This window comes from Flavobacterium lacisediminis (assembly GCF_025909975.1).
Taxonomy (GTDB): domain Bacteria; phylum Bacteroidota; class Bacteroidia; order Flavobacteriales; family Flavobacteriaceae; genus Flavobacterium; species Flavobacterium lacisediminis.
The window spans coordinates 1-51,453 of sequence record NZ_JAPCIO010000010.1; the positions used below are offsets into that span (position 1 = coordinate 1).

Consider the following 51,453-nt stretch of genomic DNA (forward strand, 5'->3'; position numbering starts at 1 on the left):
AACTAATAGATAAGAATCTATCGAAAAGTAGATAAGAATAGGTCGAAGATAAATAATTGAAAATATAGATTAGAAATTGAATGTAAAATAGATAATGAATCTATGGAAAAGTAGATAAGGATAGATCAAAAATAGATTAAAGGAATAATTGAAAAAGTAGATTCGAAAGTGAATGAAATATAGATAATTAATCTATCGAAAAGTATATAAGAATAGGTCAAAAATAAATCAAAGAAATAATTGAAAAATTAAGTTCGAAAATAAATGTAAAATAGATAAATAATCTATCGAAGAGTAGATAAATATAGGTCAAAAAAATAGTTGAAAGATGTAGGTCTAAAAATGTGATTTTATAGATATACTATAGGTCAAAAAATAGATCAAAGGAATAATTAAAAAAGTAGATTCAAAAGTGAATGAAAATAGATAATTTATCTATCGAAAAATAGATAAGTATAGGTCAAAGAAATAGTTAAAAAAATAGGTCTGAAGATAGAATTTAATAGATATATTATAGGTTAAAATAGATAACATAGATCATGATTAAGTTTAAAAAACAGCCTACTAAAATTAATACGTTTTAAAACATATTAATTCGGAATAATATAGATAATTGCACATCTATAACCTATGTAAAGTTTTGATCAAAATGATCTTTATTAAAAACAAAAAAACTAGTATCTCACCTATGAAGACACTAGTTTTTCTTTATAATTCATAGGTCATAAACCTTTCAAACTCGCAATTATTGCTCTGAAACTATCTAAACCTGCTTCTACGTTTTCTATATTTTTTTTTACAAATTAAAAACATAACAAAACATTTTATTCGACAACTTATTAACAATAATTACAATTAAATTGTTGATTACTATTTATTCAAACAAGACTAAAAAGTCTTTTTAATATCTAAATTTGCTCCATACCACAATAAAATTCTGTAATATGGACAAATTTGTAATCAAACGAAATGGCACGTATTTACCCTTTGAACCTTTCAAAATAGAAGAAGCCATTACAAAAGCTTTTGCCAGTGTAAGCGAAACTTTAAATCTAAAAGTTATTGAAACGGTGTTCCAATTGTTGTCTCATCAAGACACTTGGGCAGTTGAAGATATTCAAGATAAAATTGAAAAAACACTTTACGAATATGGACATTATGAAGTAATGCGTTCTTTCATGTTGTTCCGTCATACTCGAAAACTTCAACGCGAACACGTATTAGGCTTGAATGATGACACCACTTATGTTGATAGTACCCAAACCATAGAAGAATACACCAACCAAACCGATTGGCGCATCAATGCCAACGCCAATACTTCGTATTCCAACGCAGGTTTAGTGAATAATGTTGCTGGAAAAATCATTGCAAATTATTGGTTAGACAAAGTCTATTCGAAAGAAGAAGGCTACGCACATCGAAATGGCGATATTCACATTCACGACTTAGATTGCTTAACCGGTTATTGTGCGGGTTGGAGTTTACGTGTTTTATTAAATGAAGGTTTTAACGGTGTTCGTGGCAGAGTAGAAAGCAGACCACCAAGTCATTTTAGAGAAGCTTTAGGGCAAATGGCAAATTTCCTTGGGATTTTACAAAGCGAATGGGCAGGTGCTCAGGCTTTTAGTTCTTTTGATACGTATTTGGCTCCTTATGTTTTCAAAGATAATTTAGCGTATGAAGATGTTTTAAAAGCGATTCGAAGTTTCGTTTACAATTTGAATGTTCCAGCACGATGGGGACAATCGCCGTTTACGAATATTACTTTGGATTGGGTAGTTCCAGACGATTTAAAAGAGCAAATTCCAACACGAAACGAACAACATCTATTCAAGGGAATTAACAATGATGACTTTATACAAAGAGCACAAGAAAGAGGCGTTTCAGATGTAATTGAAATGCGTTACGAACATTTTCAAAAAGAAATGAATCTCATCAATAAAGCGTATTATACCGTTATGACTGAAGGCGATGCGCATGGACAACCCTTCACCTTCCCTATTCCAACGGTTAATATTACTGAAGAGTTTGATTGGTACGGAGAAAACACAGATATTCTTTTCGAAAATACAGCTAAAATCGGTTCGTCTTATTTCCAGAATTTTATCGGAAGTCAATATACCTATGACGAAAACGGAAATAAAGTTGAAAATCCAAATGCCTATAAACCGAATGCCGTACGAAGTATGTGCTGTCGCCTACAACTCGATTTACGTGAATTATTAAAAAGAGGCAACGGTTTATTCGGGAGTGCTGAAATGACGGGAAGTATTGGTGTAGTAACAATCAACATGGCAAGATTAGGTTATCTAAACAAAGGCAATAATGCCAAATTATATTCCGATTTAGATCGTTTGTTAGAAATTTCGAAAGCAACTTTAGAGAAAAAACGCGTTTTCATTCAGGAAATGTATGATAGAGGTTTGTTTCCCTATACCAAACGTTATTTGCCACATTTCAGAAATCACTTTTCTACAATTGGTGTGAACGGAATTAACGAGATGATTCAAAACTTCACCGACGGAAAAGAAGACATTGTTTCGGATAACGGAATGGTATTCGCAACTGAAATTTTGGAACACATCCGAACCAAAATGAGAGCTTATCAAGAAGAAACAGGCAATTTATACAACTTAGAAGCGACTCCAGCAGAAGGCACTACATATCGTTTTGCCAAAGAAGATAAAAAACGCTATTACGATATTATTCAAGCGGGAGAAGGCGAAAATATTTATTATACAAATAGTTCGCAACTCCCTGTAGATTACACCGAAGATCCGTTTGAAGCTTTGTTATTACAAGACAATTTACAATGTCAGTACACAGGAGGAACGGTTTTACATCTATATATGAATGAAAAATTGAGTTCGGTAGAAGCGTGTCGCAATTTTGTTAAAAAAGTAATTACCAATTTCAAATTGCCTTACATCACGGTAACTCCAGTTTTTAGCGTTTGTCCTAAACACGGCTATTTAAATGGCGAACACGAATATTGTCCTAAATGCGATGAAGAATTATTAGCAACCTTAAAAACAACATCTTATGCAAACACAAACCACTGAAGCCTTGCTTCAACACAATGAAAAGAGAACCAAATGTTTGGTTTACACACGAGTAATGGGCTATCACAGACCCGTAGAAAGTTTTAATATTGGAAAAAAAGGTGAACACAAACAACGTACCCATTTTAGAGAATGTAAATCTTGATTTTCTAAACAAAAAAGCCATTCATAGTTTTACACCCTTCACCCTATTAGATTATCCTGATAAATCGGCTTGTATCTTATGGTTTGCAGGGTGTAATATGAAATGTGATTATTGTTACAATCCAGAAATAGTTTTCGGAAAAGGCATGTTTTACTTTTCCGAAATCATTTCGTTTTTAAAATCTAGAAGAAATCTGTTGGATGCCGTAGTTTTTAGTGGTGGCGAATGTTTGATTCATAAAGACATTATTCCATTTATCAAATTAGTCAAAAGTTTAGGGTTTTTAATCAAAGTGGATACCAATGGAAGTCAGCCTAAAGTACTTGAAAAACTAATTAAAGAACAGCTTATTGATTATGTAGCTTTGGATTTTAAAGGCACCAAAGAGAAATTTTTTGCTATTACAAAATCGGATTTTTATTCACAATTCATTTCTTGCTTTGAATTACTTCAGAATAGTTCTATTCCGTTTGAAATTCGTACTACGTATCATTCTTCTTTACTAAATCCTGATGATATTGCTTCGATGCAAAACGTTTTAGTAGAATTAGGTTACGATAAAACCTATTTCATTCAAAACTTTAGAAACTATCAAAACACCATTGCACCACTCCCCGATTCGCAATCTATTTCGGAAAAGGATATTCATCAGAATATGACCAAAATCATATTTCGATGATTTAAAATCCCTAACTTTGTGTAAATTTTAAATATGTTTTCGAAAACCTGTGAATATGCTATACGAGCTACAATTTACATTGCCTCAGAATCGTCAGCAGGTAAACGTTGTGGTATTCGGGATATTGCCAGAAAAATTGAATCGCCAGAACCTTTTACAGCTAAAATATTGCAGCGATTAGTAAAAGCCGACATCATAAAATCGATTAAAGGAAATGGTGGTGGATTTGAAATTGAAAAAGCACAATTAAAACAAATAAAATTAGACCAGCTGGTAAAAGCTATCGACGGAAATGACTTATTTGACCGATGCAGTTTAGGACTTCACGATTGTTCCGACAAACAACCTTGTCCATTTCATCATAAATATAAACCATTACGTGAAAATTTAAAAAAAACATTGAAAGAAACGTCTCTATTGGATTTAATTAGTGAATTCAACGCTGGAGAGACTTTTCTTAAGCTTTAAAAAATTTGTTTATATAAAAGATAAAAATATCCTTTAATGAAAACGATTACGGATTTAAAAGAAAAGATTCTTGCATTAAAAAAAGCGAAAAATGCAGTTATTCTAGCCCATTATTATCAAGAAGAAGCTATCCAAGAAATAGCGGATTTTGTAGGTGATAGTCTAGAATTATCAAGAAAAGCATCTCAAGTTGATGCTAATATTATTGTTTTTGCAGGAGTGTATTTTATGGCAGAAACAGCTAAAATTGTCAATCCTAATAAAAAAGTAATCGTTCCTGATGTAAAAGCAGGTTGTTCGCTTGCCGATGGATGTACACCCGATGAATTCAAAGCTTTTCTAGAAAAATATCCAAATCATACCGTTGTAACATACATCAATTGCACAGCTGAAGTGAAAACTTTAACCGATATAGTTTGTACTTCTTCCAATGCTAAAAAAGTGATTGCTTCCATTCCAGAAGACCAACCCATTGTGTTTGCTCCTGATAAAAATTTAGGTGAATATTTAATTGCTGAAACTGGAAGAAATATGGTTTTATGGGAAGGTTCTTGCATTGTTCACGAAGCATTCTCTTTAGAAAAATTAATCGACTTATATAAAAAACATCCAACCGCTACCATCATTTCTCATCCTGAATCGGAAACGCATATTTTAAAAGTAGCACACTACATTGGTTCGACATCAGGCATGTTGAATCATGTAAAAACTAGTTCGAATGACACTTTTATCGTAGCCACAGAAGCGGGAATTTTACACCAAATGCAATTGGATAATCCAACCAAAACATTAATTCCAGCGCCTTCAAAAGAAGACAATACGTGTGCGTGCAGTGAGTGTGCGTTTATGAAAGTCAACACCTTAGAAAAACTCTATCAATGTTTACAAGATGAAAGTCCAGAAGTACATTTGGATAACGAAATCATCGAAAAAGCTTTACTTCCTATTCAAAGAATGTTAGCGCTAAACTAAAACATCATGCAAAATTTAGAAACAGATATATTAATAGTAGGCACAGGATTAGCAGGATTATCTCTAGCGAAATATCTCAGTGAACAAAATCCAAACCTACAAATCACCTTACTTAGCAAAACTTCCATTGACGAGTGCAATACCTATTACGCTCAAGGCGGAATTGCCGTAGTACACGACTTTATCAAAGACAGTTACCAACAACATATTCAAGACACCTTACTTGCAGGAAAAGGCATTTGCGATAAAAAAGTAGTCGAACATGTGATTACAGAAGCTCCTGCCCGATTGCAAGAATTGATTCAATGGGGCGTGGAATTAGATAAGAATAATTCAGGCGAATTGGATTTAGGATTAGAAGGCGGCCATTCTCAAAATCGTATTGTACATCACAAAGACAAAACAGGATTAGAAATTGAAACCAAGTTGATTCAAGTCGTTCAAAATTTGGCGAATGTCACCATAAGAACTTCTTTTTTTGCCACAGATGTTTTGCTAGATAATCAAAAATGCATCGGAATCATTGGATTTGATGAAAAAAGTGAAGTGACTTCCATCGTAGCAAAAGCAACTGTTTTAGCAACCGGTGGATCTGGACAAGTGTTTAGCGTTACTTCTAATCCATTTGTTTCTACTGGAGATGGTGTGGCGATGGCATATCGAGCGGGCGCTAAATTGGAAAAAATGAAACATATTCAATTTCATCCCACAGCGCTTTACGAACCTAATAAAAGTCAGGCGTTCTTAATTACCGAAGCGATTCGAGGATTTGGAGCTCATATTTTAAATCATAAAATGGAGCGTTTTGTTTTCGAATATCATCCTGATGGTGAATTAGCAACTCGAGATATTGTTTCGAAAGCCATTTCTGACGAAATGAAGAAAGAACATTCTAAACACGTTTGGCTCGATGTAAGACATTTACAGATAGAAACTTTCAAAACGAAATTCCCAAAGGTTTATAATTATTGTTTTGAAAATGGTATTGATGTTTCCAAAGATTTAATTCCGATAACTCCAGCTGCGCATTATCAATGTGGCGGAATTGTGGTGAATGAAATGGGAGCTACTTCTATCAAACAATTGTTCGCCATTGGAGAATGTTCGCACACGGGACTTCATGGCTCGAACCGATTGGCTTCTAATTCACTATTGGAAGCGATTGTTTATGCGCATGATTCGGCTAATCATTTGATTTCTCTAATGGATACTATTAAAATGAATAAGGTTGAAATTATCCCTATTCGTTATAAAAACATTCATCATGACGAAGTTTTGCAATTTAAAAACCAACTGCAACATTTCATGAAATACGATTCTTTGTATGCCAATACCAAAAACACTGAAAAAGTATATGAAATGGTCACCGAGATGAGCAAACGCTTCAAAATGAAATTCAAAAATTATAATTCACATCCTTTTTTATGTGAAACTTATAATCTAATTCAAACCGCAGAAATCATTTTAAAAGATTGTTTACCCAAAAGATACCGCGTAAAATCGGTTAAAAAAGAAAAAACTATTTCGTAATGCTGAACCTATTTGCCCATCCAAAACGCATTTTTTTGGTGCTTTTCGTTTGTTTCATAGCGTTTAGTGTTTGGATTTATGCTATTCCACTTTTTAGTCCAAGTCCTTATTCTGAAAAAGAACTTAATTTAGTAGCCGAAGGTAGATTGGTTTGGCAGAAACACAACTGTCATACTTGTCATCAATTGTATGGTTTAGGCGGTTATTTGGGTCCCGATTTAACGAATGTATATTCCAGAAGTGGCAATAACGAATATTACATTAGAGCAATAGTAAAATCAGGTGTTAAGCAAATGCCAGCCTTTGAAATATCGGAAGAGGAAATGAACGCGCTTTTGCAATTTTTAAAAAATGTAGATCAATCGGGAACTTCAAATCCACAGGATTATCAGCCTGAAATACTAGGAACTTTTAGCTTAGAAAAGAAATGAGAAATATTGGAATTTGGCTCATCAGAATCGCCTTGTTATTATTGTTAGCAGGACTTTTTTTTGGACATTTAGCTTCCGAAAGCTACAGAATAACCGAACCAAAATCGGGTGTAATGGGATTTTTATCGCTTCGACCACTTCATGTGAGTAGTGCCTATTTAGGCATCATAACAGCGGGCTTAGGTTTTTTAACTTTAATCATTCAGAAAAAAAGAACTTCACAGTTTGGTACCTTTCTACAATACATTCATTTTACGCTTTGGATAATTGCTTTAACTGGGATTTTCTACAGTTACTTTACAGGTGATTTTGGAGGAAGAGAATATTGGGAATTCAATCCAGTGTGGGCTTTGCCTATTTTTATCTCTTTCATTGTCTTCTTGGTGTTCTATATTCATCAAATTGGATTTAAAGTAAAATGGCCTGTATATTATTGGATGTGGCTAACCGGATTGGTATTCTTTATTTTTACTTTCATTGAAAATTATTTGTGGATTTTTCCTTATTTCAGAGAGCATTTTATTGCCGATATGACCATTCAGTGGAAAGTAAATGGTTCGCTCGTGGGTGCTATAAATCAAATCATTTATGGTGTTGCATTTTACTTGATGGAAAAAATTAGTGGCGACGAAAAATCGTCCTACCAAAAACTATCATTTGCGATGTATTTTTTAGGAATGTTTAATTTGATGTTCAATTGGGGACATCATATTTACTTGCTTCCAACCGAAAAATTCATTCATTACATTGCCTATGCCGTGAGTATGACCGAATGGATTATCTTGATTCGCATTTTTTATAAATGGAGCAAACAAATTAAAGAAAATAAGCAATTTTATTATTTCTTCCCATACCGCTTTTTAATGGCCGCTGATTATTGGGTAACCATTAACTTAACACTTGCGCTATTTATGTCAATTCCCGCGATTAACTTGTTCACACACGGAACACACATTACAGTGGCTCATGCGATGGGAACCACCATTGGAATTAACACCATGATTATCATTGCTGCTGCCTTTTATTTCATAAAACCTACTTTTAATAACAGTAAATGGAAACACTTTGGTACCATTACCTTTTGGGTAGTACAAGGTACACTCTTCCTTTTTCTGAGTTCATTGATTGGGATGGGAATTCATCGTGCGATATGGCAAGCCGGTTTAGCTAATGAAAGCTTTAACAAAATGAGTAGTTCTAGTGGAAATTGGGTATTGCTATTCATTATATTTGGAACGATTTTATTTTTAAGTATGGGAACTTTTATCGTGTATTTGTTTGTCAAATCTTGGAAAAAAAACAAATTCGATTTTCCTTATTAAAGAATATTTAATTGAAAAAGTGATGATAAAAATCATCCTATTAATACTAATTACATTGTATATTTGGCACTTAATTTTATAATTAACAACCGATTATGTTTTCAAAATCATGTAATTATGCTATAAAAGCTACCATATTTATTGCCAAACATTCTTTAGAAGAAAAAAAAGTAGGTTTTGTTGATATCTCTAAAGAAATTGATTCACCACAAGCTTTTACGGCCAAAATTCTACAAATATTGGTTAAAGCTGGAATTATTGATTCTGTTAAAGGTGTTAATGGCGGATTTTATATTCCAAAAAAACGGATTGCTACAACTTTTTTAGTTGAAATTGTTAACGCAATTGATGGTGATGCTGTTTTTCATGGTTGTGGATTAGGTTTATCACAATGTTCAGAAACGCATCCTTGTCCAGTACATGATAAATTTAAAAGTATAAGAAATGAACTGGCTCACATGTTAGAAACCACTAATTTAGAAGAATTAGCTTTAGGCATCAAATCAGGGGAAACTTTCTTAAAGTCGTTGTGATTTGTAAAACCAATTCTTCTAAAAAGCAGTAAATTTTAAAACTGAAACATCAAATTTATAAAGATATTTCGTCCCATTCTTGGAAGATTTTTCCAATCGGTGTAGGTAGTATAATTGGAATCGAAAACGTTTTCAACACCTGTGTTGAGTACTAATTTAGCTTTATCAAAAGTAAATTTGTAACCAAAGTTAGTGTTCAATATCACATAATCAGGCGTTTTGTCTTCTCCATAAAAAGTATTGTATTCGGTTTGTGTGGCATTCCCTTTTAAAATTATTTCAGAGGTAAATTTTCCTGGTCTAAATCCTAAAGAAGTCATGTAGTTAAACGGACTCATAAAAGGCAATCCATTACTCTCATTATCATTACCTAAGTTGTAGACAAATTGTCCTTTCCAAATCCAGAAATCTGATAATTGATAACTTACCGTAAAATCAGAAGATAAAATAGTAGCATAATCTAAAGCGGTATAGACTTTTATTCCATTGGCAGCAATAGTCATAGGCGCTACCGAAGCATCAGGAATTCCGATGATATAATCGTAAATGTGAAAATACGATGCTGATATTTTAGTTTGCCATTTCGCATTTTTGAAACCAATATTGGCATTCACTTCTAAAGATTTTTCGTTTTTTAAGTTGGGGTTTCCTATGTAATCAAATCCGTCAAAGCTGTTAAATAAATAAAAACCATATCCTTCTGAAACTGATGGAGCACGTTCTCCATACCCCATTCCGAATCCATAAGAAATTCCGTCTTTGTTGTAGAAATAATTAGTGGAAACACTTTTTAGAAATCGAGATTTTGAAGCTTCCATTTCTGGATAAAAAATCTGTAAACTTTGCAAGCCGAAATCACTCGCAACGTTGTTATTATGAAACCCTAAATTCGTAGTAAATTTCAAATTAGAATGGCAATTGATTTCGTAATTATCTTCCAAATAAATTCCAGAATACAACGTACGAACATCTGGCCAAGTGTACATAAACATTAAGTTTTCGTTTGGATCGGATGGATACATCGTCATTTCGGCAACGGAACGATTGTAAAACGAATTCAAATTAGCTAAAAATTGATGTTTTTTATATTTTCCATTGATTTTAGAATAAAAACCATAGGTATCACTCCAACCTGGCATGTCCATGTGAATAGGAACGTCCGGGCGTTTCGTATCGTCCATTGTGTGCGTAATTGTATTGAAATAGAGTTTGGTTTCCCAATTATCGATTTGATCTGAATTAGGTTTATAATTGAATTTCAACGAAGTAATCAAAGCTTCAGCCAAAGAAACATCCATTGGTAATGCAGGATAACCAACATCGGTAGCTCTATCAAAAATTACTGAAGCTTCAATGTTTTTATTAGGAGACAATCGATAACCAGAAGTAGCCGATAAATTCAATTTTCTGAACTGTGAAAAATAAATTTCTTTATCATTTCCTGCTTTATAATTTTCAGCATCGCGAAACATCACATCGGTATCTACATAAAACAAACTATCGGCATAGTTGATTGCTGAACCAATGATTTTTTGACGGTTATTCGTTTCATATCCTGAGTTGACGAAGAATTCCCAACCTGCATTGGTAAATTGGCGTTGGCTTCTTTTTAAATCGATGGAACCACCAATCGTATTTCCATGACAACTTCCTTGTTGTCCTGATGAAATCGTAGCTTCTGATAAATTAGATACTTCAACATACGAAGTTACTGGGTCCATTTTATCAGTACAGGCGCCAAAAATTCGCATTCCGTCAATAGTTATAACAGTGCGTTCGGATGCCATACCATTAATAATAGGTTCCCAGGCATAAGCACCTCTTTTAATTAAATCTACTTTGGTTGATTTTTGCAAAAATTCGTCTAAAGTAGCGAGTGTTTTTCCTTGTTTTTCATGCAATGGTGCTTTTGTTCCCACCACCAAAACTTCTTTAAGTTCTTTGGTTTTTAGAGAATCTACTTCCTGACCGAATGAAAAATAAAAGGAAAATGACAGAAAAAATACTACTAATTTTTTCATGATAAGTATTTTTTAAAAAAGGTCATTACTAAAAGAGATAATGACCTTTTTTAGATGAGATTATTAGAATTCAATTTCAAAGAAAATACTACTAGCAGTAACGGTTTCTGTTATTTCTTCTCCTTTTAAAACAGTTCCTTCTCCATTAGCTAATTGTAGGTTTATTTTCCAATACCCCGTCATAGTCAACGATAATTTTCCATCGTATAATCCACCAGTAGTAGCTTGTGTCGCATGAACATTATTTGGAGAAGTATGATTTCCCATACTGGGCATTCTTGGGTCGATTTTTACAGTACAACCATCCACAACTGGAAACATCATCATGTTTTGCATTTTCCAAACACCAACTTTCATATCGTTAACAGCAACTTTTGGATGATGAGGCTCAATGTAAGCAACTAAATACTTAACACCATCTGAACCCGTAAATGTATTTACTTTTCGTTTTGCAGAAGCTGGCACATCAATTACATCTGTAGCAGTATAATCCACACCATTGATTGTGTAATCGATCTTTAAATCCCAATATTCTGTGTCATTCTGAGCCATTTGGAACATGATATAGCCTTCATATAAAGTTCCGTTTTCAGTTACTTTTTCTAAAGCTGAATAAGGACATGAATGTGTCATCATAGTCATGTGCATAAGTGGAGACCAACTCACTTCTGCATTTTTGATATAATTATTGGTTTCGTTTTCTTTGATTCGTAAGCTAATTTCATTGTATCCTTGTTCTAAACTTCCCATGTGAGAATACAATTCAATAGTATGTGTATCGTTTGTAATTTCTTTAAATTTAGTAATTCCGTCTAATTCATTTACAGTAGTTTCATCATCGTTTGAACAAGACACAAAAGTTAGGGCCATAGCAAAAATTGCTACAATATATTTTATTGAAGTTTTCATTGTATTTTTTAATTAAAGTGATTGTAATTGCATCTGAAATTTAATTTTTCAGAGAAATTATGATATAAGTTGATTAGGTTAATTCAGAAAATGAACTAACAAAAATCAATATTTAATTAAGAAATAAATGTAGGTGGATGAAAGAAGGCACTATCATTCATGTGAAAGTATAAGTTAGAATAATTGTTGCCAATAGAAGTTTTATTTAAAAAATAAATTTGTCTAATTTCTATAGGTTTAATATCTTGAAAAAATACAATTTCGGTTTGCTCGAAAGTTATTTTTTTATCAGAAGAATTATCAGAATTACCTTCTGAAGCTTTTGCTAATTCTTTTGTTAAATGACACTTACCATTACATTTTAGTTCTGGCTTCAATTTATTTTCACAAAGTTCATTAACAATATAATCATAATTAACCACGTATTCTAAAACCGGAAGTATTGGCTTTAAAAACATTAAAAGTGTTAGTATGACTAGTAATTGCTTCATGGAACAAATTTACATGAAATAAATTAGCGTTTAATATGATTTCAGTCATATTTTGTTTAATTTTATTGAGATTAATTTGTGCTTTATCTAAAAAAAATAAAGCCTTAAACTTAACTCCTTTATGCAGATAGATTTAGATTTATTATTTACTTGGGGAGCTATTGCCAAAGAGTACAAGAAAAATGAAATTATTTTCTATGAAGAGGAATCGGCAAATTTTTATTATCAAATCATTGAGGGTTGCGTAAGAATGTTCAATTCAAATGAAGAAGGAAAAGAATTTACTCAAGGCTATTTTAAAAATGGTCAGAGTTTTGGAGAACCACCTTTGTTTATTGATGAAATTTATCCTTCTACCGCAATAGCCTTTAAAGATTCGAAACTAATAAAGATTTCAAAGGAGAAATTTTTAAAAATTTTAGATGAATATCCTTTTATTCAGAAACAGTTCTTAAATCTAATGGCGGAGCGAATTCACACTAAAGCAAGAACAACAAAAGACATTGTAAACCAAAAACCCGAATTTAGAATTTTAGCGTTTTTAAATGCTCATAAAAACCCAGAATGCCCTAAAAAAGAATTGGTTCCATATACAAGACAAGAAATTGCCAACTTTACTGGTTTAAGAGTAGAAACGGTTATTAGAGAACTTTCAAGATTGAGTAAGACGGATAAAGTAGAAATTATTAATCATAAATTATATTACTGATGTCGTTTAAAACAACTTTTTGGATTCGATTTTCGATTTTTAATCTTATGCTTGTTGCATTATTAGGACTTTTAATGCGTTATAAAATTCTGTTTGAATTTCCACTTCTCGATCAAAAAAGTTTACAACATTCGCATTCTCATTTTGCATTTGCAGGTTGGGTTACGCATACTTTAATGACGTTGCTCATTGCCTTTTTACAAAAACATGATACACTTCACAAAATAGCACTTAAGAAATACAATCTTATTTTAATTGGCAATTTAATTTGCTCTTATGTAATGCTGATTTCCTTTATTATACAAGGTTATGGAGCGATTTCGATTACTTTTTCAACCCTTTCTATTTTTATTTCTTACTGGTTTACTTACGTTTTCTTTAAAGATTGCAAACAACTTGAAAAATCTTCCGTAGCAATAAAATGGTTCAAAGCAGCTTTATTTTTTAATGTGATTTCGTCTTTAGGAACTTTTGCTTTGGCTTACATGATGGCAACTAAAAACATTCATCAAAATGAGTATTTGGCTTCCATTTATTATTATTTGCATTTTCAATACAATGGCTGGTTTTTCTTTGCTTGTATGGGATTATTGTTGGACTTTTTAAAAGTCACAAATAGTTCAAATCGTATTTATTCTCAATCGTTTATACTTTTATTTTGGTCGTGTATTGCGGGCTATTTTCTATCTACGCTTTGGTTAGATTTACCTCTTTGGATTTATAGTATAACTGCCATTTCTGCTGTTGTTCAAGTAATTGTTTGGTATTTACTATTGAAAACTATTGTTAAAGAGAACAAAACTATCTTTGTTAATCTTCCAGAATATTTAAAATATTTAATTGTTTTTATCAGTTTGGCTTTAAGCGTAAAATTTTTATTGCAATTAGGTTCAACCGTCCCCGCAATAAGTGAATTAGCTTTTGGTTTTCGACCAATTGTGATTGCTTATTTGCATTTGATTTTATTAGCTATCATTTCGCTATTTCTTCTATTTTACGTTTATGCAAATGATTTTGTAGCAATAAATAAAAAAACCATTTTAGGACTGATTTTATTTAGTCTTGGAGTTATTTTTAATGAAGTAGTTTTAGGAATTCAAGGAGTTGCATCATTAAGCTACACTTTAATTCCTTTCATAAACGAGAGTTTATTTGGGATTGCCATACTTCTTTATGCAAGTATTTTATGGACAACTTTTTATTCAAAAAAAAGATAAAAAAGTATTTTTTATGATTCAACTCATAAAATAATCTTCAGATAATCAAGTACTTTGTGTATATAAATTTTTACACATTGTACATTATGAAAAATTCCATTAAAACTTTATTATTAGCAAGTTTACTAATCACCTTTGGATGTAAACAAGGCGAAGAAACGGCATCAGAAGCAACATCTGAAACTACAGAAGTATCATCTGGCGGACAAGAAAATGTAGTAGATGCAACATCAAACCCAAACATTGTACAAACTGCAATTGGAAGTAAAGATCACACAACATTGGTTACAGCAGTAAAAGCTGCAGGATTAGTAACTTCTTTAAGTAATGCTGGACCATTTACTGTATTTGCACCAACTAACGCCGCATTTGATAAATTACCTGCTGGAACCGTAGAAGGATTATTAAAACCTGAGAAAAAAGGAGATTTAGAAAACATTTTAGGCTATCACACTTATGTAGGTTCATTAAAAACAGAATACATGCAAGACGGTCAAGAATTTGACATGGTATATGGTGGAAAAGTAAAAATCACTAAAAAAGACGGAAAAACATTCGTAAACGGTTCCGAAATTGTGGCATCCATTGAAACATCAAATGGAATTATCCACGTAATTGGCGACGTTTTACTTCCAAAATAAGAAACAATTATTAATTCATCTTTTATAAAGGTAAAAAGCGTAGACTTCAACAGTTTACGCTTTTTATTTTATATGCCTCCTAATCGAATTAAAGAACCTAAAACCAACATCGATATGGCAATCAAAGTTACAACTATGATAAGAATCGAAACATAATAATATCTTTTTGGGGTAAGCTTTGGAAAAATAAAAAGTTGGGCCGAAATGGCTAATGTTAACGAAGTAATAAACAAAATAAGTTTGATGGAAATTACTTTTTCAATTCCGTTTGAGAAGGAAAACCATTTGGTAATGGTAACATCATAATCGTAGGCCATTAAAATTCCAGTAATCACAAGCGTAATTAAAGAAGGCATTCCGATAGGTTCAAACTTATTTTTGAAAGCTTTTAATTTTTCTAAATTTTTGGTTTTGATGGCTTCAGGTAAATAACGAAAAGCCAAAATAAGATGTCCTCCAATCCAAACGGTTGCAGCTAATAAATGGATAATTAATAAGAAATGATGATACATTAACCTAAGGTTTTATACATAATTACATTAGCAATATTAAGTGCTCTTTCTTTTATTTCAGTAGCTTTTTCTCCTTCAAATAATTCATCAACTGTTTTAGTAAATAAAATTACCCAATGTTCAAAATGTTCGGGTTTCATTGGACATTTACTATGTAAATCTTTATGTACTTGCATGGGACTTCCGTTGTAATTTCCAGTGTAGAAAAGGATGTTTTCCCAAAAATCGTACATTCTGGGTAAATGAGTTTCCCAATTTACCTGGGCAACTTCGGTAAACAGAAAACCGATAACTGCATCGGTTTTGATTTTATCATAAAAGGTATCGACTAAAAGTTCAATATCTTTTCTATTTCTAATATCTGTTTTCATTTTGTAATTTGATTATATAGAAATTACAAGTCTTTCTTGTTGAATTTTCGCATCGAAATGAAGAACGGAATAATTGCCCATAAACTCAACAATCCAAAAGAAACAATTAAGCCAATGGATGTACCAAAGAAATCTTTAAATATAGCGCCCGTGTACCCCATCATTGCTGAAACATCTAGATGCAATAAAATTTGAATTCGAGCCAAATCTATCGGACTAAAAGCGGTAATACCTACCATCATGTTTTCAATTGGATATTCGGCTAATTGAAACAATAAAAACAATACCATTCCGTCAAATAATAGTGCGAAATACAACCAAATCATTATCGCTAAACCAATTCCTTTTGCTTTATCTCGGGTTAAAATTGAACTCAAAAAAGCCAAAGCAACAAATATGACCGAAATTAGACATCCATTGAGCAACATCATAAAACCGATACTATCTGGAGAATTAATCAATAATGGAATCCCTGCTCCAATAAAAAAAGCAAAAACCATTGCCGATGAAAGTCCGAAAAACAAACTCAACCAAATTTTTCTTCTTTTTATAGGTTGACTTAGCAAAAGCTCAATAAACTCAGCACTGTTGTACAAATAAATAGTCGCGAATAATATTGAAACCAATGGAACTGTAAATAAAATTACGTTTAAGATAGTCAATAATCCTTTTGCAGAATTATCTTCCAACTCAAAAGAACTCCAAGATAAAATTGACAAAATCAGCGTGTAAGCTAAAACAATCTTGTTTCGGATGATGTCGGATAATATGATTTTAATTATTCGGTTCATTTTGTTTGTTCTTTAAAATTTTGGCAATCGCTTTTGAGATTTTTCCTTCTCCTGTATTCGCTTTTAACTCTTCTACTTTTTGATGAAAATGCACTTTTCCTTCTTGCATAAAGATGATTTCTGTAATTAAATCGTCTAATTCACTTAGTAAATGAGATGTAATCAAAATCAATTTTCCTTTTTCTTTCTCTTTGATAATTTTTTCTTTTAAAACCTCAGCCGCTAACGGATCTAAACCAGCAGTTGGTTCGTCCAAAATCAGTACATCTGGATTAAAAAGAAATGCTAAAACAGCACTTACTTTTTGCGTGGTTCCTCCGGATAAAGTTCGCATTTGCTTGTCAAACATTTTCTCTAATTCGAAAGCGTGCAACAAATCTTCATCCAAATCATCCGCTGAATTACGAATCTTTTTTATCATTTCGATAATTTGACCAATCGTCATATTATCTGGATATCTTCCAATTTGAGGCATGTAGCCAATTTTTTCGCGATACAAATACTCACCTAAAACAGAGTTTCCGTTGAAATGAATCGTACCCGAATCTGGTAACACCATTCCTAAAACCGCTTTTATCAAAGTGGTTTTTCCACAACCATTAGGACCAATTAAAGCGATACACTCTCCTTTTTTACAAGAAAGATTGATGTTCTTTAAAACTTCAAATTTTCCAAATTTTTTGTTTAATTCTTTTATTTCAATCATAGCGGCAGTGACTTCATTAAAGGCTTATTATCTATAAAATTATCAGGTGTTATACTGGGCAATACTTTTTCGGATTTATCTAAAAGCGTTATCATAAAACTCCTATATAATAACATAGCAGAAGGCGTATTTTCGGTAAGAACAGCAAATAAGCTTAACGGATGATAAGGAACATCTCCCATTCCATCTTTGTCCAAATCGTAACCTTCATATTTATCCCAATAATTAGCATTGAACGTATTTAAAACCAAACTTCCATTGGTACTAATATCGAAAGTGTTTTTTAAGAAATTATTGTTTACGATCTCGTTTTCCATGCAACTGGCTTGGATTTTCATTCCCCAACCATTCGATTCGAAAATGTTTTTCTCCACTTTGATGCGAGACGTTCCTTCCATATAAATTCCAGAAGTATTTCGTGCAAAACGATTATTGAAAATATAACTATCCGAGATTTCTTTTAGTAATAATCCGTAAGCTGAATCGCCCCAATTTTCCTCGAAATAGTTATTAAACATTTTTACGTTTTTAGTAAACATTACGGCTACTCCTGCTCCATTGTTCTTGAAAACATTGGTTATGTAAGCATCATCATTAGAAAACATAAAATGTAATCCGTAACGTATGTTGTTGTTCGCAATGTTTCTCCAAATTACAGATTGCGTTACAAATTCGAAATAAATACCGTCTCGGTGCCCCGTAATTTTGTTTCCAATAATTTGCAGATTAGTACTTTTCCAGCAATGTATTCCGTTTCCAATCAATTGCTCTGCCTTACCATATGCTTTGATTACATTATTCTTAACAATACAATTAGTACTGTTTTGAAGGTAAATTCCGAAGAAGTTATTATCTAAAATATTTCCTTGAATAAGTACGTTATTTTTATCATAAACTCGTATTCCACAAGGATCATTTAAAGCGGCATAACCTGAATTAATTACTTTAAATCCTTTTACCACCACATCATCAGCGTTAATTGACACTACTTCATTTTTATTCTGACCATCTAAAACAGGGAAGTTTTTACCAACGAAATGAATCTTTTTATTGATCAAAATCGTTCCCTCTTTATAAACACCAAAATGTACAATAATCGTATCGCCATCTTTTGCTAATGCAAGGGCTTGCTTGATTTTCTTAACTGAAAAGTTAGCACCTACCTGGATAGTAGCTGCTTTCCCAATTGAAAAAAACAAAAGGAATACTATGAAACTAATTTTTTTCATTAATACATTGTGAAAACTTGTTCCCAAGTTAACATTTTGGCATTAAGTTGTTTTTGAAAATTATCTTGGTCTTTATCGGATGCAAACGCTGCAAAATTACCTCGCATGGGAGAATTTATAGAACCTCCACGTAAGTAAAAACTCTGTTCGGCTGGAATTAAAGTATTGTCTTTTGCGTAATCGTTAACAAAAAAAGATTGTACTTGTACATTCGCATTTTCTTTTGCGTATAATAACATGCAAGACAAATCATCAAACTTGTAATAGCGTCCTTTTTTAGTCAATAATTCGGCACCAAATTTTCCGTTTGAAATGGTCATTTTGCAAAATTCGCAAGTATCAACATTAAGTTTAATAGGATTTGGTTCGTTTGAAACACACGAAATCATAAAAATCGACGAAAATAAAAGTACAATCTTCTTCATAACTAAATGGTTTATTTTCTTTTGAATAAATTGAATTCTTTAAATACAATGTAAAATAGCATTACACCTGCACCAATTAACATCCATCCACCAATATCAGGAATCGAGTAGGCTCCAAAATTCAATAGTTGTTTGTATCCAATTAACGGTGGTTGATAGGCCATTCCAGGTACTTTAATAGCTGCATTAGGATCTAAATTGTGTCCGTATTCGTAATTCCATCGATAAAAATCTACTCCTGCTAAGATAACGAAAAGTATAAAGGTTCCGAAAAATGCTAATACGAATTTTCTATTATTGATAAAAATTAAAGCTAACGAAATAAGTGAAAAAGCACCAATTATGTATGGCAAAATTTTAAATTCGATAAAATTCTCGGTGTGCAAAGTTGCCATTCCTATGTAGTGATTTAAACCGTTTATGATTTCTACATCGCCACCAATTTTATTAGCGTGTAATTTTAGTACCAAACCTTCAGGATATTGAGGCGCATCTAAATCGATTTGCCACATAGGAACGAATAAAGAACCTATAAACAATCCTGCAATAATAAATAAAATGATTTTTGAAACTAAAGCAAGTTTTGTAGTTTCCATAAAATTGAGTTTAAAAAAGGGACAAAAGTTACTTTGCCCCTTTTGTTAAAAATTTATTTTGTTGCTGGTACGTTTGTTCCTAAACTAAATTGTAATGGAACATTTGAACCTTTTGGAGATACTCTAATGTATCCTTGCATTTCTTGGTGTAACGCACTACAGAAGTCGGTACAGTAGAATGGAAACGTTCCTACTCTGTCTGGAATCCATTTTAATGTAGTAGTTTCTCCAGGCATGATTAATAATTCACCATTATTAGCACCTTTCACAGCAAATCCGTGAGGTACATCCCAATCTTGTTCTAAGTTGGTTATGTGGAAATATACTTCATCACCTAAGAAAACGCCTTCAATGTTATCAGGAGCAAAGTGAGATCGGATAGAGGTCATGTACACATGAACTTTATTTCCTTCTCTAACTACTTTTGCTTCTTTTTCACCTTTTGCAGCGTATGGATGTTTGTTATCATCTAATTTATAGAATTTCAACTGACCATTGTTTCGAATTAAATCTGCCGGAGCTGCTTGTGCGTAGTGAGGCTCTCCAATGGTTGGGAAATCTAAAATCAGCTTCATTTTATCGCCACTAATATCAAATATTTGTGCTGATTGCGCTAACTCAGGACCTGTTGGTAAATAACGGTCTTTAGTAATTTTGTTGTACGCTACTAAGTATTTACCAAATGGTTTTTTACTATCTCCACCAGGAATACATAAGTGACCTACTGAGTAATAAGTTGCAACGCGGTCTAATACTTTTAACGTTTTGATATCCCATTTCACAACTTCAGAAGAAACGAAGAAAGTCGTATAAGCATTTCCTTTTCCGTCAAATTCTGTGTGTAATGGACCTAAACCTGGTTTTTGAACTTCACCATGTAAAGCTGCTTCGTATTTCACAACTGGAATTCCTCCATAGTCGCCTTCAAATTTTTTCCCTTTGATGGCAGATTGTAATTTATCAAAACTAAATACAGGAATTAAAGCTGCTAATTTACCAGAACCTACGATGAATTCTCCTGTTGGGTCAACGTCACAACCGTGAGGTGATTTTGGACAAGGAATCATATAACAAATATCTTTTAATTCAGAAGCATCTAAAACCAATACTTCATCTTTCATAACAGATTTTGCAGAGTGTGTATGCTCATCCCAAGTGTTGTGCGCATATTTCACTTTCTGTTTTTTACCTTTTCCAGCTTTGATGTACTCTTCTGCTTTTTTCCAGTTCACAGCCATGATAAAGTCTTTATCTTTTTGAGAAGCATTTACTTCTAACAATGTGTTGGCTTGTTCTGTATTGTAGCAAGAGAAAAAGAACCATCCGTGAGATTTTCCTTTACCAGCATGCGAAAGGTCAAAATTTACACCAGGAGTTACAATTTGGAAAGCCAAATCCATTTCTCCCGATTTTTTATCAACACTTACAAAACTGATATGTCCTTTGTAATTCTCTTTATAAGTATTGATTGGAACATCTCCATTAGAATAATCGGCAGGAACACTAAAACGAGTACCCGCTACCACATATTCTGTATTTTCAGTAATGAATGGAGAAGAGTGATTACCTCCACTGTTTGGAAGCTCGATAATTTCAGCCGTTTTAAATGTTTTTAAATCAATTCTAGCAATACGTGGGGTATTGTTAGCATTCCCAAAAACCCAACGACCATCAACTTCACCGTTAGTTTGAGACATTTCGGTGTGGTGTAAATCGTCCCAAGGTACAAATCCGTGAGAAGTGTTTAACATTGGTTTTGTTTCTTCGCTGTATCCCCAACCTTTTTCTGGGTCAACCGAAAATACAGGAATAACTCTGAATAAACGTCCGCTTGGTAATCCGTAAACACTTAATTGTCCACTAAAACCACCTGAAACGAAATTGTAAAACTCATCGTATTTTCCTGGTGCAACATACGCTTTCTCAGCAGCGTCGCCACTTACAGCATCTCCTGAGCTTTTTGGCTTACAAGAAGTCACAAACGCACTTCCCAAGGCAATTACTAAAATTGCCTGTACAAATTTATTTTTCATGATATATGTAGTTAAATTAAGGTATCGCATTACTTTCACTTAACACAATACCTTTTTACGTTTATTTTACACCGTCATTTTTACGCATATACTCTAGAATTCCTCTAGCTTCATCGTCTGAAATACCTTGATTAGGCATACGAACCAAACAAATTTCCAATTGTGCTTGCACTTCAGGATCTTTGTCAATCATAGGATCTGGATTAGTAATAAAGTTCATAATCCATTGAGGTGTTCTTCTTTCAGTTACTCCTTTCCAACCTGGACCCACTAATTTTTCATCAGTCATTTTATGACATGATGTACATTTTACACCAGCAACTTCTTCCCCTTTAGAAGCCATTGCTTGGTCTAATGTTGCGCCTAATTCAACAGTGTCGTATTTTCCTTCGCCACGTTTTGGATCATACGAAGCCGGATCAGCGGCTGCTTCTGTTGTTGCTTCACCTCCAGCAGGTTGATAATTATCCTCAGCAGATGCTTCTTTTTTACCGCATGCTACAGCTAAAGCAAGAGATAAAACAAGTAAAATTGATTTGTTCATGATATTTTAATATTAAAATTATTACTACAAATTTCTGAAATTGAGCGCTTTAAAAGTATGATTACAATCATAAAAAAGGATATTTTTATCTTTATTATTAACAATTGTTGAACAAAAAAAGGCTGTTTATAAAAATTAAATACCCCTCAGTATTAAGTAATTATCTTTTAAATTGAAATTGTATTGAATTCTAATTTGTTTAATTGCGATTCTAATTTGGTAATATCATTTTGAATTTTTGAGTTATCTTCTTGAAAAACTGATTTGTAATATTCAATTCCATTTAAAAGATTCGCTTTAAATGTTTCCCATTTTTTTATTTGTTGAGGAGTTATTTCTAAAGTTTGATTAATTTGGTTTAAGAAATAAGAAACATATAATCCCAATTCTTTTACGAACATATTTGGTCTTTCGGTATGATTTTCGATTTCTTTTTTTCCGTAAATGTGTTGAATCATCTCTTTTAAAGAAAATTCTCTAGAAAAATAAGCAATATTTGGTCCAGGACAAACCACTACTCCTTGTGCTTGACCTTTAATTGGAATACCTAATTCGATATGACTAGCATTTGCTAATCCCACACATAAACATGATTTTTCTGTGATTGAATTGTATTCTTTTATGTAAGCTTCGAAGGAAATGCTATTGCGTTTTAATTCCAATTCTTCTATTTTCTTGTCTTGATGTTTTTTAGATGCGGTACAACTTCCTTCTTTTTTATATTCTTTACTTAATGCTAAATATTTCTTAGGACACGAACTTCCGGCTTTTCCAGACGCAATACGTTGGCTTTTAAAAAAGTCATTGGTTGTTCCTTTGATGGTATTGAACGGAACTCCTAGAGGCGAAATGTTACTCAAATACAAATCTTCTTCTTTTGCCTCCGCTAATAACTTTCTAGTTTCTATATCAACTGAAGTAGCTTCTGGAACTAAAAGAAATGGAGAACCCCAACCTACTGCATCCACTTGATAATAATCTAATAAAAACTGATGTTCTTCTGCTGTTCCAACTCCTCCTTGAACTGTGATTTTTAAAATCGGTGGTTCGTTTGGAACTATTTTATTCTTTGACGCTAAAGCATTTGTAAATAGTGAATAGGCCGATTGAATCAATTCCTCTTTCTTGTTTTTGAATTCTTCTAGAATTGGACCTAATAAAAATCCGTCGGTTGCAAATGCATGTCCGCCACAGTTTAAACCTGATTCGATTCGGTATTCAGAAACCCAAAGTCCTTTTTTAGCTAGAAAATTTCCTTGAATCATCGCCGAACGAAAATCGCTCACTTTCAAAATGATTTTCTTTTGAAATTGTCCGTTTGCATTTGGATAAAAAGCATCGAAAGTTTCCATGTAACTGTACAATCTTGGATTCATTCCAGCAGAAAAAACTACCGATGAATTTGTTATACTATTTACAAAACCTCTCAAAGCGGCATGAGCATCGTTGTAAATTAGAGGCAATTGTTCGTCATCACTAAAATTATCCTTGTCAATTTTCGTCATGATATTTACATCGATACTTCCTGGTGCAAAATGATGGTCAAGAATCGTTTTCAATTCCATCATATTGTTTTTTCCTGAATCTATTAAATGTTCTAATTTGATTTTTAATTCCGAAGTTGTTGGCAAAATGGCGATAAAATCTTCTAATTGCGTTATTTTTTCAATCAATTCCAATTTGAATGCTTCGAACTTTTGAGTGACAACTGTATCGAGTAAATTCAAATAATTTGTAATTCTTTTAGCTCTAAAATCATCTACTTTTTGCGAGATTTCTTCATAAGGTTGCTTGAATTTTTCAGCATAAAAAGCAGTCATTTTTTCAATCAAATCGTCATCCATAATAGAAATTACAGAATCAATTCCGTATTGCGCCACTCGCATTGGACTATCAATAGTGAAAGCCAATCCCATAACGGGAATGTGAAAAGTGTGTACGTTTTTTTGTAAAGTCATATTGTTTTCTTGGTTATTTTTGAGTTCGATTTATTTCTTAACGAAATAAATATTGACAAATAAAGTACAATCCTTCAGATTAATATATGATTATTATCATGCTTTGAAAATTGGAAGAGTTTAGAGTAAAATCACTAAAATGATTCCCATTAAACCACCAAAACCTAATATCAAATATTTCCAAAAAGGATGCGCTTTTTTTAATTCCATAAACTGAAAAGCCACCAACCAAAACTTAATTAAAGCTAAACTTACAACTGTTATTGCCATAATTTCTGCACTTACATTTAATGCTAAAAAAGCTGCGATTACGGTAAGTGCTAACAACAAAATAAACGTAGAAGAAATAGTGTCTTTCATAATCTATCATTTAAAAAAGTAAATAAAGTACTGGGAATAAAAGCAACCAAATTAAATCGCACATGTGCCAAAAACTGGCACTGGCTTCGATATCTTCAAAGGATGCTTCTGTTTGTTTTTTTCTGATGGAAAGTGTAATTGCTATTAAAATTACTAATCCCACGATAACATGTATAAAATGAAAACCCGTTAACAACCAATAAAAAGTAAAAAACGAATTGTAATCCATATCTAAACCAACAGCTAATTTTTCATAATATTCGATTGATTTTAAAACTAGAAATCCGAAACCTCCAACCATTGCCCAATTGAAATAGGATACTGTTTTTTTAACATTGGATGCTTTAAAAAAATGAATTCCTTTGGCTACAAAAAATCCACTGGTTAACAATAGAATCGTATTTATAGTTCCAATTGTTTTATTCAGTTTTAAACTACCATTGTGAAACAATTCACGTTCTTCTGAACCGTAATAAGCCAAAGCTAAAATGGCCATTCCAAAAGTGATGAGTTCTAGATAAATGATTATCCAGATTAAAATGCCTCCTGGTGGATAATATATTGATTTTGTATTGTTCATGATTGTAATAATTCGACTTTTCCAGTGTGTAAATCGTAAAAAGTTCCTACTATTTTGATTTTTTTCTTGTTGACCAATTCTCTAATAATTTGACTTGATGACAAAATATGATCTATGGTTGAAAGTACGTTTAATCGTCCTGCTTCATTGGATAAATGTTCTGGTAATGGATACGTTCTGTGATGGCTAAAAGCGACTTTAATTTGATTGGTTAACTGCGTAAGATGTCCCAAATTCACATTATCAATTGCTCCTTGAACCGCACCACAATTGGAATGTCCTAACACAACCAATAATTTGGTTCCTTTTACCTGAACAGCATATTCCATGCTTCCTAAAATATTGTCGTCTTCGATATTTCCAGCAACACGCGCTACAAATAAATTTCCAATTCCTTGATCAAAAACAATTTCGGGCGGTACACGCGAATCGATACAAGACAACACAAAAGTGTGCGGATGTTGGTCTTTTTCTGAATGGTGTGCTTCATCAATAAAATCATGATGCATCAATTTATTGTTTACAAATCGCTTGTTTCCTTCTATCAATTCTTTTAATGCTTCATCCGCTGTTTTAGGTACATGATGATGTTCTATTGTTTCACAAGAAAAAATAAAAAGGATAAAAATGCTGAATAAAATGGCACCTATAATTCTCATAATTTTCTAATTAATTATTTCCATTCTAACAATCGTTTTTCGCCATCAATTTGCTTGATTTCGGTGATGTCTTGTGACATTTCGATTACGCCTTTGTATTTTTTTTGTTTATCTCTAACTGCGAAATAGCGAATATAAATCAGACGTTCTTTATAATTTATCCAGAAGAACGCTTCATTTTTTTCTCCTTTTCTAAAGGCTTCTAAAATTTGTAAAACGGTATCGACACTTTTCGGTGGATGACAAAAACGAACTTCCCTGCCAATAATTCCAGCACTTCTTGGAAACACACGTTCTTCACCTCGATTGTAGAAAATTACTTTATCGTTTTCATCTACATAAGTTAAATCGATTGGCAAGGTTTTGAAAAGCAAGTTTACTTGTTCAACCGTCATGTAACCTTCATCATAATGTGCTGCTTTTTCGTCAAAAACAACATCTGTTCTGCGTTCTGTATCTTGTGATGGATGAATGTATTCCGATTCTTTTGGGAATTTTGGTGGCACTTCTGATAACATCCAACCAATTTCTTCTTCTCCTTTTCGCATTTTAATCCAATCTTCTTCTGATAATAAATCCAACGCATTTGGAAACAACACATTTTCTTCTACATCCAATAAGCGATATAAACTTTGAGTTATTAAATTGGTATTGTGTTTGGCTGAAGTAAAATCTTGTTCTTCTAAATTTTTTCTAACAATGCGAAACATTTCTCTTATCGTATCGTGAAACGACCACATATTACGCGATGGTCCTGTCCAACCTTTTTGCTCTAAAAACGGAAATAATTGATTTTCTTTTCGTTCAAAACGTTTTTCAACTGTTGCTAAATGATTAAAGACATTATAGAATTTCTGAAATTCTTCTTTTGGATTAATGGTATTTAATTCTTCTAATAATTGATGTATTAAATCGGTTTCTTCGAAATAAGTATGAATGGGATGTCCTTCAATCACGTTTGTATGTATTTCTGATGTTGACATTTTATTGATGTTTGATTTTCTCATAAAGTTTTACCAATGATTTCAGCAAAGCTTCAGGAGATGTTAATATTTGATAATGATTTTGACCGAACATTTGCGGTAAATAATATTTGGCTTGCGCTTCAATGGCTAAGGCATACGAATTGATTTTTCGCTCATTTAGTTCTCGCAACGCTTGCTTAATGTCTTGAATACCGTGTTGACCTTCGTATTTATCGTAATCGTTTGGTTTTCCATCGGAAAGAACAATAATCCATTTATTTTTAGCATCTAATTGATCCATTCTTGCTCCTGCATGACGTAAAGCGGGACCAATTCGAGTGTAGCCATTAGGTTCAACGGCGCCTATTTTATGTTTGGCTTTGTTCCAACTTTCGTTGAAATCTTTCAAAGTTAAATAGGTTGTGAAATTTCTGGTTTTGGAATAAAATCCGTCAATGGCAAAATCGATGTCGAACTCATGTAAAATTTCACCAAATAAAATGGAAACTTCTTTTTCTACATCAATCACCCTATTTCCAGCGGCATAACCATCGCTTGAAAGACTAATGTCTAACAAAACCAAAATAGCAATTTCTTTATTTTTCTTTCTTTGGGATAAATAAATGCGTTCGTCAGGCGATTTTCCAGAATGAATATCGGTATATAAATCGGTTAACGCGTCTAAATCGAAAGCGTCACCTTGTAATTGTCTTCGTTGTTGTTGCATTTTATTATTCACGCTAGTAAGCATTTTTCGTAAACCATTTAAAGTGGTTTTGTACTTTGCCATCGTGTTTTTATAATAAGTTGCGTGAGTTTTAAGTTGGGTTTTCGGATATACTTTACAGAAGTTTGTTAAGTAATTTCGTTTTTTGAAATCCCATTCGTTATATTTTAAATGGAAGCCTTTTTCATCTACCTCAGCACTTTCTGCTATTGATGTATTTTCTACAAAATCTGCTTGATAAACGGAATGCACCATATCATCTACACGAACGGTGAATCGCATGTTCATTTCTTCTAAAGCTTCTTGATGTTGTTCTAAATCATCGGCACCATCAAAATCGCGCCAATTTCCGTTGAATTCTTCCGCAGTTTCAATTTTTTCGAAACTGTGCATTAATACGTAATCTTCTTGTTGTTTTTTGTCAATCGTAAGCGATTCGATTTCTTCTACAGCTTTTGCATGAAGTGTGGTTTCGGCTACTACGTTATTTTGAATTTTCTTAGTATTGTCATCAAAGTTTTTTAATACATTTTCGTCTTCGATGTCAGGCGAATTTTTCATCCATTTTCCGTACAACCAAGAATAATCAATGGTTTGATCTTTTTTATTGATGGGTAATTTTGACACCGCATCATAATAAAACTCTTGCATGGATGGATAATCCTGAAACATTTTTTCTAAAACCAATGGTGCGGTTTCAGTAGCTTTTTCCAAAGAAAGTTCAGGTGAATTGTCTTGGTTATCCCAATTCAAATTCAATTGTTTTTGAACACTCAAATACACCGTTCTAAAAAAATAGAATTTTAGATTTTCTTCTTTTGTTGGAAATAGCGAACAATTAATTGGTAAGAAAAAGTTTTTGTTTTTGTAACCCCCTTCGCGTTCGGCAGGAAAAATTTCGATTGGAGCACCAGAGATGGCTCTTGCAAAAAGTGTTAATCGTGGTTTAATATCAGACAAGTTGATTTGACGGCTAAGAGTTTCAACATCATTTAGTCGCTTGTTTTTAAAGTATTTGAGTACTTTTTTATAAATAATCTCATCTAATTCAAAGCCCATTTTTCAATTCTTTTAAATCATTAAATCACACAAATCTTTTAAGGCTTGAATGGTTTCTTGTTCGTCTGTTAAAGGTTCTACAACGGCAACGTGAACCGCTAATCGTTTTGGTAATCCGTTGTTGATCAATTTGGCTGCGTCAACTAATAATCGAGTAGAAACGGTTTCGGTTAAACCTAATTCGGTAAGATTTCTAATTTTAGTTCCTATAGTAACTAACTTTTGAGCAATATCAGCTTCAATTCCTGTTTCGTTAATTAAAATTTCTGTTTCAACTTTTGGATTAGGATAATCGAATGAAAGTGCTACAAATCGTTGACGAGTTGATGGTTTTAATTCTTTAAATCCTTTTTGGTAGCCAGGATTAAACGAAGCGACTAATAAAAAATCAGGATGTGCTTTAATAGTTTCTCCTAATTTATCAATGAAAAGTTCTCTTCTGTGATCGGTTAAGGAGTGAATGGCTACGATGACATCTGGTCGTGCTTCGGCAACTTCATCTAGATATAAAATATATCCGTTTTTTACGGCTATGGATAAAGGTCCATCAATCCAAATGGTTTCGGCTCCTTTGATAATGAAACGTCCAATTAAATCGGTTGCTGAAGTTTCTTCGTGACAACTTACGGTGACTAATGTTTTATTCAATTCATTCGCCATGTATTCGATAAAACGAGACTTTCCAGAACCTGTTGGCCCTTTTAATAATAAAGGCAATTGCAATTGGTTAATCTGATTGAAAACTTCAATTTCTGAACCTACTGCTTTATAAAATATTGTTTTTTCTGCTACTATCATGACAATTTATTTTAAAAAAACCGAAACCAAATGCTGGCAGCGACAACTCTGGGCACTTGGTCTCGGTTAGCTATTAATTTTAAATTTCTAACCAAAATAATTAATAACTATTCTTCTTTTACAAGTGCTTCATCTGTGGGTTTACCATATTTGATAAACTCAATAATGAATAATGTAATTCCTGTTGTAAAAAGTGTTGCACAAAGCAGTAACACTACGAAGTGAATTGCAATTTCATTTTGAACATCCATGAAATCTAATTTCATTTTACGTTCTAAATATACTTGAGCAACACCAGCAACTCCAAAAGCTACCGTCATTCCTAACATTCCCACATTTGACAACCAAAAAGCCATATGACCACTTGTATTGTTGTAACGTTTTCTTCCTGTTAAATTGGGCAACGCATAGCTGATTATTGCTAAAACAATCATAGCATAAGCACCCCAGAATGCATAGTGACCGTGCATTGCCGTTACTAATGTTCCGTGTGTGTAAAGATTCGTTTGTGGTAATGTATGTGCAAAACCTAATAACCCAGCTCCTACAAAAGATACAATAGAAGCGCCGATTGTCCAGAATAAAGCAATTTTGTTTGGATGTGATTTTTCACCTTTTCTATACATGTACACTGCGAATAATGCCATCGCTAAGAACGCTAATGGTTCTAATGCTGAGAAAATTCCACCTACGATTAACCAAATTTTATTAACTCCTATATAATAATAATGGTGACCTGTTCCTAATAAACCTGAAAGGAACGTTAATCCTACAATTACATATAACCATTTTTCAATAACTTCTCTATCAACACCAGTAAGTTTGATTAATAAGTACGATAAAATACCTCCCATGATTAGTTCCCAAACTCCTTCAACCCATAAATGGACTACCCACCAACGGAAGAATGAATCGGTAACTTGACTATCGAACCAAATCATACCAGGTAAATATAACAATGCTGCAAAAACCAATCCCATTGTTAAAACCAAAGAGGTTGTTGTTCGTCTTTCTGCTTTATATAAAGTGGTGAGGATTAATCCTAAGAACAGTAAAACATTGATAACAACCAAAATATCTAATTCTCTTGGAATTTCAAGGAATTTTCGGCCTTCCCAAATATTAAAGTGATACCCAACGATAGCTAAAACTCCAACAACTGCTAAGGAAATCAACTGTACATAAGCCAATTTCACATTGACTAATTCTCGTTGCGCTTCTTCAGGAATAATATAATATGCGGCACCCATGAAACCGGTTAATAACCAAACTACTAATAAATTAGTGTGAACGGCTCTCGCTGTATTGAACGGAATAAAGTCATGAAGACCATCCATTCCAATTCGGGCAAAGCCCATAATAAAACCATAGATAATTTGTAATGCAAATAATAACATGCATAATCCAAAGAACCAATACGCTACTTTTTGTGATTTATATTTCATAACTCTATATTTTGGATTATTTTTTGTCTTTAGCTAAAGGAGAAACCACTCGATCAAAACCATTCAAATCAATGTTGCCAATCCATTTAAAGTAAGCGACCATCGCTTCTGCATCGGCATCATTCATTTCGTATTTGACCATTTTTCTGCCTTTTGGCCCCCAAGGAACTGGAGATTGTAAGACCGCTTTTACGTAGCCTTCTCCTCTTCTTTCAATTACCTTGGTAAGTTCTGGAGCATAATACGCTCCTTCACCAAGTATGGTATGACAACCCATACAATTATTCGATTCCCAAATTTCTTTTCCTCGAATAACTTTTGCATCAATCTTTTCATGATAAGTTTGATCATTTTTAGGCATGAACGAATAGATAGTTAATCCAATAAAGACTAAAAAGGTAACTACTGTTCCACCTAAAAAAAATGCTCGTGCTTGTGATTTTGATAACATATTTTAGATATTAGTTAAGAATAATTTATAATTAAAGATATTTTTATCCTTTTTAATTATATAGCAAAATAACTAACAAAAAAAGTCATTAAATATGATTAGAATCATACAATAAAAAATATATTAAAGATAGATTTGTCTTTTATTAAATTAAATTTAGAAACATGGTTATAGATTCAAACAAAACAGTAGGCACAATAGTAGCAGATGATTATAGAACTGCTGGTGTTTTTAGCCAATTAGGTATCGATTTTTGTTGTAAAGGGAACCGAACTATTGATGAAGTATGTGCAAAAAAAGGAATAGATAAATTTGCTCTTTTAGATGAATTAGAAAGAGTAACATCTAACAACAATAATCAAGGTATTGATTTTAAATCTTGGGAATTGGATTTATTGATTGATTATATTGAAAAAAAACACCATCGTTATGTGGAAGACAAAATCCCGCAATTGCTTTCGTTTTTAATTAAGCTAGAGCAAGTACATGGTGCACAACATCCAGAACTTTTTGAAATTAAAAAATTATTCAAAAGAAGTGCTGATGAATTAACGCAACACATGAAAAAAGAGGAGTTAATTTTATTTCCATTCATCAAAAAAATGGTGGAAGCCAATAGAAATAATTCACCTATAAATATTCCTGGATTTGGTTCTGTAGCCAACCCAATTGCTATGATGATGGAAGAACATGAAAATGAAGGCGAAAGATTTGAAAAAATTGTAGAATTATCAAACAATTATACACCGCCTGCAGATGCTTGTAACACGTACAAAGTAACGTACCAAATGCTACAAGAATTTGAAGCAGATTTACATGCGCACATTCATTTAGAAAATAATATTTTGTTTCCAAGTGCCGTTGTTTTACAAGATAAGTTTTATTAGTTAATTAGGTTCTTTAAACGGAGTCGTCATAATTACATGGCGACTCTTTTTAAAGTAAAAGGACTGCTAAATTTTATATTAGCAGTCCTTTTTTAATTAACAATAACCCTATTTATAATTAATTAACCTATTTTTTATATGCAAACAATTGCGGATTAAATGATACCATTACCCAAGCCCAATTGTTACAATTGTTGTTATTCCCTCCTTTTAAAATTTCCATAGTGTTGCTTCCAAACATTTTAGAAACACCTCCAGAAATTATAAAGTTTTTATCTAATTTATAAGTCCCTGTTATGTCGATTTCTGTTCCTAAATAATAGTCTTGTTCTTCTAAAGTAGTCATGTTGTAAACTGATGCCGAACTATAAAATAAATGTGGCGATAACGTTACTTGCCATTTATTCTTATCGTAAATGAATTTGGTATAAAAATCTTGTAATCCAACCGAATTTTTATGATTTCCGACGTAGAAATAATCCATTAAACCATTGAAGCCGTGGTTAGTTCCAAATAATGGCGAGAATGATTTTACTTTAGTATCGGTATCATTTTGATCTTTACCTGATAAATATTCGAAACCTAATTCGGCTTTAAACGGAACTGTGAATTTGTAACCTAAATTAAATCCTGCATAATACGCACCAACATCTACTTTATCATTAGTAACTGCAGCTTCACCCATTTGAGCATACAAACCGAAATCACCATAAAATTTTGAAGTAACCCATTTTCCATAAGTTCCAAGGGTTTGCAAATAGGCAACTTGAAATTTATTTTCTATCAAATTTTCATATTGATAGCCATTATTCAACGCTAAAAAGCTTAAACTTAGTTTTGAGAATTTTTGGTTGAACCAAATAAACTGCATGTTTTTATAGTTCGTCACATATGCTGATTCGTAAAGAGCTTCATTGTTATTATTCAACGCAGCTCCGAAATCCATTTGGTAGTTATTTTTCTTATTTGTAACCAAAACTGCATCGTGACTTTGACCTTGTTGTAGCCAATCGATACCGCCCATGATTCTTTGATTGTCATACGAAAGAACTTGCCGACCGAATTTAGCTGTCCAGTTTGTATTGAAATCATACGAAATCCAAGATTCGAATAACGCTACTCCGTTTTTATCTGATGGAGAAGTTGTAGCCACATCACCCCAAACTCTAACATTTTGAAATGATAAATTGGCTTTGAATTTTTCTTGTTTGTAAAAGAAATTCATCCTCGAGCGTTGGGAAACAAATGAAGTTGGATATAACTCATCTTTCATTAATTCTTTGAATCCGTTTCGGTATTCAAATCGAGGTCTAATTTGTAGGTTGACGTCTAACTCTTGAGCAAAAGAACCTGCTGTCGAAATTGCAAAAGCAACTGCAACTAGAATTTTATTATGAAGTTTCATTTTTTATTGTTTTTTTTTGGAAGCCACTACTCTACTTTCGCTGCTTCTTCTTTGATTTTTGAAACCGTTTTATCGTAACTAACTCCTAAACCTTCTTGTTGGAATGCCAATTCACCTTCCGCATTAAATACACTAATTATATTGGAATGTGAGAAATCAATTGGAGATATTTTTTTATAATTTACTGCTAAAACCGCTGCAAACTCTCTAGTGTTTTCTTCATTAGAACGTAAGAAAACCCATTGATTTCCAGTCATTTTATTTTCGATAGAAAAATCTTTTAATCGTTTTGGAGTATCTACTGTTGGATCGATACTTACTAAAACCATTTGGACTTTATCTTTGTATTCTTCCGGAATTTTAGATTCAATATTTCGCATATCAGCTACTAATCTTGGACAAGCTGATTTACATGAAGTATAAATCATCACCATAACTAGTACTTTTCCTCTCAAATCTTTCAGCTCAATATCTTTTCCGTCTTGATTGGTCCATTTTTCAGGCAAATTATAAATTGATAAATCGGTTATAGGTTTATCTTTTATATTTTGTTTTTCTTCATTTGAATTGCATCCTAAAATAAAAATAGAGGCAATTACTAGTAAAATTATCTTTTTCATGACATATTTTTTTAATTGAAAACTCAATTAGAGATGTTTTTGGCACATCTGAAGCCCAAATTTTTTGTAGTGTAATTCGCTTTTATACTGCCTCTAAAAGCATAGCGCATAAAAGCGGCATAATTCATTAAATCGGTTGCGTTGACAGAACCACTTCCGCAGAACAAATCTTTATCGGTATCTTTATCTTTTCTAGATTCTCCTGATAAAAAGATGCTGTTAAAATCGAAAGTCCATTCCCAAACTAGTCCGTGCATATCGTAAACACCCCAGTAATTTTTGAATGTTTTCCCTACGGAATTGTTGTAAGTTTTATTTTTTTCATACCAACTCAAGATGTATTTATTGAATTCTTCTCGTGAACGAGCATCTTTTCTTTTTTCGTCTGCCATGGCTACATATTCCCATTCATCTAATGTTGCTAATCTTTTACCTTGGCATTCGCAATATTCTTTTGCAGCAAACCAAGAAACATTGGTAACAGGCGCATTCGGATTTAATTTACCGAAATTCAAATCGCCACTCCATTCATATAAGTAAGTAGTATTGGCAAAAAGACGTTTGATTTTTGATTTTCGGTAAGCCGAATTGGTTTTTAAGAATTCTAAATATTCTTGATTTGTAACCGGATATACATCTAACAAAAAGGATTTGATGTAAACTGGTTTTTTATCTGCAGTTCCATATAAAGGAACATAACTCCCTGCTCCTATGGTTACCATATCTTCGGATACCTGAGAAAAAGAAATGGAAACCCAAAATAATAAAATTAGGCAGTAGTGAAATCGTTTAATAAATTGAGCTTCCATTCTTTATTTTTTTATATTAATGTATATCTTTTGTTTTTGGTGCTGGTTTTGCTCTCTGTGCTTTAACCATTTCTGGAGTTACTTTTGTTTTGTTATTTCCCCAACTATTATATACATAAGTTAAAACATCTGAAATTTCTTGATCCGTAAGGTTTTGACTAGTCATTACTGAATTAAATATTTTACCATTCACTTTAATTTCGCCGCTTAAACCATGAAGTACTGCGCTTATAGCTCTATTTGGATCTGCATTTAAGAAATCTGATTTAGATAGCGGAGGGAACGCTGCAGGAATACCTTGTCCTTCTGACTGGTGACATGCAAAACAAGTTCTTGAATAAATGTTTTTACCATCTGTCATTTGTTGGCTTAAAGTTTTATTAACTACAACTTCTTTACCATTACCGGTTTTTGGCATATTTTGAATGGTTCCTCCTTCTGGATGATATATTCCTTCTTGAGTAGTACCTGAGTAAATTTTAGCATTTTCGGCTCCTTCTACTTTTAACATTCCTAAGGCTCCTTTATTAAATGCTCTAAAAATGGAATGGTCTACTAAAATAAATGTTCCAGGAACATCCACTTTAAACTCTACAATAGCTGAACCACCAGCAGGAATTAAAGTAGTTTGTACATTTTTGTTGATCATGTCACCACCTTCTATATGTACTTTATCAAAAATTTCTCCAATAACGTGAAAGGATGAAACTAAGTTTGGACCACCATTACCCATGTAAATTCTAACTGTTTCACCTACTTTAGCGGTTAAAGCTTTATCACCTGTTAAAGCACCTACTTTTCCGTTAAAGACTACGTAATCCGCATGTTCATCTACTGCTTTTGTCATGTCAAAAGGTTGCATTCCTGGTTCTCCATATTTACCTTTCGTATAAAAATCACCTTGCATTACGTAGTATTCTTTGTCTACTGGAGGTAAACCACCTTCTGGTTCTACCAAAATTAAACCATACATTCCGTTTGCAATGTGCATTCCCACAGGAGCTGTTGCACAATGGTACACATACAATCCAGGATTAATACATTTAAAATTAAATGTTTTTTCATGTCCTGGCGCTACTAAAGAAGATGCTGCTCCACCACCTGGACCTGTAACGGCATGTAAATCGATGTTATGAGGTAATTTGTTGTCTGGGTGATTTTTCAAAGTAAATTCAACTTCATCACCTACTCTAGTTCTAATAAAACTTCCTGGAACACTACCTCCAAAAGTCCAGTAAACATACTTAACACCGTCGGCCATTTCTCCTTCGATTTCTTTGATTTCCATGTTTACAATTAATTTTTTAGCAGGACGATCTCCAACAGGTTTTGGAACAAATGGAGGTGCTGTTAGTTCTGCAATCATTTGATCACCAACTGCAATATCAGCATAATTGGTGGTTGAGTCACCGTTTTGTTTACATGCTATACTTGCCGCACAAGCTACACATAATACCAAAACTTTTTTAATAAAATTACTCATGGTAGAAAAATTAGTTTTAAATATTGGTTTAAATAATAGTTTCGTTACTATCATTTTATAGGTCAAAATTAAAAGACAAAAACATCCTTTAATATGATAAAAATCATGTTTCAAAAAAAAGTTAAAAAAATATTAAAATGATTTATTAATAGTTAAACTGAAATAAAAAAAGTACATTTGTTAACCAAATGGTTAAACCAAATAGTTAACTTATGAGAACAGAAGAAAAAATATTTGAGGCCGCATTTAGAGTATTTCAATTAAAAGGGTTTAAAGGAGCAAGAATGCAAGAAATTGCAGATGAAGCAGGTATAAATAAGGCCATGCTTCACTATTGTTTCAAAAACAAAGAGTTATTATTTGAAGCTGTATTTATGAATGCATTTGGAAAATTAGCTCCACAAATAAATGAAATATTTAAATCTCAAGATTCCATCTTTGAAAAGATAAAAAAATTCACTGATAGTTATATTTCATTTGTAATAGATTATCCATTCTTACCACAATTCATAATTCAGGAAATGAATAATAACCCTGAGTTTGTAACAAAATTTCTTGAAAAAGAGAATCGACCAGATCCAACAAAATTAATTCATCAAATTGAAAATGAAATCAAGTTAGGTATTCTAAAACCAATTAATCCAAAACAATTATTGATAGATATTTTTTCAATGACAGTTTTTCCTTTTGCAGCTCAAGCTTTGCTTAAAGGTATGATTCAGGTATCTAATGAAGAATTTATGCAACTAATGGAAGAACGTAAAAAATATATTTACGAACAAATTATCACCTCAATTAAAAAGTAATGAAAAATCTAATCTTAATCTTTTTTGTAACCTTATATGGTTATACAAATGCACAAGAGAAAATTTCTCTTGATAAATGTTATGAATTAGTACGAATTAATTATCCGTTATCTAAACAAAATGAAGCTTTAAATTCTCAGCTCAAATTACAAAATGAAATAATAGAATTAGATAAATTACCAAAAGTATCATTAAACGCTCAAGCAACCTATCAGTCAGAAGTAACACAAATTCCATTTTCACTACCTAATGCAACTATAGAGCCATTAAATAAAGACCAATACAGAGCAACTCTTGATGTCAATCAGCTGATTTATAATGGTGGATTGTTAAATGCTCAGTCAAAACTAAAAGAAATTCAATTTAAAACACAACAACAACAAATTGAAGTGTCTCTATATCAATTAAAAAATATTGTTAACCAATACTTTTTTGGCATTTTATTATTGCAAGAAAAAAATGAATTATTGCAATCAAAAATGAGTTTATTAATAGAGAAGAACAAAGAAGTGAAAACGGCTGTTAAATTCGGTGCAATATTGCCAGCTTCTGAGCAAGTTTTAGAAGCTGAAATCATTAAAATTCAACAACAAATAAACGATTTACAATTTGATAAAAGAAAACTACTGTATCATCTAGAAAAATTAACCGCAACAAATTTTGATGAGAATATAATTTTAGAAAATTCAATATCATTAGAAACTACAGAAGCATTACGTCCTGAATTTGATTTTTTTAATTTACAAAACCAGCAATTAGAAGCTTCACAAATCATCGTTTCTAAATCAAATCTCCCTAAATTAAATGCTTTTATACAAGGCGGTTACGGAAACCCCGCATTGAACATGCTAAATAATTCATTTGAAGCTTTTTATGTGACAGGAATTCGATTGAATTGGACATTATTTGATTGGAATAAAACAAAAAAAGAAAAAGAAGTTCTTGAAATATCAAAACAATTAATAGCATCTGAAAAAGAAACTTTTCAATTAAACTTAAATAGACAATTACAAGAAACAGATTTTGAAATTCAAAAAATAAATCAACAACTAAAATCGGATGAAGAAATAATTGATTTACGCCAAAAAATAGTAAAATCGTCTGAAGCTCAAATGAAAAATGGTGTTATTACAACTTCGGAATATTTAAATGAAATTGATAAACTTTTTGAATCAAAAAACAATCAAAAATCACACCAAATACAGCTACAATTAACTCAAGCAAATTATCAAATTATTAAAGGAAATTAAAATGAAAAATATAGCCTTACTTGTATTAGCAATGTTTATAATAAGTTGCAATGAAAATAATGAAAAAGCAGATGCTTATGGAAATTTTGAAACTACAGAAATAACTGTTTCGTCTGAGAGTAATGGAAAAATTGAGTTTCTAAACCTCGAAGAGGGTGATGTTGTGGAAAAAGGTAAAACTGTTGGTTTAATTGATACTTTGCAATTATATTATACTAAAATGCAACTTATAGCATCTCAAAAAACAGTTAGTTCAAAATCAGGAAATGTGTTGTCTCAAAAACAAGTGTTACAAGAACAATTAAAAACAGCAAAAATAGAACAAACCCGAATTAAAAATATGTTTTCAGAAAATGCTGCTACAAAAAGGCAAGTTGATGAAATTAATGGAAAAGTAAAAGTCATTGAAGAACAAATTAAAGGTGTAGGAACTCAAAATGCACCTATTAAAAATGAAGCCAATTCATTTTCGGTGCAAATTGAAAAAATTAACGATCAAATAAAAAAATGCAATTTAGTAAACCCTATTAAAGGAACTGTTTTAACTAAGTATGCTGAACCTAATGAAGTTACAACATTTGGAAAACCACTTTACAAGATTGCCAATCTTGAAGAAATGAATCTACGTGTTTATATTTCAGAAACTCAATTATCAAGTATTAAAATTGGACAACAAGTTAAAGTAAAAATAGATGATTTTGAACAAACCAAAGAGTATACTGGAAACATTATATGGATAAGTTCACAAGCAGAATTTACGCCGAAAATTATACAAACCAAAGAAGAAAGAGCTAATCTAGTTTATGCAGTTAAGATAAGAGTAAAAAATGATGGAAGCTTAAAAATTGGAATGCCTGCAGAGATCTGGATAAAATAAATAGTATTAATTAATCAAAAAAAATAAAAGAATGAAACAAATTGCCATAATCGCAGTATTATCAATAGTTATTGGATGTAAAACATCTGAATCAAATTTAAAAACAACAAATACTATGAATTTAAAAAACCTACATACTGAACAAAAAGCAGTACAAACTCAAATTTTATTTCAGCCAACAGAGGCTAAAGTAATTTCATTACAAATAGCAAAAAATGAACAATTAGCAGAGCATATAACAAAAGTACCAGCACTCTTAGTTTGTGTATCTGGAAATGCAACTTATAATGATGAAAAAGGAGAAAAAATAAATCTAAAATCTGGTAGTTATGTAAATATTCCTATCAACATAAAACATTGGATTGACGCTCATGAAGAAAGTAACTTTCTTTTGATAAAATAAAGCGAAATGAGTATTTCAGTACAAAACATATCAAAATCATTTAAAAATGTTTCTGCCATACAAAACATTTCATTTGAAGTGAAAAGCGGAGAATTGTTTGGCTTAATTGGTCCCGACGGTGCTGGAAAAACAACGCTTTTTAGAACCTTAACTACATTATTGATTCCAAACGAAGGTAATGCTATTGTTGCAGGGCACGATATAATAAAAAACGTAAAAGAAATTCGAAATTCAGTAGGTTATATGCCCGGAAAATTCTCGTTATACCAAGATTTAACGATTGCTGAAAATTTAGCTTTTTTTGCGACAATTTTCGGAACAACTATTGAAGAAAATTACGATTTGATTGAAGATATTTACGTGCAAATAGAACCTTTTAAAAATCGAAGAGCTGGTGCATTATCAGGTGGGATGAAACAAAAATTAGCGCTTTGTTGTGCCTTAATTCACAAACCAGAAGTATTATTTTTAGACGAACCTACAACTGGTGTAGATCCCGTTTCAAGAAAAGAATTTTGGGAAATGCTAAAACGCTTAAAACAAAAAGGAATTACAATTTTAGTATCTACTCCATATATGGACGAAGCGGTTTTGTGTGACCGAATCGCCTTAATTCAAAAAGGTGAAATTCTAAAAATTGATACCCCCGAAAATATAGTTAGCTCATACAAAAAAACGATTTATGACATAAAAACCAATAAAATGCATCAATTGATTGAACATTTAAAGAAATTCCCAACTCATTATAGTGTTTTTGCATTTGGCGAGTATGTGCATTACATCGACAATAATATCGAATTAGATCTTCAAAAATTAAAAATTTATCTCGAAGAAAAACAGCATACAAATATTATTATTCAAAAAGCAACTACAACAATTGAAGATGTTTTTATGGATTTATAAAAAATGAAAAAATGGTAAACCATATTAGTAATGAAAAAGTCATAGAAGTAGAAAATCTTACCAAAAAATTTGGTGATTTTACTGCTGTAAAAGGAATTTCTTTTCATGTAAATAAGGGCGAAATTTTTGGCTTTCTTGGAGCAAATGGCGCAGGAAAAACTACAGCAATGAAAATGCTAATAGGTATTTCAAATCCTTCAAGCGGTAATGCAAACGTGGCGGGTTTTGATGTGCATACCCAAAGCGACGAAGTTAAAAAAAGTATTGGCTATATGAGCCAAAAATTTTCAATGTACGATGACTTAACTGTTCAGGAAAATATTACCTTTTTTGGAGGAATTTATGGTCTTTCAAGAAAACAAATTAAGAAAAAAACAGCTGAACTTATTGAAGAATTGCAATTAGGAGATATTACAAAATCAAGAGTAGGATCATTACCATTGGGATGGAAACAAAAACTAGCTTTTTCAGTTTCTTTGTTACATGAACCAAAAATTGTTTTTTTAGATGAACCTACAGGTGGTGTAGACCCTATAACCAGAAGACAATTTTGGGAACTTATCTATACGGAAGCAGATAAAGGAACCACTATTTTTGTAACCACACATTACATGGATGAAGCCGAATATTGTGATCGTGTTTCTATTATGGTAGACGGTGTTATTGAAGCCTTGGATACACCTAAAAACTTAAAAAAGCAATTTGATGTGGACTCTATGAATGAAGTATTCTTAAAATTAGCTCGAAATATTGAATAAAAGTATATACTATGAAACGATTTAAAGGTTTTGTAAAAAAAGAATTCTACCATATTTTTAGAGACAAACGATCATTGTTTATACTATTTGGTATGCCAATTGCTCAAATTTTACTGTTTGGCTTTGCTATAACAAACGAAATCAACAATGTAGATATTGCCATTTTAGATTATGCAAAAGATGCTGAATCTGAGAAAATTATCCAAAAAATAAAAGCATCAAAATATTTTAATATAGAGAATCAAATAGATAATGAAAAAGCTATTGAATCCGAATTCAAAAATGGAAAAATAAAAGCTGTATTACTATTTGAAAGAGACTTTGCGAAAAAATTAGAAAATCAAAAAAAAGCAACTGTTCAAGTTATTACTGATGCTACAGAACCTAATGTTGCTAATACTATTACAAACTATACACAATCCATAATTCAAAATTATCAAAATCAAAAAAACACAACTCAAAAACAAAGTGTTTCAATTGTTATGCAAACTCGAATGTTATACAATGCTGAACTAAAAAGCGTTTTTAACTTTGTACCTGGTGTAATGACAGTGATTTTAATGTTAGTTTCTGCCATGATGACCTCTATCTCTATTACAAGAGAAAAAGAATTAGGAACTATGGAAGTATTATTGGTTTCACCTCTAAAACCTTTTCAGGTGATTATTGGAAAAGTTTTTCCTTACGTTTTTTTATCAATTATAAATGCCGTTGTTATTGTTTCAATGGGCTATTTTATTTTTGGAATGCCAATAAGAGGAAGTCTTTTTTTATTAGCTTTTGAAAGTATTCTATTTATCATTACGGCACTTTCATTAGGCATTTTGATTTCAACAGTTTCAAATTCGCAACAAACCGCAATGATGCTTTCTTTAATGGGGTTAATGCTTCCTGTTATAATACTTTCAGGATTTATTTTTCCTATTTCGTCCATGCCATTACCCATGCAAATTATGAATAATATAATTCCCGCAAAATGGTTTATTATTATTGTAAAATCAATTATGCTTAAAGGAGTAGGAATAAGCTATATTATCAAAGAAACATTGATTTTGACATTAATGACATTGATTTTTATTGGGCTAAGTATCAAAAATTACAAAACCCGATTAGAATAAAAATTTAAAAAATGAGAACTATTTTATTCATAATACAGAAAGAGTTTAAGCAAATTTTTAGAGATAAAAGCATGCTGAGATTGATATTTATATTACCAATATTACAACTATTAATCCTTTCTAATGCAGCAACTTTTGATGTCAAAAACATTAGAATTTCATTTATAGATTCAGATAATTCTATTTCTTCACGTGTTTTAAAAGATAAATTTAATGCTAACAGTTATTTTAGTGTGACTAAAGAACTTACAAACCCAAAAGAAGGTTTAGATTTTTTACAAAAAGGAAGTACAGACATTGTGATAGAAATTCCCAATCAATTTGAAAAAATGCTTCAAAACGAAAAAAAAGCAGAATTACAAATCCAAATTAATGCCATAGATGCTGCTACAGCAGGAGTTCAAAATGTTTATGTCTCTCAAATAGTACAACAAGTAAATCAAGATATTGCTGTTAAAATTTATAATACAACTGAAAATCAAATTATTCTTAGTAGGATTGAAACTATACCCTCATTTTGGTATAATAACACTTTAAATTACAAGACCTTTATGGTACCTGGAATATTAGTTTTATTGGTAACAATGCTAACGCTTTTTCTTTCAGCTATGAATATTGTTAGAGAAAAAGAATTAGGAACTTTAGAACAAATTAATGTTACACCTATTAAAAAATATCAATTCATAATTGGAAAATTATTCCCTTTTTGGGTGCTTGGACTTATTATATTGAGTGTTGGATTAGTTATTTCAAAAGTAGTTTTTAATGTTCCAATGTTAGGAAGTATTCTTTTAGTTTATGGATTTACTTCTATTTATTTACTCTTAATTTTAGGATTTGGACTTTATATTTCTAACCACACTGAAACACAACAACAAGCGATGTTTATTGCGTGGTTTTTTATGGTAATTTTTATATTAATGAGTGGTTTATTTACACCTATTGAAAGTATGCCAAAATGGGCTCAAAACATCACCTTATTAAATCCTATTCGTTACTTCGTTGAGTTTATAAGAATGGTTTTATTAAAAGGTGCTGGCCTTAAAGAAGTACTACCTAATTTAGTAGTAATTTTAATTTTTGCAATATTAATTAATGGCTTAGCTGTGTGGAGCTATAAGAAAACGAATTAAGACCAAGGTCATTTCTTCTTGTTTTCAATTGATTTTGTCATTGGAATTTTAGAAATATCAAATATAATTGTCTCAGATCTTCCTTAAAAAAGTTCGAAACGCCTCTACTCTGCTCCACAAAAAACCCTGCAAAACATTGATTTTACAGGGTTTTTTATTTAAATCAACAACGCTAACAAAGGTTCTTTTTCATTTAAATATTGAAATTGAAAGCCTTTATCTTGCATTTTAGCTTTAACAAAAACAATATCTTCTTCATTTTTTACTTCCAAGCCAACTACAACTGGTCCAACATCTCTATTATTTTTTTTAATGAATTGGAAATAAGTAATATCATCAGATTCTGATAAAACATCATTTACAAACTCTCTTAATGCACCTGGACGTTGTGGAAATTGAATCATAAAATAATGTTTTAATCCTTCATATAGTAAAGAACGTTCTTTTATTTCTTCTGTTCGTTCAATATCATTATTGCTTCCACTTACAACACAGACTACAGTTTTACCCTTAATTTCATTCGCTATAAAATCCAAAGAAGCGATAGCTAATGCTCCTGCGGGTTCAACTACCATAGCTTCTTCATTGTACAATTTTAGAATTGTAGAACAAACTTTTCCTTCGGGAACTAAAATCATTCTATCTAAAGTGTTTTTACAAATAGAAAATGTTTCATTACCAACTTGTTTTACTGCTGCTCCATCAACGAATTTATCGATAGTATTTAAAGCTACTGGATAATTTTGATATAAGGCATGTTGCATGGAAGGAGCTCCTTCTGGTTCTACCCCAATTATTTTAGTATTTGGACTTAAGCTTTTGAAAACAGTAGAAACACCTGCTGCTAAACCTCCACCTCCTACGGGAAGTAAAAGATAATCAATTGATGGTACTTTTTCTGAAAGAATTTCTAATCCAACCGTTCCTTGACCTGCAATTACTTCTAAATCATCGAAGGGATGGATAAATTCTAATTGATTTTCGTTTGAAAATTGTTTAGCCGCATGAAATGCATCATCAAAAGTATCTCCAATCAAAACAATATCAACAAATGATTTTCCAAACAATTCTACTTGCTTTATCTTTTGATTTGGAGTTGTTTTAGGCATGTAAATTTTGCCATGAATTTGCAATAATTGGCAAGAATAAGCTACACCTTGCGCATGATTTCCAGCACTTGCACAAACAATTCCTTTTTCTTTTTGAACCTCATCTAAATGACTAATTTTATTGTAAGCTCCCCTAATTTTATAAGAACGAACTTGTTGTAAATCTTCTCGCTTCAAATATACCGAAGCTTGATATTTTTCAGACAAATTGATACTGAATTGGAGTGGTGTTTTAATTACCACTCCATTCAAATTATCTTGAGCTTTTACTATATTTTCAAATAAGGTCATTAGTTTAATTTTGGTCTTAACTTTCTAACTGCTGCTCCTGCTTGCCATAATTCAGATTCGCGGATTTCAGTTAATTCTACTTCTAATTTTTGACGGTAATCCGTTTTACTTCCTTCAGAAATCACTCGATTCGCTTCTCTTCCTGAAGACACTTCATCATATAAATTTTCAAAAACTGGTGTTGTAGCATCTCTAAACTTACCTTTCCAATCTAAAGCGCCACGTTGAGCAGTTACTGAAGTATTAGCAAACATCCAATCCATTCCGTTTTCTGCTACTAAAGGCATTAAACTTTGGGTTAATTCTTCAACTGTTTCATTAAATGCTTCTGATGGCGAATGTCCGTTTTTACGTAATACATTATATTGCGCTTCGAACAAACCCGCTAAAGCGCCCATTAAAATTCCTCGTTCTCCGGTTAAATCAGAATACACTTCTTTTTGAAAATCTGTTTCGAATAAATAACCAGAACCGACTCCAATTCCCAATGCGATGGCTTTATCTTTTGCTCTACCTGTGGCATCTTGAAAAACAGCGATACTAGAATTAATTCCTTCGCCTTTTAAAAACAATCTTCTTAAAGAAGTTCCAGAACCTTTTGGTGCAACTAAAATTACATCTACATCTGCTGGAGGTACAATTCCTGTTTTTTCATTAAATGTGATTCCGAAACCGTGAGAAAAATATAGTGTTTTGCCCGCAGTTAAATATTTTTTAACCGTATTCCAAGCTTCAATTTGACCAGCATCTGAAAGTAAATACTGAATGATTGTAGCATTATCGCAAGCTTCATCAATATCAAATAAAGTTTCTCCTTCAATCCAACCATCTGCAATCGCTTTTTCCCAGCTTTTTCCACCTTTACGTTGACCAACTATTACATTAAATCCGTTATCTCTTAAATTTAAAGATTGTCCAGGACCTTGAACGCCATAACCAATTACAGCAATTACTTCATGTTTTAATGTGTCTTGTGCTTTTTCTAATGGGAATTCGTCTCTTGTGATTACGGTTTCATTAACTCCTCCAAAATTTATTGTTGCCATATTTTTTCTTTTTAAATTTTAATTTACATTTGAAATACTTGATCCTTTTTATCTAAAAATTCGTTGTTTATTGTTTGTAATGCTGGATTTTTTAGTTCCATTTCTACTACTTTTTTATGAATACCTTCGCTTGCGTTAATAATGGCTATTCGGGAACTTCTTACAAATTCTATTAAACCAAACTTGTCTAGCTTTTTCAATAACTTATTGATTTCTTCTCCCTGACCTGTGGCTTCAAAAACTGTATAATCATTTCGAATAACAACCGCTTTTGCGCCATATTCTCTTAGCAAACGCTCTACTTTAACTTCTTTGATGATAACTTCAGTAGGCACTTTATACAATGCCATTTGTTGCCAAACAATCTCATCATTTGTATTGCAATACACCTTGAAAACATCTACAATCTTTTCAATTTGCTTTACCAAATTCTTCACGACAGCTTCTGCTTCAACAACTACAATAGTGAATCTATAAATATTAGGCACTTCGCTTGGTGACGTATTAAAACTCTCTAAACTAATTTTTCTTCTTGAAAACATGATGGCTATTTTATTAATTAGTCCGACATGATTTTCTGTATATATTGTAAGGGTAAATTCTTTTTTCATCTTCTTTCAATTAAATATCTTCTTTACACAAAACAATTTCCGAAACGCCTTTTCCTTGCGGCACCATTGGAAAAACGTTGTCTTCCATTCGAACGGCAACTTCTAACAAAAACGACTCAGGAAAATCAATCATTTCTTGCAAAGCCGATTTTAACTCTTCTCGTAAAGCCACTTTATTTCCTTTAATTCCATACCCTTTTGCGACTTGAACAAAATCGGGACTTTGGATATCGGTAAAAGAATATCGTTTTTCATGAAATAATTCTTGCCATTGGCGTACCATTCCTAAAAAACTATTATTTAAAATCAGAATCTTTACATTAGGTTTGAACTGCATAATGGTTCCTAGTTCTTGAATATTCATTTGTGCACCACCATCACCCATTACCGCAATTACGGTCCGTTCTGGTGCTCCATATTTTGCACCAATAGCCGCTGGTAAAGCAAACCCCATAGTTCCTAAACCACCACTAGTGATATTACTTCTGGTTTTGTTTTGATGTGAATAGCGACACGTTATCATTTGGTGTTGGCCCACATCCGTAACCATTACTGCTTCGCCGTTGGTTAATTCGTTAATTAATTGAATCACTTCACCCATTGTTATTTCACCTTCTTCAGGAAATAATTCAGGTTCAATTAACTTTTCCGTTTCAATGGCTATTGCTTGATGAAATTTTGTAATCCATTCTTGATGTGATTTTTGTTCTACTCTTTCCGTCAACAAAGGCAAAGTCTCTTTACAATTTCCCCAAACTGGAACGTTTACTAACACATTTTTATCAATTTCGGCTGGATCAATATCCAAATGAATAATTTTTGCTTGTTTCGCATATTTATCCAAACGACCTGTCACCCTATCATCGAAACGCATTCCAATGGCAATTAAAACATCGCATTCATTAGTAAAAAGATTAGGTGCATAATTTCCATGCATACCTAACATACCTACTGCTAAGGGATGATTCGTTGGAATAGCACTCATCCCCATAATCGTCCATGCTGAAGGGATTCCTGCTTTCTCAATGAATTGTAAAAACTCCTTTTCTGCATTTCCTAAAATCACACCTTGACCAAAAATCACAAACGGCTTTTTAGCTTGATTGATGAGTTCGGCTGCTTGCTCTACATATGAAATTCGGATATCAGGTTGTGGTTTATAACTTCTGATGAAGTCGCACTTTTGATAACCTTCATAATCAAATAATTGCAATTGAGCATTTTTGGTAATATCAATTAATACAGGACCTGGCCGACCACTTTTTGCTATATAAAAAGCTTTTGCTAAAACTGAAGGAATTTCGGAAGCATCTGTAATTTGATAATTCCATTTCGTTACTGGCGATGTTATGTTTACGATATCGGTTTCCTGAAAAGCATCCGTTCCTAATAAGTGGGCAAAAACTTGTCCCGTAATACAAACTAAAGGAGTAGAATCAATCATAGCATCTGCTAAACCCGTAACTAAATTGGTAGCACCTGGACCGCTTGTTGCAAATACAACTCCAGTTGCACCACTCACTCTCGCAAATCCTTGAGCGGCATGAGTTGCACCTTGTTCATGACGGACTAAAATGTGATTTAATTGCTTTTTATAATCAAACAAAGCGTCATAAATTGGCATAATGGCACCACCTGGATATCCAAAAATAGTGGTAACATTTTCCGCTAATAAGGCTTCAATAACAGCAACACTTCCTGAAACTAATGTCTCAGATTTCTGTTTTTCTGTTTCTTTTATCTCTAATGTATTCATTTTCTAAAATTCATCGGTTACACAACCATTTGAAGCATCGGTAACTAATTTGGCATACTTTAATAACACGCCATTAGTTACTTTTAACTTTGGTTGCTGCCACTTGTTTTTTCTATCTGTTAATTCTTCCTCACTCACATGCAAATGAATCGTGTTGTCTACTGCATTAATTTCAATAACATCTTCATCTTCAACTAAAGCAATAGTGCCTCCATCATAAGCTTCAGGCGAAATATGTCCTACTACAAAACCATGTGTTCCTCCGCTAAAACGACCATCGGTAATTAATGCGACACTTTTTCCTAAACCTGCACCAATTAAAGCGGATGTTGGTTTTAACATTTCTGGCATTCCTGGCCCGCCTTTTGGTCCGACATAGCGAATAACCACCACATCTCCTGCTTTTATTTTTTTATCTTCAATACCTTTAATTAATTCTTTTTCGCCATCAAAAACTCGAGCTGGACCTTTGAAAAATTCACCTTCTTTTCCAGTAATTTTAGCGACAGAACCTTTCGGAGCAAGATTTCCATATAAAATTTGAATATGGCCTGTTGGTTTTATAGGAGTTTCAATAGGTTTTATAATATTCTGTGTTTCGAAATCGATATCTGAAACCTCTTGTAAATTTTCTCGAATTGTTTTTGATGTTACGGTTAAACAATCTCCATGCAACATTCCTTTGCTTAATAGATATTTTAAAACCATTGGAACGCCGCCTTTTTCGTGAAGGTTTTGCATTAAATAATTTCCACCTGGTTTAAAATCGGCAATCAAAGGTGTTTTGTTGCTAATTCTTTGAAAATCGTCTTGAGTAATAGTTACTCCAACACTTCTAGCCATAGCAATCATGTGTAAAACGGCATTTGTACTTCCGCCAAGAGCAATTAAAACAGTCAATGCATTTTCAAACGCTTCGAAAGTCATGATGTCTTTAGGACATATATTTTGCTCCAAAAGTTGCTTCATGTAAAACGAAACTGATTCACATTCTTGAAACTTCTCGACGCTTATTGCTGGATTAGAACTTGAATAAGGCAAACTCATTCCTAAGGCTTCAATCGCAATAGCCATTGTATTTGCCGTATACATTCCGCCGCAAGCACCTGCACCTGGGCAAGCATTTTTTATGATTCCTTTAAAATCTTCTTCTGATATTGTTCCAGCAATTTTTTCTCCTAATGCTTCAAAAGCTGAAACAATATTCAAATCTTTTCCTTGATATTTACCTGGAGCAATTGTTCCACCATAAACCATAATAGATGGGCGATTTAATCTTCCCATGGCGATGATACTTCCTGGCATATTTTTATCGCAACCCGGAATAGCCACTACTCCATCATAATAATGTCCTGAAACTACACTTTCGATACTATCCGCTATAATCTCTCTGCTAACTAATGAATATCGCATACCGTCAGTTCCGTTTGTAATTCCGTCACTAATTCCGATCGTATTAAAAATTAAACCCACCATTTCATTTTGATTCACTTCTTTTTTTATCAAAGCGGCCAAATGATTCAAATGCATGTTACAAGTATTCCCATCGTAACCCATTGAAGCAATTCCGATGAAAGGCTGTGCTAATTCTTTTTCAGTCAGACCAATTCCGTACAACATAGCTTGAGCAGCTGGTTGCGTAGGATCTTGCGTAACCGTTTTACTATATTTATTTAATTCCATTATAAGTATACGTTTTGATATTCGTTATGCGCCACTCTTCTTTTATATTTCTTTTGAATTACCGAACCGATTGAATCTTCCCAATCTAATGGAAACTTATAATCATTAACCGACTGTATTCCAATTACTTCAGCTGCAGTTCCACAGAAAAAAGCGCTATCTGCTGTGAATACTTCCTCGGGTGTAAAGAATTTCTCTTCAATTTCGTACCCTAATTCTTTTCCTATTTCTAAAACCGTTTGACGCGTTATTCCTGCTAAAATATTTCCTAATGGAGCTGTAACTAATTTTCCATTCTTTTCAAGAAAAAAATTAGCACCAGGACCTTCTGCGATATACCCATTCATATCTGTTAATAAAGCTTCATCATATCCATTTGCTTTAGCTTCTGTAGTTGCTAAAATGCTATTCGTGTAATGTCCAACTACTTTAGCTTCAACAAAACATGATTTAGGGTTGGGTCTTTGGAACGATGATAACATCAATCTAAGTAATGAATCCCCTAAATATTTTCCCCATTCCCAAGCCATAATTGCCACATGAACTTCATCAGTTGGAGTTAATGACATATTTTCACCCAAATACACTAATGGTCTGACATAAGCATCTTTTAAATCATTAAGCTCTAGTAACTTATATGTAATTTGCTCTAATTCCTTTTCAGTATATTTCAAATTAATATGCATCACTTTTGCGGAATAATGCAATCTTTCATAGTGTTCCTTTGCTTTGAAAATTCGGACACCATCTGGAGTATCGTAGGCTCTAATACCTTCAAATACGCCATTACCATAATGCATTGTTTGATTGTAAATACTTACTGGAGCATCTTTTACTTTTACAAATTGACCGTTTAAAAAAATGGTGGTGTTTTCGTTGTAATACATAATTTTTAAAATTTTAAAATAAAAAAAGCCTTTCCCTAAAAACGGAAAAGGCTTATAATAATCAAACCAATCCGTCTATATAACACGAATATTTTTTATAATACTAATTGAAATATTTATATTTTCCATTTGTTAACTACACTTAATAATTAGAACTAAAAGTCCAATCGAAATAATGGTATTTATTACGATTACGATTTTGTTCCATATATTAGGACTTGTTTTCATTTATCTTATTAATGAGAAGTGTGCTTTAAATTGTTTTTTAACTCCATTCTC

General features: G+C 32.3%; 52 protein-coding genes. 21 read left to right on the forward strand and 31 right to left on the reverse strand.

The genetic code is table 11. The features are described from left to right. The first annotated feature begins 944 nt into the window (after positions 1–944). The 9 genes from OJ995_RS12295 to OJ995_RS12335 all read left to right on the forward strand — a co-directional run bounded on the left by OJ995_RS12295 (position 945) and on the right by OJ995_RS12335 (position 9,142). A complete protein-coding gene (locus OJ995_RS12295; protein WP_264369698.1) occupies positions 945–3,062 on the forward strand; it encodes a ribonucleoside triphosphate reductase in 2,118 nt (705 codons plus the stop codon). Next, on the forward strand, positions 3,043–3,207 hold the full coding sequence (gene nrdD, locus OJ995_RS12300) for an anaerobic ribonucleoside-triphosphate reductase (RefSeq protein WP_111567273.1): 165 nt from the start codon (positions 3,043–3,045) through the stop codon (positions 3,205–3,207). The genes OJ995_RS12295 and nrdD overlap by 20 nt, the downstream gene beginning before the upstream one ends. Further along, positions 3,164–3,886, forward strand: a complete 723-nt coding sequence (locus tag OJ995_RS12305) for an anaerobic ribonucleoside-triphosphate reductase activating protein (RefSeq protein ID WP_264369699.1) — start codon at positions 3,164–3,166, stop codon at positions 3,884–3,886. The genes nrdD and OJ995_RS12305 overlap by 44 nt, the downstream gene beginning before the upstream one ends. 33 nt (positions 3,887–3,919) lie before the next feature. Beyond that, complete coding sequence (locus OJ995_RS12310) at positions 3,920–4,354, forward strand: RrF2 family transcriptional regulator (RefSeq protein WP_264369700.1); 435 nt, start codon at positions 3,920–3,922, stop codon at positions 4,352–4,354. Positions 4,355–4,390: 36 nt separating this feature from the next. Next, a complete protein-coding gene (gene nadA, locus OJ995_RS12315; RefSeq protein ID WP_264369701.1) occupies positions 4,391–5,326 on the forward strand; it encodes a quinolinate synthase NadA in 936 nt (311 codons plus the stop codon). A gap of 6 nt (positions 5,327–5,332) precedes the next feature. After that, positions 5,333–6,856, forward strand: a complete 1,524-nt coding sequence (gene nadB, locus OJ995_RS12320) for an L-aspartate oxidase (RefSeq protein ID WP_264369702.1) — start codon at positions 5,333–5,335, stop codon at positions 6,854–6,856. Then, the gene (locus tag OJ995_RS12325; RefSeq protein WP_264369703.1) at positions 6,856–7,287 is read left to right on the forward strand and encodes a c-type cytochrome; all 432 of its coding nucleotides are present in this window, start codon (positions 6,856–6,858) and stop codon (positions 7,285–7,287) included. The genes nadB and OJ995_RS12325 overlap by 1 nt, the downstream gene beginning before the upstream one ends. Next, entirely contained in the window at positions 7,284–8,609 is a 1,326-nt protein-coding gene (locus OJ995_RS12330; RefSeq protein ID WP_264369704.1) for a cbb3-type cytochrome c oxidase subunit I, read from the forward strand. The genes OJ995_RS12325 and OJ995_RS12330 overlap by 4 nt, the downstream gene beginning before the upstream one ends. 95 nt (positions 8,610–8,704) lie before the next feature. Further along, positions 8,705–9,142, forward strand: a complete 438-nt coding sequence (locus tag OJ995_RS12335) for an RrF2 family transcriptional regulator (protein WP_264369705.1) — start codon at positions 8,705–8,707, stop codon at positions 9,140–9,142. Between the two features lie 35 nt (positions 9,143–9,177). Here the strand turns inward: OJ995_RS12335 and OJ995_RS12340 are convergent, their stop codons facing one another. From OJ995_RS12340 to OJ995_RS12350, 3 genes are all read right to left on the reverse strand, one after another. Further along, positions 9,178–11,163 (reverse strand): TonB-dependent receptor plug domain-containing protein, encoded by a 1,986-nt coding sequence (locus OJ995_RS12340; protein WP_264369706.1) that lies wholly within the window; start codon positions 11,161–11,163, stop codon positions 9,178–9,180. Between the two features lie 63 nt (positions 11,164–11,226). Then, positions 11,227–12,072 carry a hypothetical protein gene (locus tag OJ995_RS12345; protein ID WP_264369707.1) on the reverse strand — a complete coding sequence of 282 codons (846 nt, stop codon included), beginning with the start codon at positions 12,070–12,072 and terminating at the stop codon, positions 11,227–11,229. Positions 12,073–12,188: 116 nt separating this feature from the next. Beyond that, positions 12,189–12,563, reverse strand: a complete 375-nt coding sequence (locus OJ995_RS12350) for a hypothetical protein (RefSeq protein WP_264369708.1) — start codon at positions 12,561–12,563, stop codon at positions 12,189–12,191. A gap of 121 nt (positions 12,564–12,684) precedes the next feature. On the opposite strand from OJ995_RS12350, the gene OJ995_RS12355 reads away from it, so the two are divergent. From OJ995_RS12355 to OJ995_RS12365, 3 genes are all read left to right on the forward strand, one after another. Further along, entirely contained in the window at positions 12,685–13,272 is a 588-nt protein-coding gene (locus OJ995_RS12355) for a Crp/Fnr family transcriptional regulator (RefSeq protein WP_264369709.1), read from the forward strand. A 47-nt stretch (positions 13,273–13,319) separates the two neighbouring features. Further along, the gene (locus OJ995_RS12360) at positions 13,320–14,489 is read left to right on the forward strand and encodes a hypothetical protein (RefSeq protein WP_264369710.1); all 1,170 of its coding nucleotides are present in this window, start codon (positions 13,320–13,322) and stop codon (positions 14,487–14,489) included. An 86-nt stretch (positions 14,490–14,575) separates the two neighbouring features. Beyond that, positions 14,576–15,130 carry a fasciclin domain-containing protein gene (locus tag OJ995_RS12365; RefSeq protein WP_264369711.1) on the forward strand — a complete coding sequence of 185 codons (555 nt, stop codon included), beginning with the start codon at positions 14,576–14,578 and terminating at the stop codon, positions 15,128–15,130. 68 nt (positions 15,131–15,198) lie between these two features. Here OJ995_RS12365 and OJ995_RS12370 read toward each other — a convergent pair whose 3' ends face one another. The 18 genes from OJ995_RS12370 to OJ995_RS12455 all read right to left on the reverse strand — a co-directional run bounded on the left by OJ995_RS12370 (position 15,199) and on the right by OJ995_RS12455 (position 31,339). Beyond that, a complete protein-coding gene (locus tag OJ995_RS12370; protein WP_264369712.1) occupies positions 15,199–15,642 on the reverse strand; it encodes a copper resistance protein CopD in 444 nt (147 codons plus the stop codon). Continuing rightward, positions 15,642–16,013, reverse strand: a complete 372-nt coding sequence (locus OJ995_RS12375) for a group III truncated hemoglobin (protein ID WP_264369713.1) — start codon at positions 16,011–16,013, stop codon at positions 15,642–15,644. The genes OJ995_RS12370 and OJ995_RS12375 overlap by 1 nt, the downstream gene beginning before the upstream one ends. 23 nt (positions 16,014–16,036) lie before the next feature. Further along, positions 16,037–16,804, reverse strand: coding sequence for an ABC transporter permease (locus OJ995_RS12380; protein WP_264369714.1), 768 nt, complete (start codon positions 16,802–16,804; stop codon positions 16,037–16,039). Next, the gene (locus OJ995_RS12385; RefSeq protein ID WP_264369715.1) at positions 16,788–17,510 is read right to left on the reverse strand and encodes an ABC transporter ATP-binding protein; all 723 of its coding nucleotides are present in this window, start codon (positions 17,508–17,510) and stop codon (positions 16,788–16,790) included. The genes OJ995_RS12380 and OJ995_RS12385 overlap by 17 nt, the downstream gene beginning before the upstream one ends. Then, positions 17,507–18,739 (reverse strand): nitrous oxide reductase family maturation protein NosD, encoded by a 1,233-nt coding sequence (locus OJ995_RS12390; RefSeq protein ID WP_264369716.1) that lies wholly within the window; start codon positions 18,737–18,739, stop codon positions 17,507–17,509. Before OJ995_RS12390 ends, OJ995_RS12385 begins: the two co-directional genes overlap by 4 nt. Then, complete coding sequence (locus tag OJ995_RS12395; RefSeq protein WP_264369717.1) at positions 18,739–19,164, reverse strand: nitrous oxide reductase accessory protein NosL; 426 nt, start codon at positions 19,162–19,164, stop codon at positions 18,739–18,741. The genes OJ995_RS12390 and OJ995_RS12395 overlap by 1 nt, the downstream gene beginning before the upstream one ends. A gap of 11 nt (positions 19,165–19,175) precedes the next feature. Continuing rightward, entirely contained in the window at positions 19,176–19,760 is a 585-nt protein-coding gene (locus OJ995_RS12400) for a hypothetical protein (protein ID WP_264369718.1), read from the reverse strand. A 53-nt stretch (positions 19,761–19,813) separates the two neighbouring features. Further along, on the reverse strand, positions 19,814–21,793 hold the full coding sequence (nosZ, locus tag OJ995_RS12405; RefSeq protein WP_264369719.1) for a Sec-dependent nitrous-oxide reductase: 1,980 nt from the start codon (positions 21,791–21,793) through the stop codon (positions 19,814–19,816). Positions 21,794–21,854: 61 nt separating this feature from the next. Then, positions 21,855–22,337: a c-type cytochrome gene (locus OJ995_RS12410; RefSeq protein WP_264369720.1), complete on the reverse strand. Its 483-nt coding sequence runs from the start codon at positions 22,335–22,337 to the stop codon at positions 21,855–21,857. Positions 22,338–22,504: 167 nt separating this feature from the next. Then, positions 22,505–24,295, reverse strand: a complete 1,791-nt coding sequence (locus OJ995_RS12415) for a hypothetical protein (protein ID WP_264369721.1) — start codon at positions 24,293–24,295, stop codon at positions 22,505–22,507. A gap of 120 nt (positions 24,296–24,415) precedes the next feature. Then, positions 24,416–24,655, reverse strand: a complete 240-nt coding sequence (locus tag OJ995_RS12420; protein WP_264369722.1) for a cytochrome C oxidase subunit IV family protein — start codon at positions 24,653–24,655, stop codon at positions 24,416–24,418. A 10-nt stretch (positions 24,656–24,665) separates the two neighbouring features. Beyond that, the gene (locus OJ995_RS12425) at positions 24,666–25,235 is read right to left on the reverse strand and encodes a cytochrome c oxidase subunit 3 (RefSeq protein WP_264369723.1); all 570 of its coding nucleotides are present in this window, start codon (positions 25,233–25,235) and stop codon (positions 24,666–24,668) included. Further along, positions 25,232–25,894, reverse strand: a complete 663-nt coding sequence (locus OJ995_RS12430) for a carbonic anhydrase (RefSeq protein ID WP_264369724.1) — start codon at positions 25,892–25,894, stop codon at positions 25,232–25,234. The genes OJ995_RS12425 and OJ995_RS12430 overlap by 4 nt, the downstream gene beginning before the upstream one ends. A 14-nt stretch (positions 25,895–25,908) precedes the next feature. Continuing rightward, complete coding sequence (locus OJ995_RS12435; protein ID WP_432419333.1) at positions 25,909–26,862, reverse strand: DUF438 domain-containing protein; 954 nt, start codon at positions 26,860–26,862, stop codon at positions 25,909–25,911. 16 nt (positions 26,863–26,878) lie between these two features. Then, positions 26,879–28,645, reverse strand: a complete 1,767-nt coding sequence (locus OJ995_RS12440; RefSeq protein ID WP_264369726.1) for a nitric oxide reductase activation protein NorD — start codon at positions 28,643–28,645, stop codon at positions 26,879–26,881. Between the two features lie 12 nt (positions 28,646–28,657). Continuing rightward, a complete protein-coding gene (locus OJ995_RS12445) occupies positions 28,658–29,443 on the reverse strand; it encodes a CbbQ/NirQ/NorQ/GpvN family protein (RefSeq protein WP_133606766.1) in 786 nt (261 codons plus the stop codon). A 107-nt stretch (positions 29,444–29,550) separates the two neighbouring features. Then, positions 29,551–30,888 carry a cbb3-type cytochrome c oxidase subunit I gene (locus OJ995_RS12450; protein ID WP_264369727.1) on the reverse strand — a complete coding sequence of 446 codons (1,338 nt, stop codon included), beginning with the start codon at positions 30,886–30,888 and terminating at the stop codon, positions 29,551–29,553. Between the two features lie 16 nt (positions 30,889–30,904). Then, positions 30,905–31,339, reverse strand: a complete 435-nt coding sequence (locus tag OJ995_RS12455; protein ID WP_264369728.1) for a c-type cytochrome — start codon at positions 31,337–31,339, stop codon at positions 30,905–30,907. Positions 31,340–31,503: 164 nt separating this feature from the next. Here OJ995_RS12455 and ric point away from each other — a divergent pair, with 164 nt between their 5' ends. Beyond that, positions 31,504–32,226: an iron-sulfur cluster repair di-iron protein gene (gene ric, locus OJ995_RS12460; protein WP_264369729.1), complete on the forward strand. Its 723-nt coding sequence runs from the start codon at positions 31,504–31,506 to the stop codon at positions 32,224–32,226. A gap of 127 nt (positions 32,227–32,353) precedes the next feature. Here the strand turns inward: ric and OJ995_RS12465 are convergent, their stop codons facing one another. Genes OJ995_RS12465 through nirK form a run of 4 tightly spaced genes read right to left on the reverse strand, consistent with a single transcriptional unit; the run spans position 32,354 to position 36,543 of the window. Further along, positions 32,354–33,631 carry an alginate export family protein gene (locus tag OJ995_RS12465; protein WP_264369730.1) on the reverse strand — a complete coding sequence of 426 codons (1,278 nt, stop codon included), beginning with the start codon at positions 33,629–33,631 and terminating at the stop codon, positions 32,354–32,356. 26 nt (positions 33,632–33,657) lie between these two features. Then, entirely contained in the window at positions 33,658–34,251 is a 594-nt protein-coding gene (locus tag OJ995_RS12470) for an SCO family protein (protein WP_264369731.1), read from the reverse strand. Between the two features lie 23 nt (positions 34,252–34,274). Beyond that, positions 34,275–35,060, reverse strand: coding sequence for a formylglycine-generating enzyme family protein (locus OJ995_RS12475; RefSeq protein ID WP_242004793.1), 786 nt, complete (start codon positions 35,058–35,060; stop codon positions 34,275–34,277). A 16-nt stretch (positions 35,061–35,076) separates the two neighbouring features. Next, entirely contained in the window at positions 35,077–36,543 is a 1,467-nt protein-coding gene (gene nirK / locus OJ995_RS12480; protein ID WP_264369732.1) for a copper-containing nitrite reductase, read from the reverse strand. Positions 36,544–36,755: 212 nt separating this feature from the next. Between nirK and OJ995_RS12485 the strand changes: the two genes are divergently transcribed. From OJ995_RS12485 to OJ995_RS12520, 8 genes are read left to right on the forward strand one after another with little or no spacing between them, the layout of a single operon-like run. Then, on the forward strand, positions 36,756–37,349 hold the full coding sequence (locus OJ995_RS12485) for a TetR/AcrR family transcriptional regulator (RefSeq protein WP_264369733.1): 594 nt from the start codon (positions 36,756–36,758) through the stop codon (positions 37,347–37,349). Then, positions 37,349–38,599, forward strand: coding sequence for a TolC family protein (locus tag OJ995_RS12490; protein ID WP_264369734.1), 1,251 nt, complete (start codon positions 37,349–37,351; stop codon positions 38,597–38,599). The genes OJ995_RS12485 and OJ995_RS12490 overlap by 1 nt, the downstream gene beginning before the upstream one ends. 1 nt (position 38,600) lies before the next feature. After that, positions 38,601–39,476 (forward strand): HlyD family secretion protein, encoded by an 876-nt coding sequence (locus OJ995_RS12495; RefSeq protein ID WP_264369735.1) that lies wholly within the window; start codon positions 38,601–38,603, stop codon positions 39,474–39,476. Positions 39,477–39,507: 31 nt separating this feature from the next. Next, positions 39,508–39,879, forward strand: coding sequence for a cupin domain-containing protein (locus OJ995_RS12500; RefSeq protein ID WP_264369736.1), 372 nt, complete (start codon positions 39,508–39,510; stop codon positions 39,877–39,879). Between the two features lie 6 nt (positions 39,880–39,885). After that, positions 39,886–40,782: an ABC transporter ATP-binding protein gene (locus tag OJ995_RS12505; protein WP_264369737.1), complete on the forward strand. Its 897-nt coding sequence runs from the start codon at positions 39,886–39,888 to the stop codon at positions 40,780–40,782. A gap of 11 nt (positions 40,783–40,793) precedes the next feature. Continuing rightward, positions 40,794–41,540, forward strand: coding sequence for an ABC transporter ATP-binding protein (locus OJ995_RS12510; protein ID WP_284698695.1), 747 nt, complete (start codon positions 40,794–40,796; stop codon positions 41,538–41,540). Between the two features lie 11 nt (positions 41,541–41,551). Then, positions 41,552–42,658, forward strand: a complete 1,107-nt coding sequence (locus tag OJ995_RS12515) for an ABC transporter permease (RefSeq protein ID WP_264369738.1) — start codon at positions 41,552–41,554, stop codon at positions 42,656–42,658. Between the two features lie 11 nt (positions 42,659–42,669). Further along, positions 42,670–43,791, forward strand: coding sequence for an ABC transporter permease (locus OJ995_RS12520; RefSeq protein WP_133606744.1), 1,122 nt, complete (start codon positions 42,670–42,672; stop codon positions 43,789–43,791). A gap of 158 nt (positions 43,792–43,949) precedes the next feature. On the opposite strand, the gene ilvA is transcribed toward OJ995_RS12520, so the two are convergent. The 6 genes from ilvA to OJ995_RS12550 are packed head-to-tail and all read right to left on the reverse strand — an operon-like array spanning position 43,950 to position 51,174. Then, entirely contained in the window at positions 43,950–45,191 is a 1,242-nt protein-coding gene (gene ilvA, locus OJ995_RS12525; protein ID WP_264369739.1) for a threonine ammonia-lyase IlvA, read from the reverse strand. Then, positions 45,191–46,237, reverse strand: a complete 1,047-nt coding sequence (ilvC, locus tag OJ995_RS12530; protein WP_264369740.1) for a ketol-acid reductoisomerase — start codon at positions 46,235–46,237, stop codon at positions 45,191–45,193. The genes ilvA and ilvC overlap by 1 nt, the downstream gene beginning before the upstream one ends. Before the next feature lie 23 nt (positions 46,238–46,260). Continuing rightward, positions 46,261–46,848: an acetolactate synthase small subunit gene (gene ilvN / locus OJ995_RS12535; protein WP_133610890.1), complete on the reverse strand. Its 588-nt coding sequence runs from the start codon at positions 46,846–46,848 to the stop codon at positions 46,261–46,263. A gap of 10 nt (positions 46,849–46,858) precedes the next feature. Continuing rightward, positions 46,859–48,604: a biosynthetic-type acetolactate synthase large subunit gene (gene ilvB / locus OJ995_RS12540; protein ID WP_264369741.1), complete on the reverse strand. Its 1,746-nt coding sequence runs from the start codon at positions 48,602–48,604 to the stop codon at positions 46,859–46,861. Between the two features lie 3 nt (positions 48,605–48,607). Beyond that, complete coding sequence (gene ilvD, locus OJ995_RS12545; protein WP_264369742.1) at positions 48,608–50,287, reverse strand: dihydroxy-acid dehydratase; 1,680 nt, start codon at positions 50,285–50,287, stop codon at positions 48,608–48,610. Next, positions 50,287–51,174: a branched-chain amino acid transaminase gene (locus OJ995_RS12550; protein WP_264369743.1), complete on the reverse strand. Its 888-nt coding sequence runs from the start codon at positions 51,172–51,174 to the stop codon at positions 50,287–50,289. The genes ilvD and OJ995_RS12550 overlap by 1 nt, the downstream gene beginning before the upstream one ends. Positions 51,175–51,453: the final 279 nt, after the last annotated feature.

Bases quoted from the DNA above. Each gene is read 5' to 3' on its own strand.
- OJ995_RS12310 (WP_264369700.1), top strand. From the start codon at position 3,920: ATGTTTTCGAAAACCTGTGAATATGCTATACGAGCTACAATTTACATT.
- nadA (WP_264369701.1), top strand. From the start codon at position 4,391: ATGAAAACGATTACGGATTTAAAAGAAAAGATTCTTGCATTAAAAAAA.
- OJ995_RS12440 (WP_264369726.1), bottom strand. From the start codon at position 28,645: ATGGGCTTTGAATTAGATGAGATTATTTATAAAAAAGTACTCAAATAC.
- nadB (WP_264369702.1), top strand. From the start codon at position 5,333: ATGCAAAATTTAGAAACAGATATATTAATAGTAGGCACAGGATTAGCA.
- OJ995_RS12325 (WP_264369703.1), top strand. From the start codon at position 6,856: ATGCTGAACCTATTTGCCCATCCAAAACGCATTTTTTTGGTGCTTTTC.
- ric (WP_264369729.1), top strand. From the start codon at position 31,504: ATGGTTATAGATTCAAACAAAACAGTAGGCACAATAGTAGCAGATGAT.
- OJ995_RS12340 (WP_264369706.1), bottom strand. From the start codon at position 11,163: ATGAAAAAATTAGTAGTATTTTTTCTGTCATTTTCCTTTTATTTTTCA.
- OJ995_RS12400 (WP_264369718.1), bottom strand. From the start codon at position 19,760: ATGGAAACTACAAAACTTGCTTTAGTTTCAAAAATCATTTTATTTATT.
- OJ995_RS12470 (WP_264369731.1), bottom strand. From the start codon at position 34,251: ATGAAAAAGATAATTTTACTAGTAATTGCCTCTATTTTTATTTTAGGA.
- OJ995_RS12395 (WP_264369717.1), bottom strand. From the start codon at position 19,164: ATGAAGAAGATTGTACTTTTATTTTCGTCGATTTTTATGATTTCGTGT.
- OJ995_RS12465 (WP_264369730.1), bottom strand. From the start codon at position 33,631: ATGAAACTTCATAATAAAATTCTAGTTGCAGTTGCTTTTGCAATTTCG.
- OJ995_RS12365 (WP_264369711.1), top strand. From the start codon at position 14,576: ATGAAAAATTCCATTAAAACTTTATTATTAGCAAGTTTACTAATCACC.
- OJ995_RS12375 (WP_264369713.1), bottom strand. From the start codon at position 16,013: ATGAAAACAGATATTAGAAATAGAAAAGATATTGAACTTTTAGTCGAT.
- OJ995_RS12510 (WP_284698695.1), top strand. From the start codon at position 40,794: ATGGTAAACCATATTAGTAATGAAAAAGTCATAGAAGTAGAAAATCTT.
- OJ995_RS12385 (WP_264369715.1), bottom strand. From the start codon at position 17,510: ATGATTGAAATAAAAGAATTAAACAAAAAATTTGGAAAATTTGAAGTT.
- OJ995_RS12445 (WP_133606766.1), bottom strand. From the start codon at position 29,443: ATGATAGTAGCAGAAAAAACAATATTTTATAAAGCAGTAGGTTCAGAA.
- OJ995_RS12515 (WP_264369738.1), top strand. From the start codon at position 41,552: ATGAAACGATTTAAAGGTTTTGTAAAAAAAGAATTCTACCATATTTTT.
- nosZ (WP_264369719.1), bottom strand. From the start codon at position 21,793: ATGAAAAATAAATTTGTACAGGCAATTTTAGTAATTGCCTTGGGAAGT.
- OJ995_RS12450 (WP_264369727.1), bottom strand. From the start codon at position 30,888: ATGAAATATAAATCACAAAAAGTAGCGTATTGGTTCTTTGGATTATGC.
- OJ995_RS12420 (WP_264369722.1), bottom strand. From the start codon at position 24,655: ATGAAAGACACTATTTCTTCTACGTTTATTTTGTTGTTAGCACTTACC.
- OJ995_RS12390 (WP_264369716.1), bottom strand. From the start codon at position 18,739: ATGAAAAAAATTAGTTTCATAGTATTCCTTTTGTTTTTTTCAATTGGG.
- OJ995_RS12350 (WP_264369708.1), bottom strand. From the start codon at position 12,563: ATGAAGCAATTACTAGTCATACTAACACTTTTAATGTTTTTAAAGCCA.
- OJ995_RS12425 (WP_264369723.1), bottom strand. From the start codon at position 25,235: ATGAACAATACAAAATCAATATATTATCCACCAGGAGGCATTTTAATC.
- OJ995_RS12330 (WP_264369704.1), top strand. From the start codon at position 7,284: ATGAGAAATATTGGAATTTGGCTCATCAGAATCGCCTTGTTATTATTG.
- OJ995_RS12415 (WP_264369721.1), bottom strand. From the start codon at position 24,295: ATGACTTTACAAAAAAACGTACACACTTTTCACATTCCCGTTATGGGA.
- OJ995_RS12295 (WP_264369698.1), top strand. From the start codon at position 945: ATGGACAAATTTGTAATCAAACGAAATGGCACGTATTTACCCTTTGAA.
- OJ995_RS12490 (WP_264369734.1), top strand. From the start codon at position 37,349: ATGAAAAATCTAATCTTAATCTTTTTTGTAACCTTATATGGTTATACA.
- ilvA (WP_264369739.1), bottom strand. From the start codon at position 45,191: ATGACCTTATTTGAAAATATAGTAAAAGCTCAAGATAATTTGAATGGA.
- OJ995_RS12505 (WP_264369737.1), top strand. From the start codon at position 39,886: ATGAGTATTTCAGTACAAAACATATCAAAATCATTTAAAAATGTTTCT.
- OJ995_RS12370 (WP_264369712.1), bottom strand. From the start codon at position 15,642: ATGTATCATCATTTCTTATTAATTATCCATTTATTAGCTGCAACCGTT.
- OJ995_RS12455 (WP_264369728.1), bottom strand. From the start codon at position 31,339: ATGTTATCAAAATCACAAGCACGAGCATTTTTTTTAGGTGGAACAGTA.
- OJ995_RS12485 (WP_264369733.1), top strand. From the start codon at position 36,756: ATGAGAACAGAAGAAAAAATATTTGAGGCCGCATTTAGAGTATTTCAA.
- nrdD (WP_111567273.1), top strand. From the start codon at position 3,043: ATGCAAACACAAACCACTGAAGCCTTGCTTCAACACAATGAAAAGAGA.
- OJ995_RS12430 (WP_264369724.1), bottom strand. From the start codon at position 25,894: ATGAGAATTATAGGTGCCATTTTATTCAGCATTTTTATCCTTTTTATT.
- OJ995_RS12520 (WP_133606744.1), top strand. From the start codon at position 42,670: ATGAGAACTATTTTATTCATAATACAGAAAGAGTTTAAGCAAATTTTT.
- OJ995_RS12410 (WP_264369720.1), bottom strand. From the start codon at position 22,337: ATGAACAAATCAATTTTACTTGTTTTATCTCTTGCTTTAGCTGTAGCA.
- nirK (WP_264369732.1), bottom strand. From the start codon at position 36,543: ATGAGTAATTTTATTAAAAAAGTTTTGGTATTATGTGTAGCTTGTGCG.
- ilvC (WP_264369740.1), bottom strand. From the start codon at position 46,237: ATGGCAACAATAAATTTTGGAGGAGTTAATGAAACCGTAATCACAAGA.
- OJ995_RS12360 (WP_264369710.1), top strand. From the start codon at position 13,320: ATGCTTGTTGCATTATTAGGACTTTTAATGCGTTATAAAATTCTGTTT.
- OJ995_RS12495 (WP_264369735.1), top strand. From the start codon at position 38,601: ATGAAAAATATAGCCTTACTTGTATTAGCAATGTTTATAATAAGTTGC.
- ilvD (WP_264369742.1), bottom strand. From the start codon at position 50,287: ATGGAATTAAATAAATATAGTAAAACGGTTACGCAAGATCCTACGCAA.
- ilvN (WP_133610890.1), bottom strand. From the start codon at position 46,848: ATGAAAAAAGAATTTACCCTTACAATATATACAGAAAATCATGTCGGA.
- ilvB (WP_264369741.1), bottom strand. From the start codon at position 48,604: ATGAATACATTAGAGATAAAAGAAACAGAAAAACAGAAATCTGAGACA.
- OJ995_RS12475 (WP_242004793.1), bottom strand. From the start codon at position 35,060: ATGGAAGCTCAATTTATTAAACGATTTCACTACTGCCTAATTTTATTA.
- OJ995_RS12500 (WP_264369736.1), top strand. From the start codon at position 39,508: ATGAAACAAATTGCCATAATCGCAGTATTATCAATAGTTATTGGATGT.
- OJ995_RS12380 (WP_264369714.1), bottom strand. From the start codon at position 16,804: ATGAACCGAATAATTAAAATCATATTATCCGACATCATCCGAAACAAG.
- OJ995_RS12345 (WP_264369707.1), bottom strand. From the start codon at position 12,072: ATGAAAACTTCAATAAAATATATTGTAGCAATTTTTGCTATGGCCCTA.
- OJ995_RS12550 (WP_264369743.1), bottom strand. From the start codon at position 51,174: ATGTATTACAACGAAAACACCACCATTTTTTTAAACGGTCAATTTGTA.
- OJ995_RS12355 (WP_264369709.1), top strand. From the start codon at position 12,685: ATGCAGATAGATTTAGATTTATTATTTACTTGGGGAGCTATTGCCAAA.
- OJ995_RS12335 (WP_264369705.1), top strand. From the start codon at position 8,705: ATGTTTTCAAAATCATGTAATTATGCTATAAAAGCTACCATATTTATT.